General features: G+C 69.2%; 53 protein-coding genes (2 of these 53 only partly in view). 17 read left to right on the top strand and 36 right to left on the bottom strand.

Annotation, left to right across the window (positions count from 1 at the left end; genetic code table 11):
• The 3 genes from trpC to ACTWP6_RS01035 form a co-directional block, all read right to left on the bottom strand.
• Positions 1-201, bottom strand: partial view of an indole-3-glycerol phosphate synthase TrpC gene (gene trpC, locus ACTWP6_RS01045; RefSeq protein ID WP_260752281.1) — the beginning only. Its footprint begins 618 nt before the window's first position; the window shows 201 of its 819 coding nt (coding positions 1-201); its start codon is at positions 199-201; the stop codon falls past the left edge of the window.
• A 72-nt stretch (positions 202-273) separates the two neighbouring features.
• Positions 274-852 (bottom strand): TIGR02234 family membrane protein, encoded by a 579-nt coding sequence (locus ACTWP6_RS01040; protein WP_260752279.1) that lies wholly within the window; start codon positions 850-852, stop codon positions 274-276.
• Entirely contained in the window at positions 849-2,375 is a 1,527-nt protein-coding gene (locus ACTWP6_RS01035; RefSeq protein ID WP_443186605.1) for an anthranilate synthase component I, read from the bottom strand. Before ACTWP6_RS01035 ends, ACTWP6_RS01040 begins: the two co-directional genes overlap by 4 nt.
• Before the next feature lie 32 nt (positions 2,376-2,407).
• Between ACTWP6_RS01035 and ACTWP6_RS01030 the strand changes: the two genes are divergently transcribed.
• Positions 2,408-2,875, top strand: a complete 468-nt coding sequence (locus ACTWP6_RS01030; RefSeq protein WP_443186604.1) for a peroxiredoxin — start codon at positions 2,408-2,410, stop codon at positions 2,873-2,875.
• Positions 2,872-3,666, top strand: a complete 795-nt coding sequence (locus ACTWP6_RS01025) for an ABC transporter ATP-binding protein (RefSeq protein WP_443186603.1) — start codon at positions 2,872-2,874, stop codon at positions 3,664-3,666. Before ACTWP6_RS01030 ends, ACTWP6_RS01025 begins: the two co-directional genes overlap by 4 nt.
• Here ACTWP6_RS01025 and hisI read toward each other — a convergent pair.
• The 8 genes from hisI to hisD are packed head-to-tail and all read right to left on the bottom strand — an operon-like array spanning position 3,663 to position 10,125.
• Positions 3,663-4,013 (bottom strand): phosphoribosyl-AMP cyclohydrolase, encoded by a 351-nt coding sequence (gene hisI / locus ACTWP6_RS01020; protein ID WP_443186602.1) that lies wholly within the window; start codon positions 4,011-4,013, stop codon positions 3,663-3,665. The genes ACTWP6_RS01025 and hisI overlap by 4 nt on opposite strands.
• 28 nt (positions 4,014-4,041) lie before the next feature.
• Positions 4,042-4,836 (bottom strand): imidazole glycerol phosphate synthase subunit HisF, encoded by a 795-nt coding sequence (gene hisF / locus ACTWP6_RS01015; RefSeq protein ID WP_260752271.1) that lies wholly within the window; start codon positions 4,834-4,836, stop codon positions 4,042-4,044.
• Positions 4,833-5,651, bottom strand: coding sequence for an inositol monophosphatase family protein (locus ACTWP6_RS01010; RefSeq protein WP_443186601.1), 819 nt, complete (start codon positions 5,649-5,651; stop codon positions 4,833-4,835). The genes hisF and ACTWP6_RS01010 overlap by 4 nt, the downstream gene beginning before the upstream one ends.
• Positions 5,648-6,376, bottom strand: a complete 729-nt coding sequence (gene priA / locus ACTWP6_RS01005; RefSeq protein ID WP_443186655.1) for a bifunctional 1-(5-phosphoribosyl)-5-((5-phosphoribosylamino)methylideneamino)imidazole-4-carboxamide isomerase/phosphoribosylanthranilate isomerase PriA — start codon at positions 6,374-6,376, stop codon at positions 5,648-5,650. Before priA ends, ACTWP6_RS01010 begins: the two co-directional genes overlap by 4 nt.
• 38 nt (positions 6,377-6,414) lie before the next feature.
• Entirely contained in the window at positions 6,415-7,035 is a 621-nt protein-coding gene (gene hisH, locus ACTWP6_RS01000) for an imidazole glycerol phosphate synthase subunit HisH (protein ID WP_443186600.1), read from the bottom strand.
• On the bottom strand, positions 7,032-7,658 hold the full coding sequence (hisB, locus tag ACTWP6_RS00995; RefSeq protein WP_443186599.1) for an imidazoleglycerol-phosphate dehydratase HisB: 627 nt from the start codon (positions 7,656-7,658) through the stop codon (positions 7,032-7,034). Before hisB ends, hisH begins: the two co-directional genes overlap by 4 nt.
• Entirely contained in the window at positions 7,655-8,770 is a 1,116-nt protein-coding gene (locus ACTWP6_RS00990) for a histidinol-phosphate transaminase (RefSeq protein WP_443186598.1), read from the bottom strand. The genes hisB and ACTWP6_RS00990 overlap by 4 nt, the downstream gene beginning before the upstream one ends.
• Entirely contained in the window at positions 8,767-10,125 is a 1,359-nt protein-coding gene (gene hisD, locus ACTWP6_RS00985) for a histidinol dehydrogenase (RefSeq protein WP_443186597.1), read from the bottom strand. The genes ACTWP6_RS00990 and hisD overlap by 4 nt, the downstream gene beginning before the upstream one ends.
• Positions 10,126-10,161: 36 nt before the next feature.
• Here hisD and ACTWP6_RS00980 point away from each other — a divergent pair, with 36 nt between their 5' ends.
• Positions 10,162-10,584: a nitroreductase family deazaflavin-dependent oxidoreductase gene (locus tag ACTWP6_RS00980; protein ID WP_443186596.1), complete on the top strand. Its 423-nt coding sequence runs from the start codon at positions 10,162-10,164 to the stop codon at positions 10,582-10,584.
• 23 nt (positions 10,585-10,607) lie between these two features.
• Complete coding sequence (locus ACTWP6_RS00975) at positions 10,608-11,246, top strand: LysE family transporter (protein WP_443186595.1); 639 nt, start codon at positions 10,608-10,610, stop codon at positions 11,244-11,246.
• A 3-nt stretch (positions 11,247-11,249) separates the two neighbouring features.
• Here the strand turns inward: ACTWP6_RS00975 and ACTWP6_RS00970 are convergent, their stop codons facing one another.
• The 4 genes from ACTWP6_RS00970 to nadA are packed head-to-tail and all read right to left on the bottom strand — an operon-like array spanning position 11,250 to position 15,177.
• Positions 11,250-11,708: a hypothetical protein gene (locus ACTWP6_RS00970; RefSeq protein WP_443186594.1), complete on the bottom strand. Its 459-nt coding sequence runs from the start codon at positions 11,706-11,708 to the stop codon at positions 11,250-11,252.
• Positions 11,709-11,711: 3 nt separating this feature from the next.
• Positions 11,712-12,569 (bottom strand): carboxylating nicotinate-nucleotide diphosphorylase, encoded by an 858-nt coding sequence (nadC, locus tag ACTWP6_RS00965; RefSeq protein WP_260752263.1) that lies wholly within the window; start codon positions 12,567-12,569, stop codon positions 11,712-11,714.
• Positions 12,566-14,137 carry an L-aspartate oxidase gene (locus ACTWP6_RS00960; RefSeq protein ID WP_260752262.1) on the bottom strand — a complete coding sequence of 524 codons (1,572 nt, stop codon included), beginning with the start codon at positions 14,135-14,137 and terminating at the stop codon, positions 12,566-12,568. The genes nadC and ACTWP6_RS00960 overlap by 4 nt, the downstream gene beginning before the upstream one ends.
• Entirely contained in the window at positions 14,134-15,177 is a 1,044-nt protein-coding gene (gene nadA, locus ACTWP6_RS00955; protein WP_260752261.1) for a quinolinate synthase NadA, read from the bottom strand. The genes ACTWP6_RS00960 and nadA overlap by 4 nt, the downstream gene beginning before the upstream one ends.
• Before the next feature lie 47 nt (positions 15,178-15,224).
• On the opposite strand from nadA, the gene ACTWP6_RS00950 reads away from it, so the two are divergent.
• Both ACTWP6_RS00950 and ACTWP6_RS00945 read left to right on the top strand, forming a co-directional pair.
• On the top strand, positions 15,225-15,929 hold the full coding sequence (locus ACTWP6_RS00950; RefSeq protein ID WP_443186593.1) for an NUDIX hydrolase: 705 nt from the start codon (positions 15,225-15,227) through the stop codon (positions 15,927-15,929).
• Positions 15,930-15,971: 42 nt separating this feature from the next.
• Entirely contained in the window at positions 15,972-17,324 is a 1,353-nt protein-coding gene (locus tag ACTWP6_RS00945) for a lipase family protein (RefSeq protein WP_443186592.1), read from the top strand.
• On the opposite strand, the gene ACTWP6_RS00940 is transcribed toward ACTWP6_RS00945, so the two are convergent.
• The 3 genes from ACTWP6_RS00940 to bioB are packed head-to-tail and all read right to left on the bottom strand — an operon-like array spanning position 17,260 to position 19,174.
• Positions 17,260-17,871 (bottom strand): DUF2567 domain-containing protein, encoded by a 612-nt coding sequence (locus tag ACTWP6_RS00940; RefSeq protein WP_443186654.1) that lies wholly within the window; start codon positions 17,869-17,871, stop codon positions 17,260-17,262. The genes ACTWP6_RS00945 and ACTWP6_RS00940 overlap by 65 nt on opposite strands.
• A 41-nt stretch (positions 17,872-17,912) precedes the next feature.
• Positions 17,913-18,149, bottom strand: a complete 237-nt coding sequence (bsaP, locus tag ACTWP6_RS00935; protein WP_443186653.1) for a biotin synthase auxiliary protein BsaP — start codon at positions 18,147-18,149, stop codon at positions 17,913-17,915.
• Positions 18,150-18,178: 29 nt separating this feature from the next.
• The gene (gene bioB, locus ACTWP6_RS00930) at positions 18,179-19,174 is read right to left on the bottom strand and encodes a biotin synthase BioB (protein WP_260752257.1); all 996 of its coding nucleotides are present in this window, start codon (positions 19,172-19,174) and stop codon (positions 18,179-18,181) included.
• A 75-nt stretch (positions 19,175-19,249) separates the two neighbouring features.
• Between bioB and ACTWP6_RS00925 the strand changes: the two genes are divergently transcribed.
• Positions 19,250-19,855, top strand: a complete 606-nt coding sequence (locus ACTWP6_RS00925) for a TetR/AcrR family transcriptional regulator C-terminal domain-containing protein (RefSeq protein ID WP_443186591.1) — start codon at positions 19,250-19,252, stop codon at positions 19,853-19,855.
• 34 nt (positions 19,856-19,889) lie between these two features.
• On the opposite strand, the gene ACTWP6_RS00920 is transcribed toward ACTWP6_RS00925, so the two are convergent.
• The 4 genes from ACTWP6_RS00920 to ACTWP6_RS00905 form a co-directional block, all read right to left on the bottom strand.
• Entirely contained in the window at positions 19,890-20,411 is a 522-nt protein-coding gene (locus ACTWP6_RS00920; protein WP_443186590.1) for a 2'-5' RNA ligase family protein, read from the bottom strand.
• Positions 20,411-21,091 (bottom strand): dethiobiotin synthase, encoded by a 681-nt coding sequence (bioD, locus tag ACTWP6_RS00915; RefSeq protein ID WP_443186589.1) that lies wholly within the window; start codon positions 21,089-21,091, stop codon positions 20,411-20,413. Before bioD ends, ACTWP6_RS00920 begins: the two co-directional genes overlap by 1 nt.
• Positions 21,088-22,230 carry an 8-amino-7-oxononanoate synthase gene (locus tag ACTWP6_RS00910; RefSeq protein ID WP_443186588.1) on the bottom strand — a complete coding sequence of 381 codons (1,143 nt, stop codon included), beginning with the start codon at positions 22,228-22,230 and terminating at the stop codon, positions 21,088-21,090. Before ACTWP6_RS00910 ends, bioD begins: the two co-directional genes overlap by 4 nt.
• Before the next feature lie 77 nt (positions 22,231-22,307).
• The gene (locus ACTWP6_RS00905; RefSeq protein ID WP_443186587.1) at positions 22,308-23,609 is read right to left on the bottom strand and encodes an adenosylmethionine--8-amino-7-oxononanoate transaminase; all 1,302 of its coding nucleotides are present in this window, start codon (positions 23,607-23,609) and stop codon (positions 22,308-22,310) included.
• 23 nt (positions 23,610-23,632) lie between these two features.
• Between ACTWP6_RS00905 and ACTWP6_RS00900 the strand changes: the two genes are divergently transcribed.
• Genes ACTWP6_RS00900 through treZ form a run of 4 tightly spaced genes read left to right on the top strand, consistent with a single transcriptional unit; the run spans position 23,633 to position 31,997 of the window.
• Entirely contained in the window at positions 23,633-25,828 is a 2,196-nt protein-coding gene (locus ACTWP6_RS00900) for an acyltransferase family protein (protein ID WP_443186586.1), read from the top strand.
• Entirely contained in the window at positions 25,813-27,975 is a 2,163-nt protein-coding gene (gene glgX / locus ACTWP6_RS00895; protein WP_443186585.1) for a glycogen debranching protein GlgX, read from the top strand. Before ACTWP6_RS00900 ends, glgX begins: the two co-directional genes overlap by 16 nt.
• Position 27,976: 1 nt before the next feature.
• A complete protein-coding gene (gene treY, locus ACTWP6_RS00890) occupies positions 27,977-30,268 on the top strand; it encodes a malto-oligosyltrehalose synthase (protein ID WP_443186584.1) in 2,292 nt (763 codons plus the stop codon).
• Positions 30,261-31,997: a malto-oligosyltrehalose trehalohydrolase gene (gene treZ / locus ACTWP6_RS00885; protein WP_443186583.1), complete on the top strand. Its 1,737-nt coding sequence runs from the start codon at positions 30,261-30,263 to the stop codon at positions 31,995-31,997. The genes treY and treZ overlap by 8 nt, the downstream gene beginning before the upstream one ends.
• Here the strand turns inward: treZ and ilvA are convergent.
• On the bottom strand, positions 31,985-33,274 hold the full coding sequence (ilvA, locus tag ACTWP6_RS00880; protein WP_443186582.1) for a threonine ammonia-lyase IlvA: 1,290 nt from the start codon (positions 33,272-33,274) through the stop codon (positions 31,985-31,987). The genes treZ and ilvA overlap by 13 nt on opposite strands.
• 136 nt (positions 33,275-33,410) lie before the next feature.
• Between ilvA and ACTWP6_RS00875 the strand changes: the two genes are divergently transcribed.
• A complete protein-coding gene (locus ACTWP6_RS00875; RefSeq protein ID WP_260752245.1) occupies positions 33,411-33,641 on the top strand; it encodes a hypothetical protein in 231 nt (76 codons plus the stop codon).
• Here the strand turns inward: ACTWP6_RS00875 and ACTWP6_RS00870 are convergent.
• The 6 genes from ACTWP6_RS00870 to lspA all read right to left on the bottom strand — a co-directional run bounded on the left by ACTWP6_RS00870 (position 33,638) and on the right by lspA (position 41,939).
• Entirely contained in the window at positions 33,638-35,152 is a 1,515-nt protein-coding gene (locus ACTWP6_RS00870) for a glycosyltransferase family 39 protein (RefSeq protein ID WP_443186581.1), read from the bottom strand. The genes ACTWP6_RS00875 and ACTWP6_RS00870 overlap by 4 nt on opposite strands.
• Positions 35,149-38,718 (bottom strand): DNA polymerase III subunit alpha, encoded by a 3,570-nt coding sequence (gene dnaE / locus ACTWP6_RS00865; RefSeq protein WP_443186580.1) that lies wholly within the window; start codon positions 38,716-38,718, stop codon positions 35,149-35,151. Before dnaE ends, ACTWP6_RS00870 begins: the two co-directional genes overlap by 4 nt.
• A 71-nt stretch (positions 38,719-38,789) precedes the next feature.
• Positions 38,790-39,464: a TetR/AcrR family transcriptional regulator gene (locus ACTWP6_RS00860; RefSeq protein ID WP_443186579.1), complete on the bottom strand. Its 675-nt coding sequence runs from the start codon at positions 39,462-39,464 to the stop codon at positions 38,790-38,792.
• A gap of 53 nt (positions 39,465-39,517) precedes the next feature.
• On the bottom strand, positions 39,518-40,408 hold the full coding sequence (rarD, locus tag ACTWP6_RS00855) for an EamA family transporter RarD (RefSeq protein ID WP_443186578.1): 891 nt from the start codon (positions 40,406-40,408) through the stop codon (positions 39,518-39,520).
• A complete protein-coding gene (locus tag ACTWP6_RS00850; protein WP_443186577.1) occupies positions 40,405-41,334 on the bottom strand; it encodes an RluA family pseudouridine synthase in 930 nt (309 codons plus the stop codon). The genes rarD and ACTWP6_RS00850 overlap by 4 nt, the downstream gene beginning before the upstream one ends.
• Positions 41,331-41,939, bottom strand: coding sequence for a signal peptidase II (lspA, locus tag ACTWP6_RS00845; RefSeq protein ID WP_260752238.1), 609 nt, complete (start codon positions 41,937-41,939; stop codon positions 41,331-41,333). The genes ACTWP6_RS00850 and lspA overlap by 4 nt, the downstream gene beginning before the upstream one ends.
• 42 nt (positions 41,940-41,981) lie before the next feature.
• Here lspA and ACTWP6_RS00840 point away from each other — a divergent pair, with 42 nt between their 5' ends.
• Positions 41,982-42,881, top strand: a complete 900-nt coding sequence (locus tag ACTWP6_RS00840; RefSeq protein ID WP_443186576.1) for an asparaginase — start codon at positions 41,982-41,984, stop codon at positions 42,879-42,881.
• 3 nt (positions 42,882-42,884) lie between these two features.
• Here ACTWP6_RS00840 and ACTWP6_RS00835 read toward each other — a convergent pair whose 3' ends face one another.
• Positions 42,885-44,249, bottom strand: coding sequence for a DNA polymerase IV (locus ACTWP6_RS00835; protein ID WP_443186575.1), 1,365 nt, complete (start codon positions 44,247-44,249; stop codon positions 42,885-42,887).
• Positions 44,250-44,287: 38 nt separating this feature from the next.
• On the opposite strand from ACTWP6_RS00835, the gene ACTWP6_RS00830 reads away from it, so the two are divergent.
• On the top strand, positions 44,288-44,521 hold the full coding sequence (locus ACTWP6_RS00830; RefSeq protein ID WP_260752235.1) for an RNA-binding S4 domain-containing protein: 234 nt from the start codon (positions 44,288-44,290) through the stop codon (positions 44,519-44,521).
• Positions 44,522-44,550: 29 nt separating this feature from the next.
• On the opposite strand, the gene ileS is transcribed toward ACTWP6_RS00830, so the two are convergent.
• Both ileS and ACTWP6_RS00820 read right to left on the bottom strand, forming a co-directional pair.
• Complete coding sequence (gene ileS, locus ACTWP6_RS00825) at positions 44,551-47,694, bottom strand: isoleucine--tRNA ligase (protein WP_260752234.1); 3,144 nt, start codon at positions 47,692-47,694, stop codon at positions 44,551-44,553.
• A gap of 240 nt (positions 47,695-47,934) precedes the next feature.
• Positions 47,935-48,540 (bottom strand): hypothetical protein, encoded by a 606-nt coding sequence (locus tag ACTWP6_RS00820; protein WP_260752233.1) that lies wholly within the window; start codon positions 48,538-48,540, stop codon positions 47,935-47,937.
• Positions 48,541-48,676: 136 nt separating this feature from the next.
• On the opposite strand from ACTWP6_RS00820, the gene ACTWP6_RS00815 reads away from it, so the two are divergent.
• Positions 48,677-49,051: an XRE family transcriptional regulator gene (locus tag ACTWP6_RS00815; RefSeq protein WP_260752231.1), complete on the top strand. Its 375-nt coding sequence runs from the start codon at positions 48,677-48,679 to the stop codon at positions 49,049-49,051.
• 53 nt (positions 49,052-49,104) lie between these two features.
• Positions 49,105-49,839 carry a hypothetical protein gene (locus ACTWP6_RS00810; protein ID WP_260752230.1) on the top strand — a complete coding sequence of 245 codons (735 nt, stop codon included), beginning with the start codon at positions 49,105-49,107 and terminating at the stop codon, positions 49,837-49,839.
• A gap of 9 nt (positions 49,840-49,848) precedes the next feature.
• Here ACTWP6_RS00810 and ACTWP6_RS00805 read toward each other — a convergent pair whose 3' ends face one another.
• Genes ACTWP6_RS00805 through mutA form a run of 4 tightly spaced genes read right to left on the bottom strand, consistent with a single transcriptional unit; the run spans position 49,849 to position 56,366 of the window.
• Positions 49,849-51,141, bottom strand: a complete 1,293-nt coding sequence (locus ACTWP6_RS00805) for a serine hydrolase domain-containing protein (protein ID WP_260752229.1) — start codon at positions 51,139-51,141, stop codon at positions 49,849-49,851.
• A gap of 52 nt (positions 51,142-51,193) precedes the next feature.
• A complete protein-coding gene (gene meaB, locus ACTWP6_RS00800; protein ID WP_260752228.1) occupies positions 51,194-52,198 on the bottom strand; it encodes a methylmalonyl Co-A mutase-associated GTPase MeaB in 1,005 nt (334 codons plus the stop codon).
• Positions 52,199-54,484 (bottom strand): methylmalonyl-CoA mutase, encoded by a 2,286-nt coding sequence (scpA, locus tag ACTWP6_RS00795; RefSeq protein ID WP_260752227.1) that lies wholly within the window; start codon positions 54,482-54,484, stop codon positions 52,199-52,201.
• 1 nt (position 54,485) lies between these two features.
• Positions 54,486-56,366: a methylmalonyl-CoA mutase small subunit gene (gene mutA / locus ACTWP6_RS00790; protein WP_260752226.1), complete on the bottom strand. Its 1,881-nt coding sequence runs from the start codon at positions 56,364-56,366 to the stop codon at positions 54,486-54,488.
• Positions 56,367-56,465: 99 nt separating this feature from the next.
• Between mutA and ACTWP6_RS00785 the strand changes: the two genes are divergently transcribed.
• Positions 56,466-56,954, top strand: the 5' portion of a protein-coding gene (locus ACTWP6_RS00785; RefSeq protein ID WP_260752225.1) for a TVP38/TMEM64 family protein. 225 nt of this gene lie beyond the right edge of the window; only the first 489 of its 714 coding nucleotides appear in the window; it begins with the start codon at positions 56,466-56,468; its stop codon lies off the right edge, out of view.

Genomic DNA, 56,954 nt, shown 5'->3' with positions numbered 1-56,954 from the left:
CTCGCCGCGCGACGGGCTGGCACGTTTGACCTCTGCGATCACCGCGATACCGGGGGAACGCAGCGCCGCCATCACGTCAAGCGGAGCCGGAGCGCGCTGGGCTCGCTCCTTCACCTCGTCCAAGCTGACGACGGCTTCGCGAGCGGCAACGTCAGCGCGCACCCCCTCGATGATGGAGTCGAGCACGGTCGCCGAACCCATAGGCGTCGTTTCCCTTCCCCTGACGGCCGTTCGATTCGTTATGAAGGGTAGTCGCAACCGAGCCATGCTTCGTCACCGCCCCTGGTTGTCCGGATTGGTCGGGTCGCGGCCCTCGTCGAGCGCGTCCCACATCATCCGCTCCGACATGTCCGCGTCACCATCCTCGGGCTGGGCCGGGCGGCGTGAGTAGCGCACCGCCTCGGCGCGCCGGTGGGTCGCCGAGCGCATCAGCAGCACCGCGCCGGACAGCGACAGCACCGCGGCGACCAGCGTGATCACGGCGCCGGTGTAGTGCCGCTCGGTATCGAGCAGGTCGGCCACCGGCACCTCGGCCAGCCGCGCCGCCCGCGCCGCGTCGTCGGCCATGACCCACAGGCTGATCGCCAGGTATCCCATTCCCGCGCTCGCTGCCGCCACCAGCACGGCCAGCACCCTCAGCGCCCAGCCGCGTACGGCCAGCGCCGCGACGGCAGCGGCGAGCACCAGCAGGGCCAGCGGGATCAGCGCCGTCGACCACGTCGACCCGGCCAGATCGGTGGCCTTCGGCTGCCCCAAGCCGTCGAAGGAGGTGATCTGCACCCATGTCAGCCGGGACGCCCCCCACAGGCCCGCCGCGGCGAGCACCAGGAGCAACTGCGCGATGCGGGTCACGGCTCGCTCAACGTCTCGGCCGCCGCGATCGCCGCCAGCACCGCACGGGCCTTGTTGGAGGCCTCGTTGTACTCGTAGGGCCCGTTGGAGTCGGCGACGACGCCACCACCGGCCTGCACGTAGGCGGTGCCGCCGCGCATCAGCGCGGTGCGGATCGCGATCGCGAAGTCGGCGTTGCCGGCGAAGTCGAGGTAGCCGAGCACCCCGCCGTACAGGCCGCGCCGGGTCTTCTCGACCTCCTCGATGAGCTCCATCGCCCGCACCTTGGGGGCGCCGGACAGCGTCCCGGCCGGGAAGCAGGCTGTCACCGCGTCCAGCGCGGTCTTGCCGTCGGCCAGTAACCCGGTGACCGTCGAGACCAGGTGCATGACGTGGCTGTAGCGCTCGATGTGGCTGTAATCCTCCACCTTGACCGTGCCCGGCCGGCAGACCCGCCCCAGATCGTTGCGGCCGAGATCGACGAGCATCAGGTGCTCGGAGCGCTCCTTGTCGTCGGAGAGCAGCTCCTTCTCCAGCAGGAGGTCTTCCTCCTCGGTGTCGCCGCGCCAGCGTGTGCCGGCGATCGGGTGAGTGGTGGCGCGGCCGTCCTTGACGGTGACCAGCGCTTCCGGACTCGACCCCACAATCGAAAAGTCCAGTCCCCCAAGCTCATCGGGAACGTTGAGCAGATACATGTACGGGCTGGGATTGGTGACCCGCAGCATCCGGTACACGTCGAGGGGGTCGGCGGAGGTGTCCATCTCGAACCGCTGCGACGGCACCACCTGGAACGCCTCGCCGGCCTCGATGTCGCCGACGAGCTTGTCGACGATCGCGGTGTATTCCTCGACGGTGCGCTGGGCCCGGTGCACGGGCGCCGGCCGGCCGAAGGTCGCGACGGTCGACGACAGGGGTTCGGCCAGTGCCGCGGTCATCACGTCCAGCCGGGTCACGGCGTCGTCGTAGGCCCAGTCGACGCGTTCGTCGGTGCCGTTCCAGTTCACCGCATTGGCCACCAGCGTGATCGTGCCCTCATGATGATCCACCGCGGCGATGTCGGTGGCCAGCAGCAGCATCATGTCGGGCAGCCCGAGGTCGTCGACGGTCAACTCCGGCAGCCGCTCCAGACGGCGCACCAAGTCATAAGTGAAGAACCCGACCAGGCCCGACGACAGCGGTGGCAGGCCCGGCAGTGGCGCGGTCTCCAGCAGTGTCAGCGTCGCGCGCAGCGCCTGCAGCGGGTCACCGCCCGATGGCGCGTCCTGCGGGACGGCGCCCAGCCACACGGCCTCGCCGTCGCGGACCGTCAGCGCCGACGGCGCACCGGCGCCGATGAACGACCACCGCGACCACGACCGCCCGTTCTCGGCGGACTCGAGGAGGAACGTGCCGGGCCGGTTGGCGGCGAGTTTGCGGTACGCCGAAAGCGGCGTCTCGCTGTCGGCGAGCACCTTGCGGGTCACCGGGACCACCCGGTGCTCGGCGGCCAGCGCCCGGAAGTCCTCACGCGTGGTCGTCGCGCTCAGGGTGGCGGTCGTCTGCACGCAGAGATTGTCCCAGAAGTACGGTTGAGAACATGAATCCCCTCAAACCGGGCGATCGGGTCGACGACTTCGAGCTGCCCGACCAGACCGGCGCGCCGAGAACGCTGAGCGGGCTGCTCGCCGACGGTCCGGTGGTGCTGTTCTTCTACCCGGCCGCGATGACACCGGGATGCACCAAGGAGGCGTGCCACTTTCGGGATCTGGCAGCCGAGTTCGCCGCCGTCGGCGCCAGCCGGGTGGGCATCAGCGCCGACCCGGTCGCCAAGCAGGCCGCGTTCGCCGAGCAGCAGAAGTTCGACTACCCGCTGCTGTCGGACGACGACGGCGCCGTCGCCACACATTTCGGCGTCAAGCGCGGGCTGCTCGGCAAGTTCATGCCGGTCAAGCGCACCACGTTCGTGATCGACACCGACCGCACCGTGCTCGAAGTCATCGCCAGCGAGTTCAGCATGGACACCCACGCCGACAAGGCCCTCGAGGCGCTGCGCAACCGGTCATGACACCGGTGCTGGAGCTCGTCGATGTGACCTTCCGGCGCAACGGCAAGCAGATCCTCGACGGCATCTCGCTGACCGTGAACACCGGTGAGCACTGGGCGCTGCTGGGACCCAACGGCGCCGGCAAGAGCACGCTGCTGGGTTTCTGTGCGGCCGTGACGTTTCCGACGTCGGGGACGGTGCGCATTCTCGGTGACCAGATGGGCCGGGTGGATCTGGCCCGGCTGCGTCACCACATCGGACATGTGAACCCGCGCCATCAGCTGCAGTACTCGCTGACCGTCCGCGAGGTGGTGATGACCGGCATCACCGCCACGATCGACACCCCGATGCGGTGGAGTCCGACGGTGAAGGAGAACGCCCGCGCGGAGGCGATGATCTCGTCGGTCGGGTTGTCCCACAAAGCCGATGACGTGTGGCCCACCCTGTCCCAGGGGGAACGGGGCCGCACGCTGATCGCCCGGGCGCTGATCGCCGAACCGCGGTTGCTGCTGCTCGACGAACCCTCGACCGGGCTCGACGTCGCCGCGCGCGAACAGCTGCTGGAAACCCTCGACGCGCTCGACCAGACCCACCCCGAGGTCGCGTCGATCCTCGTCACACACCATCTCGAGGAGCTCCCCACCACGACCACGCATGCGCTGTTGATCGCGGAGGGACGCGCGGTGGCCAGTGGGCCCGCCCGCCAGACCATCACCACCGACACCGTGTCGGAGGCGTTCGCCCATCCTGTGTCGGTCGGCTACGACGAGGGCCGCTGGACCGCCAGAGCGAAAGCGACCCGGATCCTCTAGGCCTCAGGTGCCAGCAGCAGGTCTGCGTCGAAGCAGGTGTGATCACCGGTGTGGCACGCCGAGCCGACCTGATCGACTTCGAGCAGCACGGTGTCGCCGTCGCAGTCCAGTCGCACCGAATGCACGTGCTGGGTGTGCCCGGAGGTCAGGCCCTTCACCCACTGCTCACCACGCGAACGCGAGAAGTACGTCGCCTCACGGGTTTCCAACGTCCGGGCCAACGCGTCGTCGTCCATCCAGGCGACCATCAGCACCTGCCCGGTCGCGCGTTCCTGCACCACCGCGGTGAACAGCCCGTCGGCGTTTCGCTTGAGCCGCGACGCGATGGAGGGGTCCAGAGCCCTCATCGCGGCCCTCGGCTCTTCGCGCAAGCGCTCATCGCACGGTGATCCCTTCGGCTTTCATCGCCGCCTTCACCTCACCGATGGTCAGATCCCGGAAGTGGAACACGCTCGCGGCCAGCACCGCGTCGGCGCCGGCGAACACCGCAGGAGCGAAATGCTCCACGGCACCGGCCCCGCCGCTGGCGATGACCGGCACCGTGACGGCCCCGCGTACCGCGCGCAGCATCTTCAGATCGAACCCGGCCTTGGTGCCGTCGGCGTCCATCGAGTTGAGCAGGATCTCTCCCACGCCGAGTTCGGCCCCGAGCGCGGCCCATTCGACGGCGTCGAGGCCGGTGCCGCGCCTGCCGCCGTGTGTGGTGACCTCCCAGCCCGACGGTGTGGGCACACTCCCTTCCTGGCCCTCCGGCACGGTGCGCGCGTCGACCGACAGCACGATGCACTGCGATCCGAACTGCCGCGACAGCTCCGAGAGCAGCTCGGGACGGGCGATCGCCGCGGTGTTCACCGACACCTTGTCGGCGCCGGCGCGCAACAGCACGTCGACATCGGCGACCGAACGCACGCCGCCGCCGACGGTGAGCGGGATGAACACCTGCTCGGCGGTGCGCCGCACCACATCGAGCATCGTCGAACGTCCCGACGACGACGCGGTGACATCGAGGAACGTCAACTCATCGGCGCCTTCGGCGTCGTAGGCGGCGGCGAGTTCGACCGGGTCGCCGGCGTCACGCAGGTTGGCGAAGTTGACGCCCTTGACCACCCGGCCGTCGTCGACGTCCAGGCACGGGATCACCCGGGTCGCGACGTCGCTTGCCGGCTTCACAGGTAGTCCTGCGGGTCGCCGGCGGCGCGGACGAGCGCCAGGATCTCTTCGTGCACACCCGGCGCGGCGGCCAGCGCCGACGGCGAGGACGCCGTCCATTCCTCCCCCGTCAGATCGGTCACGATGCCGCCCGCGGCGCGCACCAGCGCGACGCCGGCCGCGTGGTCCCAGATGTGGTGACCGAAACTGACCGCACCACCGAGGATTCCAGCGGCGACATAGGCGAAGTCGACGCCGGTGGCGCCGTGCATCCGCATCCGGGAACACTCCCGGCTCAAATTCTCCAGCACCTTGATCCGGTAGCGGCCCGGGTAGCGTCCACGCGAGTCGATATTGAAAGTTCCTGTGCCCACCATCGATTCGGCCAGCGCAACCGGTACGAGCCGGTCCAGCGCATCGCCGTTGCAGTGCACGGGCTGACCGGCGATGGCGGTGTAGCGCTGACCCATGAACGGCAGCCACGTCAGGCCGAGCACAGGCTCGCCCTTTGACAGCAGGCTCAACAGGATGGCAGCCATCGGGGATCCAGCCGCGTAGTTGAAGGTGCCGTCGACCGGGTCGAGCACCCACACGGATTCGGCCTCCACCGACTCGCCGCCGAATTCCTCGCCGTGCACCCCGATCCCGGTGAGCCGGGTGAGCTCGGCGACCACACGGCGCTCGATCGCCAGGTCGATCTCGGTGGCGAAGTCGTTGCCCTTCTTGGCCACCGCCGAATCGGCGCGGTGCCCGGCGACGAACTGGGCCGAGGCGGCGTCGAGCACGCCAGCGGCGGTGTCCAGTAGGTCAGCGAGCTGCTGTGGCCCGGGGCTCACGCGCGGACCGTGTCGAGAGCCTGTGGCAGCGTGAATCGCCCGGCGTAGAGCGCCTTTCCGACGATCGCGCCTTCGACGCCCCGGTCTGTCAACGTCGCGATGGCGCGCAGGTCGTCCAGGCTGGACACCCCGCCGGACGCGATCACCGGCGCGTCGGTGCGTTCGCAGACCTGGGCCAGCAGCTCCAGGTTGGGCCCGTTGAGGGTGCCGTCCTTGGTTACGTCGGTGACGACGAAACGAGAACATCCCTCGCGGTCAAGACGTTCCAGCACCGTCCACAAGTCACCGCCGTCGGTCTCCCAACCGCGGCCGCGCAGCCGGTACTGACCGTTGTCGATCTTGACGTCGAGGCCGACCGCGACCTTCTCGCCGTGCTCGGCGACCACCTTCGCGCACCACTGCGGGTTCTCCAGCGCGGCGGTGCCCAGGTTCACCCGGGCACAGCCGGTGGCCAACGCGGCGGCGAGGGAGTCATCGTCGCGGATCCCGCCGGACAATTCCACGGCGACATCGAGCTGACCGACCACCTCGGCGAGCAGTTCGCGGTTGGAGCCGCGGCCGAACGCCGCATCGAGGTCGACCAGGTGGATCCACTCAGCGCCGTCGCGCTGCCACGTCAGCGCCGCATCAAGCGCCGAGCCGTACTCGGTCTCGCTGCCGGCCTGCCCCTGCACCAACCGGACAGCGCGGCCCTCGACCACGTCGACGGCGGGCAGCAGGATCAGTCGAGCGGAGGAATTCGCCCCGGCGCTTTTCACGACGGTCAACTTAGCCCCCCGACCCAGTTCGACAGTAATTCAGCGCCGGCGTCCCCGCTCTTCTCCGGGTGGAACTGCGTAGCAGAGAGCGGGCCGTCCTCGACCGCGGCCAGGAACGGCACATGGTGGGTGGCCCAGGTCACCAGCGCGCTGGGATCGCCCTCCCACTGCTGGGCGGCATAGGAGTGCACGAAGTAGAAGCGCGTGTCGGCGTCCATGCCCTTGAACAGCACGCTGCCCGCGGGGGCGTCGACGACGTTCCAGCCCATGTGCGGGATCACCGGCGCGTCCAGCCGGATCACCGAGCCGGGCCACTGCCCGCACCCGCGCGACTCCACTCCGAACTCCACACCGCGGGCGAACAGGATCTGCATGCCCACGCACACCCCGAGCACCGGACGACCGGCCGACACCCGGTCGGCGATGATCTTCTCGCCGCCGATCCCGCGCAGCCCCGTCATGCATGCCCCGAACGCGCCGACGCCGGGCACCACCAGGCCGTCGGCGTTGGCGGCCGCGTCGGGATCAGCGGTGACCTCGACCTGCGCGCCGATCCGTTCCAACGCGCGCTGCGCGGAGCGCAGATTGCCCGAACCGTAGTCCAGGACGACGAGTTTCTTTGTCACAGGCTGCCTTTGGTTGACGGCACGCCGGTGACACGCGGGTCGTACTCGACAGCCTGACGAAGTGCGCGGGCAACGGCCTTGTACTCGGCCTCGGTGATGTGGTGCGGGTCGCGGCCGTAGAGGGTGCGCACGTGCAGCGCGATGCGGGCGTTGTAGGCCAGCGATTCGAAGACGTGCCGGTTCACCACCGTGTGGTACGGCGCGGCCGAACCGGCGATGGTGAACTGCACCATGTAGTCGGGCTCGCCGGTGTGCACGAAGTACGGGCGGCCCGACACGTCGACCGCCGCGTGGGCCAGGCATTCATCCATCGGAATGAACGCATCACCGAAGCGGCGGATACCCCGCTTGTCGCCCAGCGCCTGCGCGAGCGCCTGACCGAGCACGATCGCGGTGTCCTCGATGGTGTGGTGGCCCTCGATCTCGATGTCGCCGACCGTCTTGATCGTCAGGTCGAAGCTGGCGTGGCTGCCCAGTGAGGTGAGCATATGGTCGAAGAACGGGACGCCGGTGTCGACGCTGACCTGCCCAGTGCCGTCGAGGTCGAGCTCGACGACGATGTCGGACTCTTTGGTCTTGCGCTCGACTCTTGCGCGTCGGGCGGGACGAATCGGTTCGCTCACGGTGCTCCTATTCGGGCGCTGACGGCCAGCAGCGCATCGTTTTCTTCGGCCAGGCCGATGGTGGTGCGCAGGTATCCGGGGATGCCGACGTCGCGGATCAGTACGCCGTCATCCAGATACCGCTGCCAGGTGGCATGGGTGTCGGCGAACTCACCGAAGAGCACGAAGTTCGCGTCGCTGGGAATCACCCGGAAACCCATGCCCGTCAACGCCTCGGACACCCGTTCGCGTTCCGCGATCAGCGCCGCGACACTGCCCAGGGTGTCGTCGGCGTGGCGCAGCGCTGCGCGCGCGGCGGCCTGGGTGATCGACGACAGATGATACGGCAGGCGCACCAGCAGCATCGCGTCGATCACGGCCGGGGCGGCCACCAGGTAGCCGAGCCGGCCGCCGGCGAACGCGAACGCCTTGCTCATGGTGCGGCTGACGACAAGCTTGGTCGGATAGGACTCGATCAGCCGGATCGCGCTGGGCTGCGAGGAGAATTCGCCGTAGGCCTCGTCGACGATCATGATGCCGCCGGTCATCTCGTCGAGTAACAGCACCAGGTCCTCGAGCGAAACACTCTGTCCCGACGGGTTGTTGGGGCTGGTGACGAACACGACGTCGGGGTGGTGCTCCTTGATCGCGGTCGCGGCGGTCGCGGCGTCGAGGCCGAAGTCATCGCCGCGGTGGGCCACCAGCCACCGGGTTTGGGTGCCGTCGGAGATGATCGGGTGCATCGAGTACGACGGCACGAAACCGATCGCGCTGCGGCCCGGCCCACCGAAGGCCTGCAGCAGCTGCTGCAGGATCTCGTTGGAACCGTTTGCGGCCCAAACGTTCTCGACGCCGACCGGGTTGCCGGTCTTGGCGGTCAGGTAGGCGGCGAGGTCGGTGCGCAGGGCGAGGGCGTCGCGGTCGGGATAGCGGTGCAGTTCGGCTGCCACCGCCCGCACCGACTCGGCCACGTCGTCGACCAGGGCCTGCGTCGGCGGGTGCGGGTTCTCGTTGGTGTTCAGCCGCACCGGAACACAGAGCTGCGGAGCGCCGTAGGGCGACTTCCCGCGCAGGTCGTCGCGCAGCGGCAGATCGTCGAGGGAGATCGCTGCGCCGGGGACCGGATTCGTCACCGTTCGAACCTCCGCCGCACGGCTTCGCCGTGGCTCGGCAGGTTCTCGGCCTGCGCCAGCGTGATCACGTGACCGGACACGTCTTTGAGCGCCGCCTCGGTGTAGTCCACCACGTGGATGCCACGCAGGAACGTCTGCACCGACAGTCCGCTGGAATGCCGCGCGCAGCCGGCGGTGGGCAGCACATGGTTCGACCCGGCGCAGTAGTCACCCAGACTCACCGGTGCGTACGGCCCGACGAAGATCGCGCCGGCAGAACGGATTCTGCTTGCGACGCCGGCGGCCTCGACGGTCTGGATCTCGAGGTGCTCGGCGGCGTAGGCGTTCACGGCGCGCACCCCGGCGTCGAGGTCGTCGACCAACACGATCGCCGACTGCTGCCCGCTCAGCGCCGCGGTGACCCGTCGGCGGTGCACGGTGGTCTCCAGCTGCACCGCCACCTCACGGTCGGTGGCATCGGCCAGCTCAGTGCTGTCGGTGACCAGCACGCTGGCGGCCATCTCGTCGTGTTCGGCCTGGCTGATCAGGTCCGCCGCAACGTGCACCGGATCGGCGGTGTGATCGGCCAGGATCGCGATCTCGGTGGGACCGGCTTCGGCGTCGATACCGACCTGTGAACGGCAGATGCGCTTGGCGGCGGTGACGTAGATGTTGCCGGGCCCGGTGATCATGTCCACCGGCGCCAGTTCGGTCTGCCCGTCGGTGTCCGTGCCGCCGTAGGCCAGCAGCGCGACGGCCTGGGCGCCGCCGACGGCCCACACCTCCTCGACGCCGAGCAGCGCGGCCGCGGCCAGGATCGTCGGGTGCGGCAGCCCGGTGAACGGCTCGGTGTTCCCCGCCTGGGGTGGGCTCGCGATCACCAGGGAGTCCACCCCCGCGGTCTGCGCCGGGACGACGTTCATCACGACGCTGGACGGATAGACGGCGTTGCCGCCGGGCACGTAGAGCCCGACCCGTTCGACCGGTACCCAGCGCTCGGTCACGGTGGCGCCCGGGGCGAGTGTGGTCGTGGTGTCGGTGCGGCGCTGATCGGCGTGCACGGCGCGGGCCCGCTCGATCGCGACCTCCAGCGCGGCACGGACATCGGAATCGAGCACGGTGAGCGCCGTGGCGAGTTTGCCCTGCGGCACCCGCACCCGATCGGGACGGACGCCGTCGAAGGAGGCGCCGTATTCGAGTGCGGCGTCGGTTCCGCGCGCGGCGACCGCGTCGACGATGGGCCTGACCTTGGGGACGACGGTGTCGACGTCGACACCGCCGCGCGGCAGTGCCGAGCGCAGGCGGGCCGCCGACAATGTCGTGCCGCGCAGATCGATGCGCCGCAGGAGCCCTGGCGATACATTCACGCTGACCATTGTCCCAGAGCTGCACAAATCGGTATCGGAGGCGTCATGTCCGAGCGGACCCCCAAAAACACCCACCCGAACAACGCGCCCGGCGTGCCGATGATCTTCCCGCCGTGGTTCGAGAAACTGCAGATCAAGTACATCAACCCGTTGTTGCGGCCGCTGTCGAAGAGGATGCCGGGACTCGGTGTGATCAAGCACCGAGGCCGCACCTCGGGTACGGACTACGAGACGATCGTCACGCCGTACCGCAAGGGCTCGGTGCTCGCGATCGGGCTGGCGCACGGCAAGACGAACTGGGTCAAAAACGTGCTGGCAGCCGGGGAGGCCGACATCCAGATCGGCCGCAGCTCACTGCACCTGGTCCGGCCGCGGGTGTTGCCGGCCGGCACCGAGGATCCGACGCTGCCCCGGGTGGCGCAGATGCTGGCGAAACGGTCGGGGGTTTTCGTCGCCGATATCGCTTGACCGGACCTGCCACACTCGATCCCATGACGTGGCAGATGTGGCTGGCGTTCGTCGGCGCGGCGGTCGCGATCGCGGTGTCGCCGGGTGCCGGGGCTGTTCAGTCGATGGCCACCGGCATGGCGCACGGCGTCAAGCGAGGCTATTGGAGCATCGCCGGCCTCGAGGTGGGCCTGATGCTGCAACTGACCCTGGTCGCGATCGGCCTCGGCGCGGCGGTGGCCAACTCGGTCCTCGCCTTCACCGTCATCAAGTGGATCGGGGTCGCATACCTGATCTATCTGGCGGTGCGGCAGTGGCGCAGTGCGGCCGTCGACCTGAGCGCGCAGGTGGACCGAGCGGTCCCGGGCGGACGCAGGTCGCTGCTGGTGCGGGGCTTTTTGGTCAACGCGACCAACCCGAAGGGTCTGCTGTTCTTTCTCGCCGTCATGCCGCAGTTCGTGGTGCCGACCGCGCCGCTGCTGCCGCAGTACATCGCGATCGGCGTGACGATGGTCGCCGTCGACATGGTGGTGATGGGCCTCTACAGCGGACTGGCCGTGCGCCTGCTGGCCTGGCTGCGCACCCCGCGTCAGCAGACCCTGCTCAACCGGGTGTTCTCCGGGCTGTTCGCCGGCGCCGCCGTAGTGCTGTCGCTGCTGCGGCGCGGGCCGGCGCCGGCCTGACCGCTATCGGCAGCGGCCGCTGATCGCGGTGCTGGCCGCCTCGGCGTCCTGCAGCCGCGCCGCCTGCGCCGGATCGTCGTTCGGCACACCTGCGGTGGCCGCGGCGCCGATGTCCATCAACTGGTCGGCGAACCGGCGCACCTCCACAGCCAGGTCGCCGGGGGTCGCCGGGTCCAGCCGCGCCAGCAGGTACTGCCCGCCGTCGAACAGCGACACCCGGGCGTTGGCCGCGGCCGCCAGCGCGCCGGCGATGTCGTCCGGCGCTTCGACGTTGGTGTTGGTCGCGACGCCGGTACGCACGGTGTGGAACGCCGCGCAGATCCCCGCCGTGGCCTCGGCGCGCTGCTGGTCGGTGTAGTCGGGACCGGATTCGACGGTGCGCAGCAGTGCCCACACCGCGACCCCCAGAGCCAGCACCGCAGTGGTGAGCGCGAACATCGCGACGGCCGGCGACACCTTCATGGTCTACAGATCCAACCCGAGATCGAGCACCCGCACCGAGTGGGTCAGCGCGCCGACCGCCAGGTAATCCACGCCGGTGCCGGCGTAGTCGGCGGCGTTCTCCAAGGCCAGACCGCCCGAGGACTCCAGCTTGGTGCGCGGTGAGCGTGCGTCACGGCGCTGCACCGCGATCTGTGTCTGCCACACCGGGAAATTGTCGAGCAGCACCAGTTCCACATCCTCGGCGAGCACCTCGTCGAGCTGCTCCAGCGAGTCCACCTCCACCTCACACGGCAGATCCGGTGCCGCCGAACGTACTTGGCGCAGCGCAGCGACGACCGAACCGGCGGCGGCGACGTGATTGTCCTTGATCAACGCGGCGTCGCCCAGGCCCAGCCGGTGATTGGTGCCGCCGCCCACCCGTACCGCATACTTCTGCAGCGCCCGCAGGCCGGGCAGCGTCTTGCGGGTGTCGCGGATCTGCGCTCTGGTGCCGGACACCGCCTCGACCCAGGCCGCCGTGGCGGTCGCGACGCCGGACAGATGGCACACCAGGTTCAGCATCGTGCGCTCCGCTGTGAGCAGGCCCTGCGTGGGCCCCTCCACGGCGAGCGCGACCTCGCCGGAGTCCAGCCGGGTGCCGTCGGTGACCCGGTGTTTTACCTGGTACCCGCCGGCGCCGAGCACTTCGTCGAGCACCAGCAGCGCCAGGTCGAGGCCGGCAACCACACCAGGTTCGCGGGGCACCATCGACGCGGTGGTGCGCGCCTCGCCGGGCACGGTGGCCAGTGTCGTCACGTCGGGTCCGTAGCGCAGGTCCTCGTCGAGCGCGCGCACGATCACGGCGCGAGCCTCGGTGAGCTCGGTGTCGGTGAGCGTCATCGGCATCCCACCGCCACCGCGGCCCGGGCCGCCCCGCCTACCGAGGCGACCGCCTCCGGATCCGGGTCGGGGAAGTCCGAACGGTGGTGGCAGCCAAGGGTTTCGGCGCGCGCCAGGGCCGAGGCCGCCACCGCGCCGGCGACCGCGGTCAACGCCGCGTCCTCGAAGTCCGCCCGCGACCGAAGCGCGCGCGGCGTCGCCGTATCGAGCCGGCGGATCAGCTCCCTCAGCCCGTCACCGTGGCGCACCACCGACGCGTGCCGGGTCATCACCCGCTGCAGCTCGGCGCGCGCCAGGACGGGCCGGATGGCCGGGGCGGGATCCATCACCCGGCTGGGCCCGACCGCCTCGGCGTGGGTGGCCGCCGCCTGACCGGCGCGCCCGCCGACGACCAACCCCTCCAGCAGGCTGTTGGAGGCGAGCCGATTGGCGCCGTGCATGCCGGTGCGAGCGACCTCGCCGGCGGCGAAGAGCCCTGGGAGTTGCGTGCGCCCCTGCACGTCGGTGACCACGCCGCCGCAGCTGTAATGGGCACCGGGCACCACCGGGATCGGCTGCCGGACCGGATCGACTCCCGCCTGCAGGCACGCCCGGTAGACGGTCGGGAACCGCGTCGTGACATCGGCCACCTCCCGCGCGTCGAGATAGACACACGGATTTCCAGTCTCGGACAACCGCGCCTCGATTGCCGCCGTCACCACGTCACGCGGCGCCAGGTCCCCCATCGGGTGCACCCCTGCTGTCACTGAACGCCCCCGGGCGTCAATCAGTTTCGCCCCTTCGCCGCGCAGGGCCTCGGTGATCAGCGGACGCCGACCACCGCCCGGGCCGGTGTAGAGCATGGTCGGATGGAACTGGATGAACTCGAGGTCGGCGACCGGCACGCCGGCCCACAGGGCGAGCGCGACGCCGTCACCGGTCGAGCCGTCGGGGTTCGTGGTGGCCGAGTACAGGTGCCCCAGACCGCCCGTCGCAAGAATCACCGACGGCGCGTACACGACGCCGAACCCGTCGGGGCTGAGCACCGACACCCCGGCCACCGCGTTGTCGTCGACCACCAGGTCCAACGCGACGTGGTTGCGACGGATGTCCAGTGTCGAGGCCGCGTAGTCGAGCGCACGCTGCACCTCGGCACCCGTGGCGTCGCCTCCCGAGTGGATGATGCGCCGCCGGGTGTGGCCGCCCTCGCGGGTCAGCGCCCACCGCCCGGGGGTCGTCTCGTCGAAACGGGCGCCGGCATCCACCAGGTCGGAGACCGCGCGAGAGCCGTCGGCGACGATCGAGCGGACCGTTTCGGGATCACACAGCCCGGCGCCGGCGGCCAGCGTGTCGGCCACGTGGGCGTCGACCGAGTCGCCGTCTGCCCGCAGGGCGTCGGGGAGGACGACCGCGATCCCGCCCTGGGCGTAGAAGGTGGCTGTCTCACCGGCCTTGCTCAGGAGCACAACCTTGCGGCCGCGGCGGTGCGCCGCCAGTGCGGCGGCGAGCCCGGCAACCCCGGTGCCGACGATGACGACGTCGGCGCGCTGGCGCCACACGCCTGCCCCGCCGCACCCCGGCGCGGTCATTCCCCGCCGCCGGGCTGCCCGATCTCGATCATCCGTTGCACACTGGCGCGCGCCAGCCGGGCGGTGTCGAGATCGACATGGACCTCGTCGGCCCCCTCGACCAGGCAGCGCAGCATCGCAGCGGGGGTGATCATCTTCATGTACCGGCACGACGCACGGTCGTTGACGGCCTTGAAGTCGACGTCGGGTGCGGCGCGCCGCAACTGGTGCAGCATGCCGACCTCGGTGGCCACCAGCACCTGGCGGGCCCCGGTCTCGCGGGCGGCGTCGAGCATGCCACCGGTGGACAGGATCTTGACCCGATCCTCGGGGAAGGCGCCCTCGCCGGCGAGGTAGAGAGCCGAAGTGGCGCAACCACATTCAGGATGGACGAACAGCTCGGCATCGGGATGGCTGCGCGCCTGGTCGGCAAGTTCGTCACCGTTGATACCGGCGTGCACATGGCATTCGCCGGCCCACACGTGCAGGTTCTTGCGGCCGGTCATCCGCCGGACGTGCGCGCCGAGGAACTGGTCGGGGCAGAACAGCACCTCGCGCTCCTCGGGAATCGAGGCCACGACCTCGACGGCGTTCGAAGACGTGCAGCAGATGTCGGTCTCGGCCTTCACCGCGGCGGTGGTGTTGACGTAGGACACCACCACCGCACCGGGGTGCTCGGCCTTCCACGCCCGCAGTTCCTCGGCGGTGATCGAGTCGGCCAGCGAGCACCCGGCCCGCTGATCCGGGATCAACACCGTCTTCTCCGGCGAGAGGATCTTGGCCGTCTCGGCCATGAAATGGACGCCGGCGAACACGATGGTGTCCTCGGGGGCCTCCGCGGCGATCCGCGACAGCGCGAGCGAATCGCCCACGTGGTCGGCGACGTCCTGGATTGCGGGCAGCTGGTAGTTGTGCGCGAGCAGCGTCGCGCCCCGCAGATCGAGGAGACGGCGCACTTCGGCGGCCCACGCCTCGTCCCCGTCGACGCCCGAGAAACCGTCCGGGCCGTCCACGATGCGGTCCGTCAGTTCCGCGTCAAGCCTTCCAGCGAGCACCGTCATCGCTGACTCCTTCACGTCATCGAGGTTTTCGACTTACAATCGAAAACATGGCTCATACTAGCACCGAGCACGAGGTACTCGCCGCGGTGTTCCAGGTCCGGCAAGGTCAATCACCGGCCACCAGCGGCAAACCCGCACTTCACGTGCTGCTGTGGGAACGTGGCCTGGGTCCGGAGAAGGGCCGCTGGGCGTTACCCGGTGGCCGCCTCGGCCCGGACGAGGACCTGACGAGTTCGGTTCGGCGTCAGCTCGCCGAGAAGGTGGATCTGCGTGAGCTGGCCCACCTGGAGCAGCTGGCCGTCTTCTCCGAACCGCAGCGCGTCCCCGGGCCGCGCACCATCGCCTCGACGTTCCTCGGCCTCGTACCCTCCCCCGCCACACCCGAGCTACCGCCGGACACCCGCTGGCACCCGGTCAGCGATCTGCCCGCAACGGCGTTCGACCACGGTCCGATGGTGGCGCACGCACACAACCGGCTGGTCGCCAAGCTGTCCTACACGAACATCGGATTCGCCTTGGCGCCAGCGGAGTTCGCGTTGTCGACGCTCCGTGACATCTACAGCGCGGCACTCGGGCACCCGGTCGACGCGACAAACTTGCAACGCGTGCTGGAGCGCCGCCGGGTGATCACCCGCACCGGCACCACGGCCCGCTCCGGGCGCAGCGGCGGTCGCCCGGCCTCCCTCTACCGGTTCACCGACTCGCGATACCGCGTCACCGACGAGTTCGCCGCGTTGCGTCCGCCCGGGTGAGTCGACTGGCTTCTTAAGGCCTTCTTAAGTAAGAATGCCTAAATGGACGTGGGCAATGTGGCACGGTCGACCGACGCTGAATGGATCGGCCAACCGGTTCATGAACCACTCCAGCCCAGGTCCCGGCCGACGATCCCGGCCGAGGATCCTTTCTACGAACCCCTGCAGGGCTTCGAACACGCCCGGCCCGGCACAGTGCTGCGTTCCCGCGACGTCGAGCTCGCGTTTCTCGGGGTGATACCTCAGAAATTCCACGCCACCCAGCTGCTCTACCGCACCACCGACCTCAACGGCGAGCCGCAGGCCACGGTGACGACCGTGGTGGCCCCGGCCGAGCGGACCTCCGAACGCCCCATGCCTATCGTGTCCTACCAGTGCGCCATCGACGCCGTGGCGGGACGATGTTTCCCGTCCTACGCGCTGCGGCGCGGCGCCAAGGCCATCGGCTCCGTCGCGCAGTTCGAGTTCCTGCTCGTCGCCGCCGCACTCGCCGAGGGGTGGGCGGTGTCGGTTCCCGACCACGAGGGCACCGCCGGCATGTGGGGCGCCCCGTTCGAGCCCGGCTACCACGTGCTCGACGGGGTCCGCGCGGCCGTCAACCACGCGCCGTTGGGGCTGTCCCAGGACGCCCCTGTGGGCCTGTGGGGCTACTCCGGTGGCGGACTGGCGTCGGCGTGGGCCGCCGAGGTCCAGGACAGCTACGCCCCCGACCTCAACGTGGTCGGCGCCGTCCTGGGCTCACCGGTCGGAGACCTCGGACACGCATTCCGCCGCCTCAACGGCAGCATCTACTCGGGGCTGCCGGCCATGGTGGTGGCCGCGCTCACCCACATCTATCCCGACCTGAACCGCATTATCCAGCAGCACGCCACCGAGGACGGCAAGGCGATGCTCGCCCGCATCGAGAAGATGACCACCGCCCACGCCATGCTCAGCCTCGCCGGCAAGGACATGGCCCACATGATCGACCGTCCGCTCGAGGAGATCCTCCTCTCGCCCGAAGTCCAGCACGTGTTCGACAGCATCAAACTCGGCACCGCGGCGCCGAAGGTCCCGGTGCTGATCGTTCAGGCCGTCCACGACCGGATCATCTCGGTCGACGACATCGACGAGCTGACCGAGACCTACACCAGGGGCGGCGCGAGCGTCACCTACCATCGCGACGCACTCAGCGAACACCTGCTGCTGCACCCGATGTCGGCGCCGATGACTCTGCGCTGGTTGCGTGATCGCTTCGCCGGGCGGCCGTTGCGCACGCACATCTCGCGCACCAAGTGGCCGACGCTGCTGAACCCGTCGACCTACCGCGGCATGCTGACCCTCGGCAAGATCACGGCGCAGGTGATGTTGGGACGACGGGTGGAACGTCAGCCCCTGTCCCGGTTCGACCAGTAGTTCCGACCGGATATTCGACCGGCGGCCACGCTCCGAGATCGTCGCGCGGGGTGGCCACCGCGGCCAGCAGGTACACGATCGCGGCGACCGCCGCGGGATAGAGCAGCGTCACCGCGATCTGCAGCGGTGAGTGGCCGAAGAACACCGCCGGAGCTTCGGTGATGTAGTGCACCCGCTGCTGCTCGGAGACCGGCGCGGCGGCGAGGTCGATGCCGCCGTAGCGCAGATGCGCGAGCAGCGCGCCGACGCCGGTGGTGGTCGCCGCCGCGGCGACAGCACCGACCGCCAGGGCCGCGACCATGGCCGGTCCGCGATGCGCCCGCCACTGCCACACCAGCACCGCCGCCACGACGGCGAGCACCGAGAGCATGCCGACCACGAGGGCGGCCGAGGTGAACCAGTGGTCGGACTCGGCACCGAGCGGGGCCTTGATCCGGTCGCCGCTGCGGGTCAACGCGATCACCCCGTGGATCGGCGGTGCCAGCCAGGCCCACAGCGCGCCGACGACGATCCCGGACGCGGCGAGCCCCGCCACGACGGTCAGCATCGCCCGGGTACGGGAGACCGCCGGCGCGGCGGCCTGACCGGTCACCGGTACCGGTCCAGGTCGGTGGAGTCCACCAGCCCGTGCCGCGAGCATTTGGCCCACCAGCCGTCGGGGCGAACCTGAACGATCATCCGGCGGCCGCACGCGGCGCAGAACCGCGGCGGCTCCAGGCCCAGCTGGGCCGCGGTGGGGACCGCGCTGCCCGCCTGGGCGCCGGTGTAGACGTTGAACACGCCCGCGCCGACCGGCGTGGGGAGCTCTGTGCTGTCGGTGACCATCACCTGATCGGTTCTACCGTGCCGTCGGACTACAGCGTCGCGTTGAGCGCCTTGATCGGCATCTGCAGGTCGTCGAGCAGCTGGAGATCGGCCTCGGCGGGCCGGCCGAGCGTGGTCAGGTAATTGCCGACGATGACGGCGTTGATGCCGCCCAGGATGCCCTGCTTGGCGCCGAGGTCGCCCAGGGTGATCTCGCGACCACCGGCGAACCGCAGCATGGTGCGCGGCAGCGCCAGCCGGAACGCCGCGACGGCCTTGAGCGCCTCGGTGGCAGGCAGCACCTCGAGGTCACCGAACGGGGTGCCCGGCCGCGGGTTGAGGAAGTTCAGCGGGACCTCGTGGGGGTCGAGCTCGGCCAGGTTGGCGGCGAACTCGGCGCGCTGTTCGAGGGTCTCCCCCATGCCGAGGATGCCGCCGCAGCACACCTCCATGCCGGCTTCACGCACCATTTGCAGTGTGTCCCAACGCTCTTCCCAGGAGTGGGTGGTCACCACGTTGGTGAAGAACGACCGCGCGGTCTCGAGGTTGTGGTTGTAGCGGTGCACGCCCATTGCCGAGAGCCGCTCGACCTGGTCCTGAGTGAGCATGCCCAGCGAGCACGCGATCTGGATGTCGACCTCGTTGCGGATCGCCTCGATGCCGGCGGCGACCTGAGCGAGCAGCCGCTCATCGGGACCGCGGACGGCGGCGACGATGCAGAACTCGGTGGCCCCGGTCTTGGCGGTCTGCTTGGCGGCTTCGACCAGGCTCGGGATGTCGAGCCAGGCGCTGCGCACCGGCGAGGCGAAAAGGCCCGACTGCGAACAGAAGTGGCAGTCCTCGGGGCAGCCGCCGGTCTTGAGGCTGATGATGCCCTCGACCTCGACGTCGGGGCCGCACCACGCCATCCGCACCTCGTGGGCCAGGGCCAGCAGGTCGTCGAGTCGGTCATCCGGCAGCTGGAGCACCTGCAGCGTCTGGTCCTGATCGAGGCCTTCGCCGCGCTCCAGGACCTGCTCACGTGCCACTGCCAGAATGTCGGTCACCGAAAGTCCTCCGTCTGAATGTTGAACACGTCGGCCGGGCCGACAGTTGAACACCGTTCAGGTTAGGGTATCGCCGTGCAGCTCCACAAACGGGACGTGGTCGACGCGGCGACGTCACTGCTGGACGAGTACGGGATCGCCGACCTGTCGATGCGGCGGCTGGCCCGTGAGCTCAACGTCTCCCCCGGCGCGCTCTACTGGCACTTCGCCGACAAGCAGCAGCTTCTCGGCGCGGTGGCCGACCGGATCCTGCATCCTGTCGGTGAGGTCGGCGGTGACTGGCGCACGCGCGTCAGTACCGCGTGCGCACAGCTGCGCGACGCCCTGCTCTCTCACACCGACGGGGCGGAGCTGGTGTCGGCCAGCTTCGCGGCCGGCCGGTCCGATGCCATGACGCAACTGCTGGGCCGTCTCGCCGACGCGACGGCTGAGGCGGGCGTCGGCCCCGACCACGCCGAACTGGCCGCCCGCACGGTCCTCTACTACGTGCTGGGCTTCACCGTCGATGAACAGTCGCGCCTGCAGTGGGATGCCGTCGGGGCCGATGTGGTCGAGACCGTGTGGACCGAGGATCCCAGCGCCCGATTCAAGTTCGGCCTGCACCTGCTCCTCGACGGCATCGAGACGAATACCGCCGCGGGAACGAGGCTGACCCGGTATGGCGCGGACACGCCTTCCTGACTCAGGCCGCGGGGCTGAGCCGCCCGGCCCGCTCTCAGATGCGATGCTCGACGCGGTCGTCACCGTTCCAGCGCCGCAGACCGACCGCGGTCGCCTCGATGTCTCGGGAGAGCGCGCGCAGCGCGAAGACTGCGGGTAGCCGCTCGACGGGTACCCGACGCGCCAACGTGACATGGGGTGTCCATCGGCCCGGATCGGAGTGCGGCAGCACACCTTCGGAGGCGTGCGGCAGGCATACCCGGTGAACCTCGGCGTGCAGGCCGAGTAGTTCCCGGCTCGGCACCAGCAGGCGCACCAGCGTGACGGTGCGTCCGCCGCCGAAGACCATCGGCGCACCGATCACACAGCTCAGCGGGAACGCGCGGAGCAGCGGGCGCAGCGCATCGTCGGCACCGGCGTCGATCTTGGTGGCGACGGTCAGTGTCACATGTGGCCGGTTTGTCGGCGAGCGGTGTCCGGACAAGCTGCGAACCCCGTTGCGGGCCAGCTCATCCCAGACTTCGCGCACCGCAACCTCGGTCCCGGCGTCGAACAGCAGCTCGACGGAGTGCACCATCAGGCCACCAGGCTCTCCACCCAAATCCGGCCGAACGCGTCGACGCTCAGACGCTCGAAATCCGCGGGTCCGAGCGACCCGGCACCGGCGGGCAAGGCCGCGCGGACAGGGCCCAGACGGGCCAGCGCGTCGCGGTTGTCGATCTCGGCGACACCGGGTCGGGCCGGCCACGCGCCGATCACCAGGCCGGCGCTCGGAATCTGCCGGTGCGACAAGGCTTCCAGCGTCAGGACGGTGTGGTTCAGCGTGCCCAGACCCGGTGCCACCACGGTCAGCACCGGTGCGCCGAGGTCGGCGGCGACGTCGCGCAGCGTAGTCCCGTCGGCACCGATCTCCACCAGCAGTCCGCCCGCGCCCTCGACCAGGGTGAGCCGGCCCGGACGGTCCGCGGCGGCGACGAGGTCCAGGATCTGAGAGCGGGTGGGCAGTTCGGCGCCGACCCGCTGCGCGGCAGCCAGCGGCGCGAGAGGTTCGGGGAACTTCGCCAGTGAATGCAGTTCGCCGATTCCGGCGAGTCGAGCCACCTCGGCGAGGTCGTCGTCGCCGTCCTGGGTGCCGGTCTGCACCGGTTTACACACCGCGACCTCGATACCGGCCAGGCGCGCGTGACACGCCAGCGCAGCGGTGGCGACCGTCTTACCGATGCCGGTCCCGGTTCCGGTGACGACCAGGACGCTCATCGGGCGCCCAGCACATGGGTGAGGACGTCGCGGGCCAGGGCCATCTCGTCGTCGGTCAGCGATGCGCGTGCGGTCAACCGCAGCCGGGAGGTACCCGCGGGCACCGTCGGGGGGCGGAAGCAACCGACACGTACCCCGTGGTCGAGACAGGCGGCGGCCGCGCCGAAGGCGACCTCCGGCTCGCCGAGGATCACCGACACCACGGCCGAGGTGGGCACCTCCGGCACACCACAGAGTGTGGCGAGCGTCGCGGCGTGGTCGAGGACTCGTTGGGCCCGCCAGGGTTCCTCGATCAGCACCTGAAGCGCGGCGTGGGCGGCGCCGACCGCGGCGGGTGCCAGGCCGGTGTCGAAGATGAAGGGCCGGGCCGCGTCGATGAGGTGCGCGCGCACCGCGGCGGGACCCAGCACCACCCCGCCCTGACTACCCAGCGCCTTCGACAGCGTGGTGGTCATCACGATGTCGGGCGCACCTGCCAATCCGACCTCGTCGATGAGCCCGCGACCGCCCGCGCCGCGGACACCGAGCCCGTGCGCCTCGTCCACGATCAGCAGCGCGCCGTGCCGCCGGCAGGCGGCGTGCAGTGCGCGCAGCGGCGCGAGGTCGCCGTCGGCGGAGAACACCGAATCGGTGACCACGACGGCGCGCTCCTCGGAGCGGTCGGCCAGCGCCTGCTCGACGGCGGCGGGGTCGTTGTGCGGTGTGACCTTGACGCGGGCCCGTGACAGCCGGCAGGCGTCCACCAGTGAGGCGTGGGTCAACGCGTCGGAGACGAGCAGCGAGCCGGGACCCGACAGGGCGACAACGGCACCCAGGTTGGCGGTGTACCCGGCGGAGAACACCAGCGCGGACTCGGCGCCGACGAACCTCGCGAGCGCGTCCTCGAATTCCTCGTGCAGCTCGGTGTTGCCGGTCACCAGCCGGGAGCCGGTCGAACCGGCGCCCCAGGTGCGCAACGCCGCGACACCGCCGTCGATGACGCGGGGGTGCTGGGAGAAACCGAGGTAGTCGTTGGAGGCCAGGTCCAGTTCGGCGCCCACCGGTGGACGGGTGCGAAGGGAGCGCCGCAGTCCGGCGGCACGCCGCTGCACCTCGACCTCGTCGAGCCAGGCCAACGGCGAAAGGTCTACCCGTGTCACGGTGCTCCTCGGGGGCAATTGAACACGCCGGCGGGCCGGCAATTGAACACGCCGGCGGGCCGGCAATTGAACACCGTTCAGGTTAGTGCACGCGCGACCTCGACCATCGCCGAGGTGATCTGCGCGATCTCCGCGGGGGTGCAGATGTAGGGCGGCATCACGTAGATCAGGTTGCGGAACGGCCGGAGCCAGACTCCGTGCTCGATCGCCACCGGGGTGGCTACCGCCAGGTCCACCGGCCGGTCGAGCTCGATCACGCCGATCGCGCCGAGTACGCGGACGTCGGCGACGTGGGCAAGCGCCGCCGCCGGCGCGAGGCCTTCGCGCAGTCCTTCCTCTATACCGCGCACCTGCGCCTGCCAGTCCGTGGACAGCAACAACTCCACCGACGCCACGCTCACCGCGCAGGCCAGCGCGTTCGCCATGAACGTCGGGCCGTGCATCAGCGCCCCCGGCGGGTTGGTGCTGATGGTCTCGGCGACGTCGCGGGTGCACAGGGTGGCGGCCAGCGTCAGGTATCCGCCGGTCAGAGCCTTGCCCACGCACATGATGTCCGGGCACACCCCCGCGTGATCCGCGGCGAACATCGCGCCGGTCCTGCCGAAGCCGGTGGCGATCTCGTCGAAGATCAGCAGCACGCCGTGCTCATCGCACAGGCGGCGCAGCTCCGCCAGGTAGCGGGGGTCGTGGAACCGCATCCCGCCGGCGCCCTGCACGACGGGTTCGACGATGACCGCCGCGAGTTCGTGCGCGTGGGCGGCGAGCTGCGCGGCGAACGCGTCGACGTAGTCGGGGTCGTAGCCGGCGGGCACCGGCGGAGCGAACACCTGGTCGGCGAGCAGCGAGTTCTGCCCCGTCCACAGCTCGTGCATGCCGCCCTGCGGGTCACACACACTCATCGGAGTGAAGGTGTCACCGTGATAGCCGCCGCGCCAGGTCATCAACCGGCTCTTGCCGACGTGACCGGTACTGCGCCAGTACTGCAGCGCCATCTTGACCGCCACCTCGACCGACACCGACCCGGAGTCGCTGAAGAAGACGGTCTCCAGGGCCGCCGGGGTGATGTCGACCAGCAGTTGGGCCAGCCGCGCAGCGGGTTCGTGGGTCAATCCCCCGAACATCACGTGGTTCATCGTCGCGAGTTGCCGGGTGATCGCCGCATCCAGCACGGGGTGGCCGTGCCCGTGCACCGCCGTCCACCACGAGGCCATCGCGTCGAGAACCCGGACCTCACGGCCCTGATGGACCAGCGTCAACCACGCTCCGCGGGCGCCTACCGCGACCACCGGTGCGAGCGCGTCGGCGCCGATGGGGCTGTACGGATGCCAGATGTGAGCGGCGTCAATGGCGCTGATCTCGATAGGCGTCAACGCAGGCACCTTCGGTAGATTAGCCGTCGACCATGATGACCCTCGCCCCCGCCCGGCCGGCGCCCCCCACCGCCCCGGGCCCGAATCAGGCTGCGCGCACGGCGCGCGGCTCCGGCATGGGCACCCGCAACTCAGGCTTCTACCGGCACGACCTGGACGGTCTGCGCGGGGTCGCCATCGCCCTGGTGGCGGTGTTCCACGTGTGGTTCGGGCGGGTCTCCGGCGGCGTCGACGTGTTCCTCGTTTTGTCCGGCTTCTTCTTCGGTGGCCGGCTGCTACGCGGAGCGCTGACGCCGGGGGTGTCGCTGCGTCCGGTGCCCGAGGTCACCCGGCTGGTCCGGCGGTTGCTGCCCGCCCTGGTCGTGGTGCTGGCGGTGTCGGCGGTGCTGACCATCCTGATCCAGCCCTCCACCCGGTGGGAGACCTTCGCCGACCAGAGCCTGGCCAGCCTCGGCTACTACCAGAACTGGGAGCTGGCCCGCACGGCCTCGGACTACCTGCGCGCCGGCGAGACGGTCAGCCCGCTGCAGCACATCTGGTCGATGTCTGTGCAGGGCCAGTTCTACATCGCGTTCCTTGCGCTGATCATGGTGTCGGCGTGGGTGTTTCGGCGGCTGTTCGGCCGGCATGCACGGGCCGCGTTCGTCGTGCTGCTCATCGCGCTGATCGTCGCGTCGTTCGTGTACGCGATCCACGCGCACACCGCCGACCAGGCCACGGCCTATTACGACAGCGTCGCGCGCGCCTGGGAACTGCTACTCGGGGCGCTGATCGGTGCGGTGGTGCCCTACGTGCGCTGCCCGATGTGGCTGCGCACGCTGCTGGCGGTCGTCGCCCTCGGCGCGATCCTGTCCTGCGGCGCGCTGATCGACGGGGTACGCGAGTTCCCCGGGCCGTGGGCTCTGGTGCCGGTCGGGGCGACCGTGCTGTTCATCCTCACCGCCGCCAACCGATACGCCGATCCGCACACCGAGGGCCGTATCCCGGCGCCGAACCGACTGCTGGCCTCGAAACCGTTCGTGGCACTGGGCGCGATGGCCTACTCGCTGTACCTGTGGCACTGGCCGCTGCTGATCTTCTACCTGGCCCAGACGGGCGGTTCGCGGGTCACCTTCCTTGAGGGTGCAGGCATCCTGGCGGTCTCGGGTGTGCTCGCGTGGCTGACCACCCGCTTCGTCGAGGAGCCCCTGCGTGCCCGCGGTACGGCGGCGGCCACCGCGCCGATCACCAAGGTCCCGTTCACGGCGCGGCTGCGCCGCCCGACGATCGTGCTGGGCTCCACCGTCGCACTGCTCGGCGTGGCGCTCACGGCGACGTCGTTCACCTGGCGTGAGCACGTCACGGTGTTACGCGCCCACGGCGAGGAACTGGCCGCGCTGCCGCTGCGGGACTACCCGGGAGCACTGGCGCTGGTCAACAACGCCCGCGTGCCGACCCTGCCGATGCGTCCGACGGCACTGGAGGCCAAAAACGACATCCCGCAATCCACCCTGGACGGGTGCATCAGCGACTTCGACAACGTCGGCGTCATCAACTGCACCTACGGTGACCCGTCGGCCTCCCGGACCATCGCGTTGGCCGGCGGCTCGCACGCCGAGCACTGGATCACCGCGCTGGACCTGCTGGGGCGTACCCACCACTTCAAGGTCGTCACCTACTTGAAGATGGGCTGCCCGCTGACGACAGAGGAAATGCCCCTGGTGATGGGCAACAACGATCCCTATCCCAAGTGCCGCCAGTGGAACGACCGGGTGCTGCCGAAGATCATCGCCAACAAGCCGGATTTCGTGTTCACCACGTCCACCCGGCCGTGGAACATCAAACCGGGCGACGTGATGCCATCGAGCTATCTCGGTATCTGGAAAGCGTTCTCGCAACACAAGATTCCGGTTCTGGCCATGCGTGACACCCCGTGGATGGTGCGGGACGGTGAACCGTTCTTCCCGTCGGACTGCCTCGCCGACGGCGGCGACGCCGTGTCGTGCGGCATCGAGCGCTCCGAAGTACTGTCGGATCGCAACCCGACGCTGGACTATGTCAAACGCTTTCCGCTGCTCAAGCCGCTCGACATGAGCGATGCGGTGTGTCGCGCCGACTACTGCCGGGCTGTGGAGGGCAACGTCTTGCTGTATCACGACGCGCACCACATCTCGTCGACGTACATGCGCACGATGACCGCCGAACTCGGCCGCCAGATCGCCGCCGCCACCGGATGGTGGTCCGACTGATGGCCTCGGCCGAGGGTTCGTCTGTCTACGCGGTCTGGCCCGGAAGCCCGTACCCGCTCGGCGCCACCTACGACGGTGCCGGAACCAACTTCTCGCTGTTCTCGGGAGTCGCCGAACGGGTCGAACTGTGCCTGATCGGCAAGGACGGCAGCGAAGAGCGGGTGAACCTCGACGAGGTCGACGGGTACGTCTGGCACTGCTACCTGCCCACCATCACCCCGGGCCAGCGGTACGGGTTCCGGGTATACGGCCCGTGGGATCCCGGCGCCGGACACCGGTGCGATCCGAGCAAGCTGCTGCTTGACCCGTACGGCAAGTCGTTCCACGGCGACTTCCGGTTCTCGCAGGCGCTGTACTCGTTCGATCTGGAGGCCGACGACCCAGCCAGCGGCGGAGTCCCCCCGCGCATCGACTCACTCGGTCACACCATGACCAGCGTGGTGATCAACCCGTTCTTCCAGTGGGGTTCGGACCGGCCGCCGCGCACCCCCTACCACGAGACCGTGATCTACGAAGCGCACGTCAAGGGGATGACGCAAACACATCCCGGGGTTCCCGACGAACTGCGCGGCACCTACGCCGGCCTCGCCCACCCGGCGATCATCGACCACCTGAAGTCACTGAACGTCACCGCGATCGAACTGATGCCGGTGCACCAGTTCATGCATGACCACCGACTGCTCGATCTCGGACTGCGAAACTACTGGGGTTACAACACCTTCGGGTTCTTCGCCCCGCACAACCAGTACGCCGCCACCCGCAGCGCCGGCGGTGCGGTGGCCGAGTTCAAGACCATGGTGCGCGCGTTCCACGAAGCCGGGATCGAGGTGATCCTCGACGTGGTCTACAACCACACCGCCGAAGGCAATCATCTCGGGCCGACGGTCAACTTCCGCGGAATCGACAATGCCGCGTACTACCGTCTGCTCGACGGCGACCTGCGCTACTACAAGGACTTCACCGGCACCGGTAACAGCCTCAACGCCCGGCACCCGCACACCCTGCAGTTGATCATGGATTCCCTGCGGTACTGGGTGCTGGACATGCACGTCGACGGGTTCCGCTTCGACCTGGCCTCCACGCTCGCCCGCGAATTCTACGACGTCGACCGCCTCTCGGCGTTCTTCGACATCATCCAGCAGGACCCGGTGATCAGTCAGGTCAAGTTGATCGCCGAGCCGTGGGACGTCGGCGAAGGCGGCTATCAGGTCGGTAATTTCCCAGGTTTGTGGACCGAATGGAACGGGAAGTATCGCGACACTGTGCGTGATTACTGGCGGGGAGAGCCCGCAACCCTAGGAGAGTTCGCGTCCCGGCTGACCGGGTCGTCGGACCTGTACGAGGCCACCGGCCGACGGCCAAGTGCCAGCATCAATTTCGTCACCTGCCACGACGGGTTCACCCTCAACGACCTCGTGTCCTACAACGAGAAGCACAACGAGGCCAACGGTGAGGACAACCGCGACGGGGAGAGCCACAACCGCTCGTGGAACTGCGGAGTCGAAGGCCCGACCGACGACCCGGAGATCCTCGCGCTGCGCGGTAAGCAGATGCGCAACATCCTGGCCACGCTGATGTTGTCGCAGGGCACCCCGATGCTCGCGCACGGCGACGAGATGGGCCGCACCCAGCAGGGCAACAACAATGTGTACTGCCAGGACTCCGAGCTGTCCTGGATGGACTGGTCGCTGTGTGAGAAAAACGCCGACCTGCTGGAATTCACCCGCAAGGTGATCAAGTTCCGCACCGACCACCCGGTGTTCCGCCGCCGCCGGTTCTTCGAGGGCAAACCGCTGCGCACCGGGGAACAGATCCGCGACATTGCGTGGCTGAACCCGTCGGGCTCCGAGATGACCCAGCAAGACTGGGGCTCGGGCTTCGAGTGCGTGTCGGTGTTCCTCAACGGCGACGCGATCCCGGCGCCCGACGAGCGTGGCGAGCGGGTCGCCGACGATTCGTTCCTGCTGTGCTTCAACGCCCACGACCAGGCGCTGGAGTTCGTGGTACCCGGCGGCGACTACGCCAACGAGTGGGCCGGCGCGATCGACACCGCCGACCCGCAGGGCGTGAGCACGCTGGAAGTGGTTGCCGGGCAGACGGTCTCAGTGGAACCGCGCTCGCTTCTCGTCCTGCGTAAGACGGCCTGACATGGCCGTGCTCTCGACCTACCGGCTGCAGATGCGCGGACCGGCCAGCGGCGAGGCGTTCACCTTCGCCGAAGCCGAGAACCTCGTCGACTACCTTGCCGACCTCGGGGTCTCCCACCTGTACCTGTCACCGATCCTGACGGCCGGAGAAGGCTCCACCCACGGATACGACGTGACCGACCCGACGACGATCTCCGCCGAACTCGGTGGCGCCGAAGGGTTCGAACGCCTGGTGCAGCGGGCGCGTGCGGCAGGGCTCGGGGTCGTGGTTGACATCGTGCCCAACCACGTCGGCGTGGAGGTACCCGAGCAGAACGCGTGGTGGTGGGATCTGCTGACCCACGGCCGCGAATCGCAGTACAGCTCCTACTTCGACATCGACTGGACCTTGGACCCCGACGGCCGAATCGTGTTGCCGGTGCTCGGATCCGACGACGACGTCGCGGATCTGACCGTCGACGGCGGCGTGCTGCGCCTCGGTGACCGGACCTGGCCGATCGCACCGGGCACCGGCAACGGCACGGGTGCGCAGGTACACGACCGGCAGCACTACAAGCTGACCGGCTGGCGCAACAACGTGTGCGGCTACCGTCGGTTCTTCTCGATCACCTCGCTGGCCGGACTGCGCCAGGAGGACCGTGCGGTCTTCGACGCCACGCACGCCGAGGTCAAGCGGTGGTTCGATGAAGGCCTGGTCGACGGAATCCGTATCGATCATCCGGATGGATTGTCCGATCCCGCAGGTTATCTCGACTGGCTACGGGAGCTGGCCGGACCGCAGGCATGGATCGTGATCGAGAAGATCCTCGCGGTCGACGAGGCGCTGGACACTGCGCTGCCCGTCGCGGGGACCACCGGCTACGACGCATTGCGCGAGAGCGGCGGGGTGTTCATCGACCCGTCCGGGGCGCAGGCGCTGACCGAACTGGTCGAGTCTGCGGGGGTGGACCACGCCGCGGCTCACGCACACGCGCGTGCACTGAAGGTGCAGGCCGTCACGGTCACGCTCGCCAGTGAGCTCGCCCGGCTGCGCCGGACCGTCGCCGCCGCCGTGGGCCGCGACCACGACCGCCTGCCCGAGTCGATCGCCGCGCTGCTCAGCCACGTCGGCGTCTACCGGTCCGACTACCGGGCGCTGTCGGGCGTGCTGCCGCTGGCCATCGCCGAAACCGCCTCCGCCCAACCAGATCTGGCCGAGCCGCTGGCGCTGCTCGCCACCGCACTGCCCCATCGCGAGGTCGAGGTGCGGCTGCAGCAGCTCTGCGGCGCCGCCACCGCGAAGTCGATGGAGGACTGCTTGTTCTACCGCGACGCCCGGCTGGTGTCGCTCAACGAGGTCGGGGGCGAGCCGGACCGTTTCGGGGTCAGTGTCGCCGAGTTCCACCAGCGCGCTTCGGTGCGCGCCGCGCTGTGGCCGCAGGCCATGACGACGCTGACCACCCACGACACCAAACGCGGCGAAGACGTCCGCGCCCGCATCGGGGTGCTGTCCCAGGTGCCGTCGCTGTGGTCCGAACTCGTGCAGGGCTGGCAGCGCAGTGCTCCCCCGCCGGACCCGGTGACCGGCCTTTTCCTGTGGCAGAACGTCTTCGGAGTCTGGCCCGCCGACGGCAACGTCACGGACTCGTTGCGGCAACGCCTGCACGGTTACACGGAGAAGGCGATCCGCGAGGCAGCGCTGCACACGTCGTGGAACGATCCCGACGAATCGTTCGAACGTGCCGTACACGACTGGTTGGACACCGTCATCGACGGTCCGATCGGGCTCGAGATGAGTGCACTGGTGGCCCGCCTCGACATCCACGGCCGCAACGACGCCCTGGGCCAGAAGCTGATCGCGCTGACCGCCCCCGGCATCCCGGACGTCTATCAGGGCACCGAGCTGTGGGAGGACAGCCTCGTCGATCCGGACAACCGGCGTCCGGTGGACTATGACGCCCGGCGTCAGGCGCTGGCCGCCGGAGACCATCCGAAGATCCGGGTGGTGCGCGCGGCCCTGCGCCTGCGCCGCGAACGCCCCGAAACGTTCCTGTCCGGCCGGTACCGCCCGTTGCTCGCCGACGGAGGCGCCGCAGAGCACGTCGTCTCCTTCCAGCGCGGCGACGACGTCGTGGTTGCGGCCGGCCGCTGGACGGCACGCCTGGAGGAGACCGGTTGGGGCGACACCGCCCTGACACTTCCCGACGGGACCTGGACCGACCGCCTGACCGGCGCAACGCACCGGGGCTCAGTGCCCGCCGCGACGTTGTTCACCGCCCTTCCCGTGGCTCTGCTGGTGCGTGACGATGCCTGACCACGAATTCCGCGTGTGGGCGCCGCGTCCCGAACGGGTGCAGCTCGACGTCGACGGCACGCTGCACCCGATGCGCCGCGGCGAGGACGGTTGGTGGCGCGCCGTCGTCGACGCCGCCCAGGATGCGCGGTACGGCTTCGTGCTCGACGACGACCCCAAGGTGCTGCCCGATCCTCGCTCCCCCCGGCAACCCGACGGGGTGCACGAACGCTCACAGCTGTGGCGGTCCGCTCCCGACGCGCCCAGCGATGCCGGATGGCAGGGCCGCGCGATCGAAGGCGCGGTGATCTACGAGTTGCACGTCGGCACCTTCACCCCCGAAGGCACCTTCGACTCGGCGATCAGCAGACTGGACCACCTGGTCGATCTCGGTGTCGACTTCGTCGAGCTCATGCCGGTCAACGCTTTCGGCGGCACCCACGGCTGGGGCTACGACGGCGTGCTGTGGTACGCGGTGCACGAGCCCTACGGCGGTCCTGACGGCCTGATCCGCTTCATCGACGCCTGCCATGCCCGCGGGCTGGGGGTGCTGATCGACGCGGTGTTCAACCATCTCGGCCCCTCCGGCAACTACCTACCCAAATTCGGGCCATACCTGTCGAGCGGCTCCAACCCGTGGGGCGAGTCGATCAACATCGCCGACGCCGGGGCCGACGAGGTGAGGCGCTACATTCTGGACTGCGCGCTGCGCTGGATGCGCGAATTCCACGCCGACGGACTGCGGCTGGACGCCGTGCACGCGCTCGTCGACACCACCGCGATCCACATCCTCGAGGAGCTGTCAGCCGAAACCGACGCTCTGGCAGCTGAACTCGGCCGGCCGCTGTCGCTGGTGGCCGAGAGCGACATGAACGACCCGCGGTTGATCACCCCGCGTGACCGGGGCGGCCTGGGCATGACCGCGCAGTGGGACGACGACATCCACCACGCGATCCACACCGCGGTGTCCGGCGAGCGTCAGGGCTACTACGGTGACTTCGGCAGCCTGGAGACACTGGCCCAGACGCTGCGGCACGGGTATTTCCACGCCGGCACCTTCTCGTCGTTCCGCCGTCGCCGGCACGGCCGGCCGCTCGACACCTCCGAGATCCCGGCCACCCGCCTGCTGGCCTACACACTCACCCACGACCAGGTGGGCAACCGGGCGATCGGCGACCGGCCGTCGCAGAACCTGACCACCGGACAGCTGGCCGTCAAGGCTGCCCTCGCGCTGGGATCCCCCTACACCGCAATGCTTTTCATGGGCGAGGAATGGGGGTCTTCGTCACCGTTCCAGTTCTTCAGCTCGCATCCCGAGCCCGAGCTGGCGCGGGCGACCGCCGAGGGCCGCAAGCGGGAGTTCGCCGAACACGGTTGGGACGCCGACGAAATCCCGGATCCTCAGGATCCGGCGACCTTCGAGCGGTCGAAGCTGAAGTGGGACGAGCGCGGCACCGGCGAGCACGCGCGCCTGCTGGAGTTCTACCGCGGACTGATCGCGCTGCGGCACCGTGAACCCGACATGGCCGACCCGTGGCTGGACCATCTGGATATCGACTATGACGAGGCCGCCCGCTGGTTCGTGATGCATCGCGGAGCGCTCGCGGTGGTGTGCAACCTCGGAGCGGACCCCGTCGAGGTCCCGGCGGCGGGCGAGGTCGTGCTGGCCTGGGAGGAACCCGCGATCGAGGACGGCCGCACCCGTATCGGGGGGCACTCGGTCGCAGTGCTCCGGCGTCAGGTCAGGTAACGGTAGGTCGGCGACCCCGGCTCCAGGAGTTCGACGTGGCATTCCGAGGCGTTCATCCGCGCCAGCAGACCCTCCAGGTCTGACGCCGAGGCCATCTCGATGCCGACCAGCGCCTCACCGGTCTCGCGGTTGTTGCGCTTGACGTACTCGAACAGGGTGATGTCGTCGTTCGGTCCGAGCACCTCGTCGAGGAACCTGCGCAGCGCGCCCGGCTCCTGCGGGAAGTCGACCAGGAAGTAGTGCTTGAGACCGAGATGAACCAGCGAGCGTTCCAGCACCTCACCGTAGCGGGACACGTCGTTGTTGCCGCCGGAGATCAGGCACACCACCGTGGACCCCGGCTGAATGTCGGCATCCATCAGCGCCGCCACCGACAGCGCGCCGGCGGGTTCGGCGATGATCCCCTCGTTCTGGTACAGATCGAGCATGGCGGTGCACACCGCACCCTCGTCGACCGTGGTGATCGAGACCATGTCGCCGGCGGCTGACAGCGCCTGGAAGGGTCGGGCGCCGATCCGGGCGACGGCCGCGCCGTCGACGAACTGGTCGACCTCCGGCAGCGTGACCGGTTCGCCCTTGGCCAGCGCAGCGACCAGCGACGCCGCTCCGGCGGGTTCGACACCGAGCACCGACGTCGTCGCGGTGCACTCGGCCAGATAGGTGGTGATGCCGCCGATGCAGCCACCGCCGCCGACCGGCACGACCACCAGATCCGGTTCGGCGCCGAGCTGATCGAGGATCTCCACCGCGATCGTGCCCTGACCGGCCATCGTGCGTAGATCGTCGTACGGCGGCACCAGCGTGGCGCCGGTACGCGCGACGTCGTCGAGGGCCGCCTGGGCGGCGAGATCGTAGGTCTTGCCGCCGACGATCAACTCGATGAACTCGCCGCCGTGGTAGAGGATCCGGTTGCGTTTCTGCTTCGGGGTCTTGGCGGGGACGTACACGCGGCCGCGCACCCCCATCGACCGGCAGGCCAGCGCGAAGCCCTGCGCGTGGTTGCCGGCCGAGGAACACACCACACCGGCGGCCTTCTCTTCGGCGCTCAGCTGCATGAGCAGGTTGTAGGCACCGCGCAGCTTGTAGGAGCGGACCGCCTGCAGGTCCTCGCGCTTGAGGTACACCTGCGCCCCGGTCAGCGCCGACAGTCGGTCACTGAGCTGCAGCGGCGTCTGGGACACGACGCCCGAAATTCGCTTGGCGGCCTCGTCGATGTCCGCGGCGCGCAACGGCGCGGCGGGATCGATACGGGGACTGCTGCTCAGCTCTGCGGACACCGGATAATGGTGCCACCGCACCCCGTCCCGGGGAAAATGCGCCGCGTCGATCCGCTAGCCGAGCTAACGAAATAAGCCGCTCCTCAACCAGTGTTTCGGGTGGCCGAAACTTCTGATACGAACTATCGTCAATCGCATGACGACCGCCGAACACTTCCGAGCCGTCGTGGCCCGTCCGGCCGCGTCGTTCTCGATCGCCGGCGTCGCGTGGCCCGCGTACAAGGTGCTCGCCCTGCTGCTCGGACTGCTCACGTTCGTCGTCGTCGGCGGGGTCACGTTGTCTGCCGGTCCCGCAGTGCTCAGCGGCGCCGGCGTCGCCACCGTGCTGTGGCTGACACTCGGCCTGGCCTGCTCGCTGCGCCACTAGCCGCGCTCGGCACGGATCACCTCCGTCTGGTTGAAACGCCAGCGCTCCACCCGCCGGAACCCGTCAGGTAGGCCGCGGTCGCGGTCGGTGACCACCCACAGCACCGCACACCCTTTCAACTGCGCCGCCGCGGGCGCCGACCTGGCGGCGAACAACCGGTCACGCTCGCTCGCGCTGCGCGTGCGGTCCACATCCCGCAGCCCGTCGTCGTGCCGCAACCGAGCCCCTTCCATCGCTCCAGCCAGCGACGGCGGAGCGGCGTCGTCGACGGTGAGGCAATCGCCGGCCTTCCCGCCCGCGGCGAGGATCTCGGCCGCCTGGCTGTAGTCGGAACCGAACTTGGCATACGGCCCGCGCTGGGCCAAGTAGTTCGGGAGCGCGGACACCGCTATCGCCACCAGCACCGCGCCGATCCGGCGCGCGTCCCGCCCGGCGACCACCACGGCCAGACCGACCAGCAGCGCCACCCCGGGCGCCGTGAACGACAGATACTGCGGTTGATACAACGGCTGCGCCACCACCGAAACGGCGACCAGCAGCGCAGTCGGTCCGACGATCCAGACCGCGGCCGCAAGGATCAGCAGCCGCGGACTCGTCCCCAACACCTCGCGAGCGCGGCTGCGCGTGCGCACGGCCCACGCCGAAACCCCGGCGATGACCACGATCAGCGGAGCCACGCGCGCCCACGCCCGCATCGCGACAGCCAGCTGCTCACCGGTGAACTGCTGCTGATCCGGGCCGACCGCGCGCAGACTGTCGGAGTACACCGACGGGAAGTACTGCTCGCCGAAGATCTGCCCGAGCGTCACGAAGCTCACCGGCCAGATCCAGGCGACCTGCCCCTGCTGGCCGACGATGAGCCACACCAGCGGCGCCGACACGGCCAGCGCGGCGACCGTCGCCACCGCCCAGCCCGCCACCTCCCGCCGCGACCGCGCCGACGCCCCGACCAGCACCGCGTGCACCACCAGGATCAGGACCGCCATCACGTTGACGGCTACCGTCACGATCAGGGCCACCGCGTAGGCGGTCCACCACCGTCCGCGACCGCGACGCGCAGCCGACAGCACCAGCACGGTCAACCACACCGCACACGCGATGCTCAGCGCGTTCGACCGCGCGTCGGCCCCCGCCCGGGTGGTCCGTGGCAGGACGGCGAACACGACGCCCGCCGCGACACCGACCGATGGCGCACACAGCTGCCGACCCAACACCACCACGCCGCCGGCGGCCACGCCCACCGCCAGCGCACTCGGCAGCCGCGCCCAGAACTCGGTGACCGGGAACACCGCCAACCACCCGTGCAACAGCAAGTTGTACAGTCCGTGCACCGCGTCGACGTTGCGCCACAGCGCCCACAACTCGTCGAGCGGGCGCGTGACAGCCGAGAGCGTCGCGGCCTCGTCGACCCACAACGACGGCCGGCCGCTGCCGGCGGCGCTGAGGACCGCGGCGAACACAGCGACGAGTACGGCATCGGCCCGGCCCAGCCCCGGCGCCGCAACGGTCATCCCCCGAGGCAGCCCGGCCCCAACAGTTCCTTGAGATCGCCCATCAGTGCCGAGGACGGTGTGACCCGCAGCGACTGGTCCAGTTCCAGCGTGGTGATGCGCTCTCCGCTGATCAGCCGCAGGTGAACCTGCGCGGTGCCGGGATGCCGCGCCAGCACCTGTTTGAGCGCCGACACCTTGTCGACGGTGCACTGGCGCGTCGGCAGACTCACCGCGACCGGACGGTTGACCTGCGCGCTGGAGAAGTCCGGCACCACAAGCTCATTGGCGATCAGCGAGATGCGGTCGTCGCGGATCGCGACCTTGGCCCCGACGAGCACCACCACGTCGTCGGCGATCTCGGCGCCGAACATCGAGTAGGTCTGCGGGAAGAACAGCACCTCGATCCCGCCGGTGAGATCTTCCAGCTGCGCCGACGCCCAGGGCAGGCCGTTCTTGTTGACCCGGCGGTTCACCGAGGCGAGGATGCCGCCGACCCGGACCTGGGTGTCGTTGGCGACGTCGCCGTCGAGGATGGCCGGGATCTGGGTGTCGACCTGCGCGGCCAGCAGATGCGCGATCCCGTTGAGCGGGTGGCCGGACACGTACAGGCCGAGCATCTCCCGCTCGAGGGCGAGCTTGTGCTTGTCCTCCCACTCCTCGTCGGGCACCTTGATGGTGAACACCGCGTCGGAGCCGGTCCCGCCGTCGCCGCCGCCGAACAGGTCGAACTGACCCATGGCCTCGGCTTTCTTGGTGCCGAGCACCGAGTCCACCGCGTCGGTGTGCACCAGGAACAGACCTTTGCGCGGATGGCCCAGCGAATCGAACGCGCCGGCCTTGATCAGCGATTCCGTCACCTTCTTGTTGCAGGCGGCGATGTCGATCTTGTTCAGGTAGTCCGAGAAGTCGGTGTACTTGCCCTTCTCGTCGCGCGTGTGGACAAGGGACGCAACGACGTTCGCGCCGACGTTGCGCACCGCGCCGAGGCCGAAACGGATGTCGTCGCCGACGGAGGCGAAGTTCTGCACCGATTCGTTGACGTCCGGCGGCAGCACGGTGATGCCCAGCCGGCGGCAGTCCGCGAGGTAGACCGCGGCCTTGTCCTTGTCGTCGCCGACCGAGGTGAGCAGGCCCGCCATGTACTCGGCCGGGTAGTTGGCCTTCAAATAGGCCGTCCAGTACGACACCAGGCCGTACCCCGCGGCGTGCGACTTGTTGAACGCGTAGCCGGCGAACGGAAGGATGGTGTCCCACAGCGCCTTGACTGCGCCCTCGCTGAAACCGTTGGCGGTCATGCCCTCCCGGAAACCCTTGTACTCGGCTTCGAGCACCTCGAGTTTCTTCTTACCCATGGCTTTTCGCAGCGCGTCGGCCTTACCCATGGTGTAGGAGGCGACCTTCTGGGCGATGAACATGATCTGCTCTTGGTAGACGATCAGGCCGTAGGTCTCGGCCAGGATCTCCTTGAGCGGTTCCTCGAGTTCGGGATGGATCGGCTTGATGGGCTGGCGGCCGTTCTTGCGGTCGGCGTAATCGTTGTGGGCGTTCATGCCCATCGGGCCGGGCCGGTACAGCGCCAGCACCGCGACGATGTCGTTGAACTCGGTGGGCTGCATGCGGCGCAGCAAGTCGCGCATCGGCCCGCCGTCGAGCTGGAAGACCCCGAGCGTGTCGCCGCGGCCGAGCAACTCATAGGCCAACGGATCGTCGAGGGCCAGCGACTCCAGGTCGACATCGGTACCGCGGTTGGCCTTGATGTTCTCGATGCAGTCCCCGATGATCGTCAGGTTCCGCAGCCCCAGGAAGTCCATCTTCAGCAGCCCGATGGCCTCACACGACGGGTAGTCCCAGCCGGTGATGACCGCGCCGTCCTGCGGCCGGCGCCACAGCGGGATCGCGTCGATGAGCGGTTCCGAGCTCATGATGACCGCGCAGGCGTGCACGCCGGCGTTGCGGACCAGCCCCTCCAGCCCGCGCGCGGTCTCGTAGATGGTCCGCACGTCCGGGTCGGTGTCGATCAGGCTGCGAACCTCGGCAGCCTCCTTGTACCGCTCGTGGTTCGGGTCGGTGATACCCGAGAGCGGGATGTCCTTGGCCATGATCGGCGGCGGCAGCGCCTTGGTGATCCGGTCGGCGATCGCGAAGCCCGGCTGGCCGTAGTTGACGCGCGCCGAATCCTTCAGTGCAGCTTTGGTTTTGATGGTGCCGAAGGTGATGACCTGAGCGACGCGGTCACTGCCCCACTTGTTCGCCGCGTAGCGCAGCATCTCACCGCGCCGCCGGTCGTCGAAGTCGATGTCGATGTCGGGGGCAGACGGGCGTTCCGGGTTCAGGAAGCGCTCGAACAGCAGCCCGTGCGGGATCGGGTCGATGTTGGTGATGCCCAGCGCGTAGGCCACCAGGGACCCGGCCGCCGACCCGCGGCCCGGTCCGACCCGGATGTCGACCGAGCGCGCATAGTTGATCAGGTCGGCGACGATCAGGAAGTACGACGGGAAGCCCTTGTCGCAGATGACCTTGATCTCGTACTCGGCGCGGTCGATGTACTCCTGGCCCACCGCCCCCGGGAAGCGCCGTTCCAGGCCGGCCATCACCTCGTGGTGCAGCCAGGACGCCTGATCGTGCCCCTCGGGCACCGGGAAGATCGGCATCCGGTCGCGCGGCGTCCACACGTCGGCGTAGGACTGCACCCTCTCGGCGATCAGCAGTGTCGAGTCGCACGCGCCGGGCACCTGGTCGTCCCACAGCGCCCGCATCTCCGCCGCGGACTTGAGGAAGTAGCCGTCGCCGTCGAACTTGAACCGCGTCGGGTCCGACAGCGTCTTGCCGGTCTGCACGCACAGCAGGGCTTCGTGGTTGCGCGACGCTTCGCGGGTGACGTAGTGGCAGTCGTTGGTGGCCAGCGGCGGGATGCCGAGCTTCTGCCCGATCTCCAGCAGGCCGTCGCGAACCCGCCGTTCAATCTCCAGACCGTGATCCATCAGCTCGAGGAAGAAGTTCTCCGGGCCGAAGATCTCCCGCCACTTGGCGGCCGCGTCCAGCGCCTCCTGCCGGTGCCCCAGCCGCAGCCGGGTCTGGACCTCGCCGGACGGGCAGCCGGTGGTGGCGATGATGCCCTCGGCGTGCTCGGCGATGATCTCGGCGTCCATGCGCGACCACTTGCCCAGCTGCCCCTCGAACGAGGCCAACGACGACAGTTTGAACAGGTTGCGCAGCCCGGTGGCGTTCTCGGCGACCATCGTCATGTGCGTGTACGAGCCGCTGCCCGACACGTCGTCGCTCTTCTGGCTGGGGTCACCCCACAGCACCCGCTTGGTGTCGAACCTCGACGCCGGGGCGATGTAGGCCTCCACACCGATGATCGGCTTGATGCCGGCGTCGGTGGCGGCGTTGTAGAACTCGCTGGCGCCGAACATGTTTCCGTGGTCGGTCATGCCGATCGCCGGCATTTCCAGCCGCTGGGCCTCGGCGAGCATCGGCTTGACCTTCGCGGCGCCGTCGAGCATCGAGTACTCGGTGTGGTTGTGCAGATGCACGAATGACGCGCGATGAGCGCTTGCGCGAAGAGCAGACGGGTCGGCCATAGGCAAGCCAGTCTAGGACCGCCCGCCGACAGCGCCCGGCGTGTCGGGCTGCGTGTCTCGCGTTCTTCCGATCACGCGTCGACGGCTGCCGCCCTCTGCGGATTCAGCAATCCGCAGCCGAGCACGAGAAACAATTGCCTGGCAATCTGATCGGCGTCCTGTGCGCCGTGGGCGTCTGCGACGAACCCCGCATGGAAGGCCAGCCCCCAGAACAGCGCGCCGAGCATGTCGGCGACCGCATGCGCGTCGGTGTCGGGGGGCAGCTCGCCGCGGCGCACCGCGTCGACGACCACAGCGTCGTAGAACGCGTGCGAGGCCGTGACGACAGCGGTCGCGGCGTCGTGGCGGTGCGTGCCGCGGTGATGGTCGATCCTGGCGGTGATCACCATCTTGACCAGTGCCGGCTGGGCGGCGCCCAGTCGCTGCATTCCCGCGGTGAACGCCGCCAGCTGCGGGAGGAGCGAGACCTCCCGCATCGCGTCGGCGGCGCAGCGCTCCAGCTGCTCGCGTGCGTCGGCCAGCAGCACCTCGTAGAGCTCTTCGCGGGTGGAGAAGTAGTAGTGCAGCGTCGGCCTGCTGACCCCGGCCCGGGCCGCGATCTGCTGGAACGTCGCAGCGTGGTAGCCCCGGTCGGCGATCAGGTCGCGGGCTGCGCGCACGATCGAGCGGCGGGTCTGCTCGGAATCGGCACCCACTGGGCGGCCGCGCTTGCGAACCGCAGGCGCCGCCGGGGTGTCGTCCTCCACGGGCAAACGCTATGACATAGCTGAGAGACGGTCAACGGCAAAATGCGCAAAGTTCACACCGGGGCGGGCTGGGACGACCGCCGCTCGGCGCGGGTACGGCGAGCCGCGTCGGCGGTGAACACCACCAGCGCCAACCAGATCAGGGCGAAACCCACCCACCGCATCGGCGGCATCGGCTCGCCCCCGACCAGCACTCCCCACGACAGCTGCATCGCCGGCGTCACATAGAACAGCAGCCCCAGCGTCACCATCGCCAGACGCTGTGCGGCCGCCGCGAACAGCAGCAACGGCAGCGCGGTCAGCACTCCGGACAGGATCAACAGTGCGACGTGGCCGGCGCCGTGGCCGGTGAGCGTGCCGTTCCCGCCGCTCTGCAACACCACCAGGTACGCAACGGCGAACGGTGTCGCGATCGCGGCCTCCAGGCCGACGCTCACCCGCGGATCGGTGCGCACCGACTTCTTGACCGCGCCGTACAGCGCGAACGACAGCGCCAGACCGAGGCCCACCAGCGGCGGTTGCCCCACCTGCACCGTCAGGATCACCACCGCGACGACCGCGACCGCCAGCGCGGCGACCTGCCAGCGGTTGAGCTTCTCGCGAAAGATCACCATCCCGAGCGCGATGGCCACCAGCGGGTTGATGAAATAGCCGAGGGCCGCGTCCACGACATGCCCGTTGTTCACCGCGTACACGTAGATCAGCCAGTTCGCCGAGATCAGCCCGGCCGCCGCGATCAGCAGAAGCCAGGTGCGGCGGTCGATCTGTTTCAGGTCGCCGAGCCGTCGCACCACCGCGACGACGACGACCATCAGCGCGAAGCTCCAGATGATGCGGTGCGCGAGGATCTCCACCGCTCCCGCCGGTTTGAGCAGCGGAAAGAACGCCGGGAACAGACCCCACATCATGTAGGCCCCCGCGCCGAAGAGCAGACCCGACCTCACCGGTGTTGCCCGCGTAGCACGTCGAGCGCGTGCTGCAGGTCGGCCGGATAGGGACTGGTGATCTCGACCCGTCTGCCGTCGGCCGGATGCGCGAACGCCAGCGACCGGGCGTGTAGCCACTGACGTTCCAGCCCAAGCCTTTTCGCCAGCGTCGGGTCGGCGCCGTAGGTCACGTCGCCGCAGCAGGGGTGATGCAGCGCGGCGAAGTGCACCCGGATCTGATGGGTGCGCCCGGTCTCCAGCTCGATGTCGAGCAGACTGGCCGCCTGGTGGGCTTCCAGTGTGTCGTAATGGGTGACGCTGTGCCGGCCGTCCTCGACGACCGCGAACTTCCAGTCGTGGCCCCGGTGCCGGCCGATCGGCGCGTCGATGGTGCCGCTGGACGGATCCGGGTGGCCCTGCACCAGCGCGTGGTAACGCTTCTCGACGGTGCGCTGCTTGAATGCGCGCTTGAGCACGGTGTACGCCCGCTCGGACAGCGCCACCACCATGACGCCGGAGGTGCCGACATCCAGACGGTGCACGATGCCCTGCCGCTCGTGAATGCCCGAGGTGCTGATCCGGAAGCCGGCGGCGGCGAGCCCGCCGAGCACGGTGGGGCCGTGCCAGCCGACGGTGGCATGCGCGGCGACCCCCGGCGGTTTGTCGACCGCGACGATGTCGTCGTCGGCGTACAGGATCTCCATGCCCTCGATATCGACCGGGGTGTTCTCCACCGGCGCGGGCGCCTCGGGCAGGGTGACCTCGAGCCAGGCACCCGCGGTCAGCTTGTCGGACTTGGCGGCCCGCGCTCCGTCGAGTTCGACGCCGCCCTCCTCGGCGATCGCGGCGGCCGCCGTCCGGGACAACCCGAGCAGGCGCGCCAGCCCGGCGTCCACCCGCATGCCCGCCAGCCCCTCGGGAACCGGCATCGATCGCGTCGTCATCCGTTCTCGTCGCCGCCCTCCGGCGGGCGCGGCCCCACGGTGCCGTCGCCGCCGTCCGGCCGGCGCCGTCCGATGGTGTCGAAGTCGAACCCGAACAGCGACAACACCACCAGCAGGATCGCGCCGCCGACCACCGACGGGTCGGCCACGTTGAACACCGGCCACCACCCGATGGACAGGAAGTCCACGACGTGGCCGCGCAGCGGTCCGGGCGAGCGGAAGAAGCGGTCGACCAGGTTGCCCATCGCGCCGCCGAGGATCAGACCCAGCCCGAGCGCCCACCACGGCGACACCAGCCGCCGGCCCATCCAGATGATGCCGATGACGACCCCGGTGGCCACCAGGGTCAGCACCCAGGTGTAGCCGGTCGCCATCGAGAAGGCCGCCCCCGAGTTGCGCACCAGCGTCCACGTCACCGTGTCGCCGATGATCGACACCGGCTGACCCGGCGTCAACAGCTTGACCGCGAGCACCTTGGTGACGATGTCCAGGACGAGCACCACCCCGGCGACGGTGAAGAGCAGGCGCAGCCGGCGCGGCGCAGGCGTCGCCGCCGACTCCTCGCCGGTCGTGGGTTCGACCGGGCCCGACGATTCGTCTGTCACGCGTCCATCATCGCAAAGCGGTGATGGGCGAGAATCCCACCCATGGGTCGCCTGGTTGTCATCGCCACCGGAGGCACGATCTCGACGAGCGCCGACGCCGAGGGGGTGAAGCGCCCGACCCGGTCCGGCGCAGACCTGACCGCCGGCTTGGACGTCGAGGTCGTCGACGCGCTGACGGTGGACAGCTCGCAACTCACCCCGCCCGACTGGGACAGGATCGGCGCCGCGGTCGACGAGGCGGCCCGCGCCGGCGCGACCGGCATCGTCATCACCCACGGCACCGACACGATGGAAGAGACCGCGCTCTGGCTCGAGCTCACCTACGACGGCGCCGCACCCGTGGTGCTGACCGGCGCGCAGCGCAGCGCCGACGCGGCGGACGCCGACGGTCCGGCCAACCTGCGTGACGCGCTGACCGTCGCGGCCCGACCCGAGTCCCGCGGACGCGGTGTGGTCGTGAGCTTCGCCGGTGAGGTGTTCGGCGCCCTCGGCCTGAGCAAGGTCGCGACCACGGACCTGCAGAGCTTCACCGGGCATCGCGTCGACGGCGGAAAGACCCGCCCTTATCTCGGCGCCTTGCGCGCCGCGGACGCTCCGCGCGTCGACATCGTCGCCGCGTACCCGGGCGCGGACACCGTCGCACTCGATGCGTGCGTGGCCGCCGGCGCCCGGGGCGTCGTGCTGCAGGGGCTCGGCGCGGGCAACGCCGGCGCGGCCCTGATCGAGGGCGTCCGCCGGCACTGCCGCAGCGGGCTCGCCGTCGCGGTGTCCACCCGTGTCCCGGGCGGCGCGGTCAGCCCCGGTTACGGGCCCGGGCGCGCTCTGGTGGACGCGGGCGCGTTCGTGGCGCCCCGGCTGCGGCCGCCGCAGGCCCGGGTGCTGCTGATGGCGTCGCTGGCCGCGGCGGCCGACCCCGCACCGGTCTTCGCCCGCTGGGGTTGAGCGCTACGGGCTGTCCCGGCGGGCGAGCTGTTCGACGTACTCCGGCCAGTCCAGGCTGTCCACCGGGTTCGCGCGCGTGATGTCGGGGTCGTCGGCGCGAAACGTGCGCGCCGGTCCCGGTCCGCTGCTTCGGGTCTCGAACCGCACCGTCATCACCCCGTGACCGGCGCCCTGCAGCCACCCGTGCCCGAGGTCGCGGTGCGCGACGTCGTCGCCGACACGCCACGCCGGCGCGGCCGGGACAAGATCCGCAGCCAGTTGTGGCGCGCCGTCCCCGGCGACCTCTTCGGTGGCCATCAGCTCCAGGTCGGGGAACAACGACTCCTGCTGCACCTCCGAGAGACCCGAAAAGCCCACGCCGATAAGACGAATGGGCCCGATCTCCACCGGGTCGAGCAACAGCCGGCGCGCTGTTGCGATCAGGGTGCCCGCGTGGGTGGTGGCGTAAGGCAACGTAGCCGACCTTGTCAGGATGCTCATGTCGGATTTCTTGAGCTTGACGGTGACGGTGCGCGCCCCACGTCCGTCCTTGAGCAGCCGCCGGTGCGCGTGCTCGCCGATCGGCCCCGCGGCGTCGGCGAGCTGCGACATCGTGGTGAGGTCCTCGGGGAAGGTCGACTCCGCACTGATCTGTTTGGCCGGGGCGTTCTCGGCGACCGGCCGGTCGTCGACACCGCGCGCCAGCCGGTGCAGCGCGGGTCCCACGGTGGGGCCGAGGATGTTGCCCACCTCGGCGTCGGTGAGGGCGGCGAACTCGCCGACGGTCTCGATACCCAGCCGGTGCAGCTTCTCCTCGGCCACCGGCCCGATGCCCCAGAGCCGACGCACCGGCAGCCTGTCGAGCAGCGCCCGCTCCTCGTCGCGGGGCACCACCGTGATGCCGTTCGGTTTGGCCAGTCCCGACGCGATCTTGGCCAGCTGCTTGCCCGACCCGGCGCCCACAGAGGCGACCAGCCCGGTGGCCTCGGCCACCTCGGCTCGCAGTTCCTCGCAGAACGCGGCGACCTCGGCCGGCGCGGCGCCCACCAGCTCGGCCGGCTCGCCGAACGCCTCGTCGAACGACAGCTGTTCGAGCACAGGCACTTTGGCCCGCACGGTCTCGAACACCCGGCGGCTGGCCAGTCCGTAGACCACTCCGCGGGGAGGCAGCACGACGGCGGCGGCGCCGACCAGCCGGCGGGCCTGGTGCATCGGCATGGCCGAGCGGGCACCGAAAACCCGAGACTCGTAGCTGGCACCCGCGACCACCCCGCGCCCGCCCAGCCCGCCGACGAGCACAGGTCTGCCCCGTAGCGTGGGCCGGGTCAGCTGTTCCACGGAAGCGAAGAACGCATCCATGTCCAGGTGCAGGACCCATCGGGCGGCCACATCCGCCGATGCTAGGCGGTGCCGGATACCGTGGCGGTATGGCACACCCGAGTAGTGAGCCGGCCGACGTCGCGATCCGGGACGCATCGATCCGGCTCGGTCAGTTCCTGAAGCTGTCAGGGCTGATCGATTCGGGCGCCGACGCCAAGTCGGTGATCGCCGACGGCCTGGTCACCGTCAACGGCGACACCGAGCAGCGCCGCGGCAGGCAGCTGCATCCGGGTGACGTGGTGGCGTTCTCCGGTCGCAGCGCCCGCGTCAGCGCGGGGTGACCCTCGCCGGCCCACCGCCGCGCGGGCCGTCACGCTCTGCTGATCGCCACCCGCACGCCGTCGCCGATCTCGGTCGCGTCGGCGGGATCGCCGAACTCGAAACTGGTCGCCAGGATCTCACCCGCGATGAGATCGCGGTGGGTCCGGGCCCACTGCTCGTTCTCGGCCGGCACCGAGATCACCACCGAAATGCGGTCGGAGACGTCAAGTCCGGTGGACTTGCGCAGCTCCTGCAGCTCGCGGATCCGGTCCTTGGCCCAGCCCTCGGCTTCCAGCTCCGGGGTGATGGTGCCGTCGAGCACCACCAGCCCGGCTCCGTCGGCCAGCGCGGCGGTGAACTCGGGATCCGCGGCGACCAGCCTCGAGCTGTACTCCTCGGGCTGCAACACAGCCGGGCCCGCGGTGAGCGTGCCATCGTCGTTGACGACCGCCTCCCCCGCCTTGACCGCCTTGATCGCCGCTTGCACGTCCTTGCCCAGGCGCGGTCCGGCGACCCGGGCGTTGACGGTCAGCTCGAAGCGGCCGTGGCCGGCGATGTCATCGGTGAGTTCGACGGACTTCACGTTGAGCTCATCGGCGATGAGATCCCGGTAGGGTTCCAACCTCTTCGGATCCTGCACGGCCACAGTCAGTTTCAGCAGCGGCAGACGCACGCGCAGTTTCTTCGCCTTACGCAGCGACGACCCCGCGGAGGCGACCTCGCGCACCAGGTCCATGTCGGCGACCAGTTGCGGATCGGCGGGCACCGCGCCGGCTTCCGGCCAGTCGGTCAGGTGCACCGACCGTTCCCCGGTCAGGCCGCGCCAGATCACCTCGGTGATCAGCGGAAGCAGCGGCGCGGCCAACCGGCTCGTCACCTCGAGCACGGTGTGCAGCGTGTCGATGGCGTCGCGGTCCTCTTCCCAGAACCGCGAACGCGACCGTCGCACATACCAGTTCGTCAGCGCCTCGGTGAACTGCCGCAGCTGGTCACACGCCTGCGAGATGTCGCACACGTCAAGGGAGGCGGTCAGATCGTCGCGCAGCACCGCGAGCTTGGCCAGGATGTAGCGGTCCAGCACGTGCGTCGAGTCCGTGCGCCAGGTGCCCTTCTCCGGCGCGTAGAGCGCCAGGAACGAATATGCGTTCCACAGCGGGAGCAGTACCTGGCGGACACCGTCGCGGATGCCCTGTTCGGTGACGATAAGGTTGCCGCCCCGCAGGATCGGCGAGGCCATCAGGAACCAGCGCATGGCGTCGGAACCGTCGCGGTCGAACACCTCGGACACGTCCGGGTAGTTGCGCAGCGACTTGCTCATCTTCTGGCCGTCGTTGCCGAGCACGATGCCGTGCGACACGCTCGTGCGGAACGCCGGGCGGTCGAACAGCGCGGTGGCCAGGACGTGCAGCGTGTAGAACCAGCCGCGGGTCTGGCCGATGTACTCGACGATGAAGTCGCCGGGGAAATGCCCGACAACCCGCTTGTCAGGGTCGGCGGAATCGACTCCGTCGAACCAGTCCTGGTTCTCGAACGGGTAGTGCACCTGCCCGAAAGGCATCGACCCGGAGTCGAACCACACATCGAGCACATCCTCGATGCGCCTCATCGTCGACTTCCCGGTCGGATCGTCGGGGTTGGGCCGGGTCAGCTCGTCGATGAAGGGCCGGTGCAGGTTGTCCGGCCGGACCCCGAAATCACGCTCGAGCTCGTCGAGGCTGCCGTAGACATCGATTCGCGGATAGGCCGGATCGTCGGACTTCCACACCGGAATCGGCGTGCCCCAGTAGCGGTTCCGTGAGATCGACCAGTCGCGCGCGCCGGCCAGCCACTTGCCGAACTGCCCGTCCTTGACGTGTTCGGGATACCAGGTGATCTGCTGATTGAGCTCGACCATGCGCTCCCGGAACTGCGTCACCTTGATGAACCACGACGACACCGCGCGGTAGATCAGCGGGTTCCGGCAGCGCCAGCAGTGCGGGTAGGAGTGTTCGTAGGTGTCGTGGCGCAGCAGCACCGCACCGTTGACCGCCGCCGCCCCGGTGCCGTTCTTCAGGTCGCGGATGATCTGCGGGTTCGCGTCGAACACGTGTTGACCGGCGTAGTCGGGCACACTCGCGTCGAAGCGCCCCTTGGCGTCCACCGGCGTGACGGCCTCGATGCCGCCGGCCTGCGCTGTCGCCATGTCGTCTTCGCCGTATGCCGGCGACATGTGCACCAGACCGGTGCCGTCTTCGGTACTGACGAACTCTGCAGGCAGTACTCGAAAAGCGTTCGGCGAGTCCATGAAATACGGGAAGGGCGGCGCGTAGTGCACGTCGAGAAGCTCGCGGCCGTGGTACGTGGCGACGACGGTCGGCTCCTCGCCGAGTTCGCGTGCGTAGGCGCCGAGCCGTGCCTCGGCGAGTACGAATCGCTTGCCGTCGGACTCGACGACGACATAGGTGACGTCGGGATTGACCGCGACCGCCTGGTTGGACGGCAGCGTCCACGGCGTCGTCGTCCAGATCAGAAGGTAGGCGCCCGCGAGATCGCCCGACGTGATCCGGAACCCCACCGTGAGGGCCGGGTCCTGCCGATTCTGGTAGACGTCGTCGTCCATGCGCAGTTCGTGGCTGGACAGCGGCGTCTCGTCGTTCCAGCAGTACGGGAGCACCCGGTTGCCCTCGTAGGCCAGACCCTTGTCCCACAACTGCTTGAAGGCCCAGATCACCGATTCCATGAAACCGATGTCGAGGGTCTTGTAGTCGTTGTCGAAATCGACCCAGCGGGCCTGCCGGGTGACATAGGCCCGCCACTCGTCGGTGTACTTCAGCACCGACTCACGGCAGGCCTCGTTGAACTTCTCGATGCCCATCTCTTCGATCTGGGCCTTGTCGGTGATGCCGAGCTGGCGCTGTACCTCCAGCTCGGCGGGCAGACCGTGGGTATCCCACCCGAACCGGCGCTCCACCTTGTATCCGCGCATCGTCTGGTAGCGCGGCACGATGTCCTTGACGTAGCCGGTCAGCAGATGCCCGTAGTGCGGCAGCCCGTTGGCGAAGGGCGGGCCGTCGTAGAAGACGTACTCTGGGGCGCCGTCGCGGCGCGCGATGCTGGCCCGGAACGTGTCGTCGCTGTCCCAGTAGCTCAGCACCTCGGCTTCCAGCTCCGGAAACTTCGGGGCGCCGGCGGCGGGCTTCGGATATGCGGTCACGGACGTCGTGCTCCTCGTGCCATGTCGACTTCAGGCACGGGGACGAACGTCGCGCCGGTGCGCGAGCGCCGCGGTACCACCCCGCTTGCGCACCACCAAGGTGCGCCACTCAAGTCAGGGCGATGACGGGCCCACCCGTTCGGTTCTACTGGGCGTGAGCACTGCGGCTCCCGCTGTTCTTCCGAAGGCTCCCCGGTGATGACCGGATCGACGCCGATCGTCCCAGTTTAGCGGGCGCGTCTACAGCGGCGCCGCTGCGTCCGAGGTGATCTCGATGACGGCCAGCGGGAACTGCTCGGCCATCTCTTGGACGGAGTACTCGTCGAGGCGGGACTCGTCGTACCACCAGTCGATGTGCAGCAATCCGGAGACCCGCTGGACCCGGAGTTCCAGCGCGCGGGCGCTCGGCCCGTCGTCCGCACCGTCGGCGACGTTGAGCAGCACCTCGGACTGCGCCACCGGATGACCAGGCGCCGCCGCCAGCGCGCTGTGGGCGCCCTGCAGCATCTCGGTCGGAGCCATCGGCATCTGCGTCGCGCACAACATGGAGACCCGGTGGTTGAGCCGGCGATGACCGCCGGTGACGTCGACGGCGACGGACCCGTCACCGCGGGTGCGGCCCAAGGTGCGCGCGAGGGCGGCCAGCAAGATCTCCTCGACCTGCACGCCCAGCCATTCCGCCGCACCGTCGAGTTCCTCGGTCAGTTCGCTCGACGGCGTGGTGGCGAATTTGCGTGACCGAGCGGGCAGCACGTCGATCGCGGGGCGATCGAACACCTCCAGCGCTACCGGCGCGGAGTGGACGGGCCCTTGTTTGACCTCGTCCGAGATGTATGGAGCGACCATGTGGCTAACCGTACAGCGAATGTCCCAAATTTGGGAGACCGCTCCCAAAACTGTGACGGCCATGTCAATAAAGGGCGTGTTATCTATTTGCCGGGAGGGGCTGCCCAAACGAGGGATCGCACATTATGGTGGACAAATGCCCCGCACTGATGAGAACGGCAGACAGCTGAAAGCCCTGCTCGACTATCTCCTCGACGGAGAGATCGACGCCAAGGACATCATTGACGCGCTCGGCATCTCCAGCAGCACCTATTACCGGCGGATCAAAGAGGCCGACTACCCCTCGGCCGAGGAACTGCGACTGGTCGCCGACCGCTTCGCGCTTAGCTACCCCGACCTGCAGATTCAGTTCGGCCTGATGAGCCGGCAGGAGGTGTGGCAGTACATCGAGGCGACCGGCCCGGTCGGCCCAGCGGTGAGCACCCTGCCGGGGACCACCACCAAGGCGGAAACAACCCGCCGCACGCGACTCTCGGAACTGACACCGCGGATGGACGCTCCTCCCCTTTAGGCCTTTCAGCGCATACAATTTGCTGACAACGGCCCGCTCGAAAGCGATTCCCTATGGCTCTGGCATCACTCATCGCGATCACATTGATGTGCATCGCGTGGAGCTTGTGGATTCGCCGCGTCACCTGGTCGTGCCGCTGGGAGGTCGCCGCGACGCTCAACATTGCGCTGCAGGGCATGGCGGTGTTGTTGATGTCGCCCCTGGCCTCGGAGACCCTCGGCCCGCTGTTGTACTCCCTGACCGGGAAGTGGAACCTGGAGGACTATCTCGGCCACGATTGCTACATCGTCGCCGCGTCGGCAGTCGTCTACAACACTCTGGGCAGGCTGGAACAGGACCACGCCCTGCAGCAACGGTTCCGTCAGCACATCGAGCGTCCGGCGACGGTGTGCATCCCGCTTCTGCTGGCCGCGTTCTGGCTCGGTAACGGAGCCTCGGTCTACCGCCGGGACTTCTTCGACGTGCCCACCGACTTCTGGCTCAACGTGTACTGGCTGCTGCTCTGCGGCATGCTGATCTACCTGCTCGGCTACGGCATCCGAGCGCTCATGGTCCTGCGCACCGACCCGCGGTCCCGGCAGGTCGCCAACGTCTACCTGTTCGCGTCGGCGATGGGGATCGGCGCCTGCGTGGTGCGCATCACCACCGCGTTCGTCCCCCAGCTGCAGACCGTCCAGGGCACCACGCTGGTCTGGGTGTTCGCCTGCGCCTGCGGCGCTGGTTTCGCGTTGACGTCCGCCTACTCGTGGCGAATCAAGACCCGCTGGTTCACCACGGCGAACCGCTGAGCCCGGCGGTCATACCGCGGTGGAGGTGACCTCCGTGAACGGCGCGCCGTACTCGCGCACCGGGCGGTAGCCGTTCTTGCGGGCCAGCGCGGCCCCGCGACGGATCAGGGCCGCGGTGGTGACGAAGCCGGCCTGATCGCTGACGACCAGCGGAGTGAGCAGCCGGTTGTGTACGTAGCCGAAGGACAGCCCGGTCTGCGGATCGGCCCATCCCAGCGAGCCGCCGAGCCCGACATGACCGAACCCGGGCAGGATCCCGGGGAAGGGCAGACCGTGATAACCCAGGTGGAACGACAGCGGCATGATCATGCTGTGGTCAGGCCGCAGGCTCGTCCTGCCGATGAGCTTGGCCGCGGTCTCGCTGGACAGGTACTGGGTGCCGTCGATCCGTCCGCCGTTGGCGATCGCGCCGTACATGCGGGCCAGCGCCCGCGCGGTCGCGACACCGTTGGCGGCGGGAATCTCGCTGTCCAGCAGCGGGGTGTCTCCCTGCACCAGCGCTTTGACCCCGGGCAGGTACATCGCGCCGAACGCGGCCGAGAACGGCAACGCCGCGACGCGCGGAGCCACCAGGTTGAACACCGGATTCTGCAACCGCGTCTGCGGACCGATGATCTGGGCGGGTTGCGTGGGGGCCTGCACCGGCGGCCGGCCCAGATGGAGTCCGTCGGTGTTCAGCGGGGCGGCCACTTCGGTGCGGATCAGCTCCCGCATCCCTTTGCCGGTAACCGCACGGGCAAGTCCGGAAAGGAGCCAGCCGAACGTGAACGCGTGGTAGGCAGGCTTGCCGTGGAGCCAGCTTCGCGGCGCCGCGGCGAGCCTGTCCTCCATCCCGAGATGATCGAGCAGGTCGGCTTTGGCGACACCGTTGAGCTGAGACAGCCCCGCCCGGTGACGCAGGGCGTCGCGCACCGTGATCGTCGCCTTACCGTTTGCGCCGAACTCCCGCCAATACTCGGCGACGGGCGCGTCGTAGTCGATCAGGCCCCGGTCGTGCAGCCGATGGATGACAGTGGCCGCGACCCCTTTGGTCGCCGAGAACACCATCGGTGCGGTGTCGGCGGTCCAGCGCCGGGTGCCTTTGCGGTCGGCCCACCCGGTCCACACGTCCACCACCGGCTCGCCGTCGAGGTACACCGACAGCGCTCCGCCGCCGAGGCGGCGCCACGGAAAAAGCTGCGCGAACGCGCGCACAGCGCAGGAGAAATTGGGGTCGGCAGCGCCCTGTAGGCCGCGGGGCAGAGCCGCACCATGGCCGTGAGAGAGCGCCGCACCGCGCTCCGGGTTGTCTACGCCCGTCACGAGGGTAAATTTACCCCGGCACGCGGCAAACTAACGGGAGTTTACCTATTCGTTAGCCGGAGCTTTTCGGTGCCGGTTCGACCGCGTCGAGGATCTGCTGCGCGGCCAGCGCCGGGGTGAGCTCGCCGTCGCGAACCCGACGCTCGACCTCACCGCGGATCGCGCGCACCCCGGGACTCGACAGCACTCGGTCGAGCACGGTGTCACGGACCATCGACCATGTCCACTCCACCTGCTGGGTGCGCCGCCTGGCCTCGAACTGTCCGGCCCCGGTGAGCACGTCACGGTGTCTGAGAATCGTCTGCCAGAGCTCCGCGAGCCCGGCGCCGGTCAACGCGCTCATCGTCAGAACCGGTGGACGCCAGAGCGTTTCACGGGGATAGATCAGCCTGATGGCCCCGGCGAGTTCGCGCGCGGCGGCCTTGGCCTCGACGGCGTGCTCACCGTCGGCCTTGTTGACCACCACGATGTCGGCGAGCTCGAGCACCCCTTTCTTGATGCCCTGCAACTGGTCGCCGGTGCGCGCCAGCGTGAGGAAGACGAACGTGTCGACCATGTTGGCGACGGTCACCTCGGACTGCCCGACTCCAACCGTCTCGACCAGGATCACGTCGTAGCCGGCGGCTTCGAGCAGCACGATCGTCTCGCGCGTGGCCTTGGCAACCCCACCGAGGGTTCCCGACGTCGGTGAGGGCCGGATGTAGGCGTCCGGGTGCACCGCCAGCTTCGCCATCCGGGTCTTGTCACCGAGGATCGATCCCCCGGTCCGCGTCGAGGACGGGTCGACCGCAAGCACCGCCACCCGGTGCCCCTGCTCGATGAGGTGCATGCCGAGCGCTTCGATCGTCGTCGACTTGCCGACCCCGGGCACGCCTGTGATCCCCACGTGCAGCGCGCTGCCGGCTTCGGGCATGAGCTCCAGCAGCAGCTCCTGTGCCTTCTGCCGGTGGTCGGGGCGGGTCGACTCGACCAGCGTGATCGCCCTCGCCAGGGCCGAGCGGTCGCCGCTGCGCAGAGCGGTTGCGAGGTCGGCGAGCTCGTGGACCGGCTGATTCATCTAGCTCAAGCTGTACCCGAGTCGTTCGGCCAGCTTGTTCAGCAGCCCGATTGCGGCATCGGCGATGACGGTGCCGGGCGGGAAGATCGCGGTCGCGCCGGCGGCGTACAGCTCGTCGAAGTCACCCGGGGGGATGACCCCGCCGACGACGATCATGATGTCGGGCCGGCCCACCTCGGCCAGCGCGTCGCGCAGCGCAGGTACCAACGTGAGGTGACCGGCCGCCAGCGAGGACACCCCGACGACGTGGACATCATTGTCAGCCGCCTGTCGGGCGACCTCTTCAGGGGTGGAGAACAGCGAGCCGACGTCGACGTCGAAGCCGATGTCGGCGAACGCGGTCGCGATGACCTTCTGGCCGCGGTCGTGGCCGTCCTGACCCATCTTGGCGACCAGGATGCGGGGCCGGCGGCCGTCGGCCTCGGCGAACTTCTCGACGAGCTCGGTCGCGCTGCTCACGTTGCTCGCCATACCCACCTCGTCTCGATAAACCCCTGCGATGGTGCGGATCTCGGCTTGGTGCCGGCCGTACACCTTCTCCAGCGCATCCGAGATCTCGCCGACGGTGGCCTTGGCGCGCGCGGCGTTGATCGCCAGCGCCAGCAGGTTGTTGCCCAGGCCATCCACTCCGGCGGTACCGGTCGCCGCGGCGGCCCGGGTCAGCTCGGCCAGCGCGGATTGTGTCCCGCGCTCATCCCTTTCCGCGCGGAGTTTTTCCAGTTTCGCGATCTGCTCGGCCCGCACCCGGCTGTTCTCGACCTTGAGAACCTCGATCTCGTGGTCCTCGTCGACCTGGTAGCGGTTCACGCCGATCACGGTCTGCTGTCCGGAGTCGATGCGCGCCTGGGTGCGCGCGGCCGCCTCCTCGATGCGCAGCTTCGGGATGCCCTCGTTGATGGCCTGCGCCATACCGCCGTGCTCGGCGATCTCGCGGATGTGGCCGCGCGCCTTCTCCGCCAGCTGATAGGTCAGCCACTCGACGTAGTACGAACCGGCCCACGGGTCGATCGGGCGTGTGGTGCCCGACTCCTGCTGCAGCAGCAGCTGGGTGTTGCGGGCGATGCGGGCCGAGAAGTCGGTGGGCAGCGCGAGCGCCTCGTCGAGGGCGTTGGTGTGCAGGGATTGCGTGTGCCCCTGGGTGGCGGCCATCGCCTCCACGCAGGTGCGCGCCACGTTGTTGAACGCGTCCTGGGCGGTCAGCGACCAGCCGGAGGTCTGCGAATGGGTGCGCAGCGACAACGATTTGGAGCTCTTGGGGTCGAACTGCGACACCATCTCGCTCCACAGCAGCCGGCCGGCGCGCAGCTTGGCCACCTCCATGAAGAAGTTCATGCCGATGCCCCAGAAGAACGACAGCCGCGGCGCGAACTTGTCGATGTCCAGCCCGGCGTCCAGGCCGGCCTTGATGTACTCCACACCGTCGGCCAGCGTGTAACCGAGCTCCAGATCGGCCGTCGCGCCCGCCTCCTGGATGTGGTAGCCGGAGATCGAAATGCTGTTGAACTTCGGCATTTTCGCGCTGGTGTAACCGAAGATGTCGGAGATGATCCGCATCGACGGCTTCGGCGGATAGATGTAGGTGTTGCGGACCATGAACTCTTTGAGGATGTCGTTCTGGATGGTCCCGGCGAGCTTCTCCGGCGGCACACCCTGCTCCTCGGCGGCCACCACGTACAGCGCGAGGATGGGCAGCACGGCTCCGTTCATGGTCATCGACACCGACACCGAGGACAGGTCGATACCGTCGAAGAGCTGGCGCATGTCGAGGATCGAGTCGATCGCCACGCCCGCCATGCCGACGTCGCCGGCGACGCGCGGGTGATCGGAGTCGTAACCGCGGTGGGTGGCGAGGTCGAACGCCACCGACAAACCCTTCTGTCCCGCGGCCAGGTTGCGCCGGTAGAACGCGTTGGACTCCGCGGCCGTCGAGAACCCGGCGTACTGGCGGATGGTCCAGGGCTGGTTGACGTACATCGTCGGATACGGGCCGCGCACGAACGGCGGTTCGCCGGGCAGGCTGTGCAGCGGGTAACCCGCCTCGACGATCGAGTCACGGTCGGCGCCGATGTAGACGGGCTTGACGTCGATGCCCTCCGGGGTGGACCAGTCCAACTGGTCGGCGGTGTACCCGTGTGCGGCCGCGGCCGCGGACACCTGGCCGTCGACGTCCGACGGGGTCGGCGAGCTCACCGTGGTGTCCCCCTGCAGCGGGACGTCGGCGAAGCTCTGGATGCTGTTCGCCCCGGCAGCGCCGGCCTGCTCGCCGGCGACATCGTGCACGGTCATGTCATGCCCCCAATCGGGTCAGCAGGTCCGACAGAGCGCTCACCGCGTCGATCTTCGCGGTGAGGTAGCCGTCGGGCTTCGAATCGGCTTCGGCGACCGCCTTTTCCGGTCCCGCCAGCAGGACGTGTGCCACCCCGGCGGCGCGCGCAGCGTCGACGACGGCCGACACCTCACCGGCGTAGCGGGCGTCGGTGCCGCAGATCACCGCGATCTGGGTGACACCGGCCTCCGTGACCGCGGCTCCGACGGCAGCGGCGTCCAGGGGGCCGGGGTTGACGGCCTCGATCCCGCCGGAGGCCAGCAGGTTCGCGGTGAAGGTGGTGCGGATGTTGTGCTCGGCCAACGGCCCCAGGGGCAGCAGCATCGCCTTCGGCCGGGCACCGGTCTTCTCCAGATGGGCGTCCGAACGGTGCCGCAGCGCCTCGAAGGCCGCCGCATAGCGCTGCACGTTCGGGAGTGGATCCCCTTGGGGCAGCGGCACTTCGTCCAGATTGGGGAATTCGTTGACACCGGTGACGGCGGTGCGCCGGTGCGCGATGTCGTCGGCGCGCCGCTCGGCGACCTCGGCGATGCGGGCGCTGATGTGCTCGCGCGCCGCCTCGAATCCGCCGCGGGCCTCGATCTCCTGGAAGTTCTGCCAAGCCTGCTCGGCGAGGCTGCGCGTGAGGTCCTCGATGAACCAGGAGCCGCCCGCCGGGTCGAGCACCTGCCCCAGGTGGGATTCCTCGAGGAGCAGCAGCTGGGTGTTGCGGGCGATACGGCGCGCGAAACTGCGTGCCGTACCGGGGAATCCACCATCGATCGCGACGTCGAAGGGGTGCACCACGAGCGTGTCGGCGCCCCCGACTCCCGCGGCGAACGCGGCCACGGTGGTGCGCAGCATGTTCACCCACGGGTCCCGCGCGGTCATCATCGGCAGCGACGTGGTGGCGTGCAGGGTGGCCGCCCCGGCTTCGGGTTCGCCGACCACCTCTGCGACGCGGGCCCAGACTTGGCGCGCAGCACGTAGTTTCGCGATGGTCATGAACTGGTCGTCGTCGGCGGCGACACGGAAGCTGATCTGTCCGAGCGCCTGCGCCGTCGACAGCCCGGCGTCGGTCAACAGCCGCAGGTAGGCGACGCCCGCGGCGACGGAGGCACCGAGTTCCCAGGAGGCGTTGGCGCCGGCGTTGTGCAAAGCCGGACCGTCGACGGTGACCGCCCGCACGTGCGTGTCGTACTCCAGCGCCTTCCGGGCGATCGCCACGACGTCGGCGGCCTCGGGCGCCGGGCGGCCGGCCAGCGGCGCCGTCAGCGGGTCCGCGCCGAGATCGATCGACAGCCGCGAACGCTGGTCCCCGTCGAGGCCGGTGAGCAGCGCCAGCAGCGCATCGGCGGCGGCGCGGAAGGCCGACCCGTCGCCGGCGACCTCCACCAGAACCGGCACCAGGTCCAGGTAGACCCCGTCGAGCAACCGCTCCAGGTCCCCAGGCGCCACCGCGCCGGCGGTGTCACCGACCCGCAGCACCAGCGCGCTGACACCTTCGGTCAGCGCCAGCAGGATGGCGCCGTTGGCCTCGGCGACGCTTCCGGCTTCGGCCGGGAACGCCTCGGCGACCTTCCACCCGGACTTGGTGTCCCGCAGGGCGTCGCCGCCGCGCACGAACGGCCACCGGCCCGGCAGGGCGGGCTCGGCACGTTCGTCGGCAGCGGTGTAGAGCGGCTTGATCGGGAATCCGTCGTAGGTGGCCGAATCGAGCAGACGCTCGGGCTCGGCCGGCAGGTCGGCGGGATCCCGCTTCAAAGACTTCGCCAGAACGCCCGCCACAGCGGAGCGCCACCGGTCCAGATCGGCGTCGATTACTCCACCGGCAGCGCCGGCGCTGGGTTTCTGCACAGCCATCAGGCTAAATGATGGCCATCACACCAGCGTGCGCCGGTGGCGCACGGCACCGGAGCGGTCGCCGATCGCATCAGCTACGCCCCCGTACTCTTGGTAAGCGTGAAATCCGTAGTCAGCACGCTTCGTACCGTCGGTGCCACGGTCGTCGCCACGCTGAAGACGGCACCGCGGGGACAGCTCGCCGCGGTCCTGGGCGGGATTGTGATTCTCGTCGCAGTTGCGCTGTTCGTGCCGCTACCGACCGCGCTGCAGCTGCGGGACTGGGCCACCTCGGTCGGAGCGTGGTTCCCGCTGGCGTTCTTCGCCGCGCACGTCGTGGTCACGGTGTTCCCGTTTCCGCGTACCGCGTTCACACTCGCCGCCGGACTGTTGTTCGGCCCGGTGCTGGGCATCCCGATCGCAGTGGCCGCGAGCACGCTCAGCGCGGTCATCGCGCTGCTGCTGGTCCGCACCGTGGGCTGGCAGGTCAGCCGATGGGTGTCACATCCCCGCGTCGACGCCGTCGACCGGCGGCTGCGGGAGCGGGGCTGGCCCGTCGTACTCGCCACCAGGATGATTCCGGCCGTGCCGTTCTCGGTGCTCAACTAC

Source organism: Mycobacterium sp. 4D054, assembly GCF_052245755.1.
Lineage (GTDB): Bacteria > Actinomycetota > Actinomycetes > Mycobacteriales > Mycobacteriaceae > Mycobacterium.
This window is presented reverse-complemented; position numbering and strand designations above follow the sequence as displayed.

What these genes read in the sequence shown, in the direction of transcription:
- ACTWP6_RS00980 (WP_443186596.1), top strand. Translation starts at nt 10,162, where the DNA reads ATGTCCGAGCGGACCCCCAAAAACACCCACCCGAACAACGCGCCCGGC.
- ACTWP6_RS00960 (WP_260752262.1), bottom strand. Translation starts at nt 14,137, where the DNA reads ATGACCGCGCCGGGGTGCGGCGGGGCAGGCGTGTGGCGCCAGCGCGCC.
- ACTWP6_RS00875 (WP_260752245.1), top strand. Translation starts at nt 33,411, where the DNA reads ATGACGACCGCCGAACACTTCCGAGCCGTCGTGGCCCGTCCGGCCGCG.
- glgX (WP_443186585.1), top strand. Translation starts at nt 25,813, where the DNA reads ATGGTGGTCCGACTGATGGCCTCGGCCGAGGGTTCGTCTGTCTACGCG.
- ACTWP6_RS00900 (WP_443186586.1), top strand. Translation starts at nt 23,633, where the DNA reads ATGATGACCCTCGCCCCCGCCCGGCCGGCGCCCCCCACCGCCCCGGGC.
- ACTWP6_RS01025 (WP_443186603.1), top strand. Translation starts at nt 2,872, where the DNA reads ATGACACCGGTGCTGGAGCTCGTCGATGTGACCTTCCGGCGCAACGGC.
- meaB (WP_260752228.1), bottom strand. Translation starts at nt 52,198, where the DNA reads ATGAATCAGCCGGTCCACGAGCTCGCCGACCTCGCAACCGCTCTGCGC.
- bsaP (WP_443186653.1), bottom strand. Translation starts at nt 18,149, where the DNA reads ATGGTCACCGACAGCACAGAGCTCCCCACGCCGGTCGGCGCGGGCGTG.
- ACTWP6_RS00840 (WP_443186576.1), top strand. Translation starts at nt 41,982, where the DNA reads ATGGGTCGCCTGGTTGTCATCGCCACCGGAGGCACGATCTCGACGAGC.
- ACTWP6_RS00950 (WP_443186593.1), top strand. Translation starts at nt 15,225, where the DNA reads ATGGCTCATACTAGCACCGAGCACGAGGTACTCGCCGCGGTGTTCCAG.
- ACTWP6_RS00970 (WP_443186594.1), bottom strand. Translation starts at nt 11,708, where the DNA reads ATGAAGGTGTCGCCGGCCGTCGCGATGTTCGCGCTCACCACTGCGGTG.
- bioD (WP_443186589.1), bottom strand. Translation starts at nt 21,091, where the DNA reads ATGAGCGTCCTGGTCGTCACCGGAACCGGGACCGGCATCGGTAAGACG.
- nadA (WP_260752261.1), bottom strand. Translation starts at nt 15,177, where the DNA reads ATGACGGTGCTCGCTGGAAGGCTTGACGCGGAACTGACGGACCGCATC.
- ACTWP6_RS00945 (WP_443186592.1), top strand. Translation starts at nt 15,972, where the DNA reads ATGGACGTGGGCAATGTGGCACGGTCGACCGACGCTGAATGGATCGGC.
- ACTWP6_RS00920 (WP_443186590.1), bottom strand. Translation starts at nt 20,411, where the DNA reads ATGGTGCACTCCGTCGAGCTGCTGTTCGACGCCGGGACCGAGGTTGCG.
- dnaE (WP_443186580.1), bottom strand. Translation starts at nt 38,718, where the DNA reads ATGGCCGACCCGTCTGCTCTTCGCGCAAGCGCTCATCGCGCGTCATTC.
- treY (WP_443186584.1), top strand. Translation starts at nt 27,977, where the DNA reads ATGGCCGTGCTCTCGACCTACCGGCTGCAGATGCGCGGACCGGCCAGC.
- ACTWP6_RS00850 (WP_443186577.1), bottom strand. Translation starts at nt 41,334, where the DNA reads ATGACGACGCGATCGATGCCGGTTCCCGAGGGGCTGGCGGGCATGCGG.
- scpA (WP_260752227.1), bottom strand. Translation starts at nt 54,484, where the DNA reads ATGACCGTGCACGATGTCGCCGGCGAGCAGGCCGGCGCTGCCGGGGCG.
- ACTWP6_RS00975 (WP_443186595.1), top strand. Translation starts at nt 10,608, where the DNA reads ATGACGTGGCAGATGTGGCTGGCGTTCGTCGGCGCGGCGGTCGCGATC.
- ACTWP6_RS00940 (WP_443186654.1), bottom strand. Translation starts at nt 17,871, where the DNA reads ATGCTGACCGTCGTGGCGGGGCTCGCCGCGTCCGGGATCGTCGTCGGC.
- mutA (WP_260752226.1), bottom strand. Translation starts at nt 56,366, where the DNA reads ATGGCTGTGCAGAAACCCAGCGCCGGCGCTGCCGGTGGAGTAATCGAC.
- hisI (WP_443186602.1), bottom strand. Translation starts at nt 4,013, where the DNA reads ATGAGGGCTCTGGACCCCTCCATCGCGTCGCGGCTCAAGCGAAACGCC.
- nadC (WP_260752263.1), bottom strand. Translation starts at nt 12,569, where the DNA reads ATGACGCTCACCGACACCGAGCTCACCGAGGCTCGCGCCGTGATCGTG.
- treZ (WP_443186583.1), top strand. Translation starts at nt 30,261, where the DNA reads ATGCCTGACCACGAATTCCGCGTGTGGGCGCCGCGTCCCGAACGGGTG.
- ACTWP6_RS00820 (WP_260752233.1), bottom strand. Translation starts at nt 48,540, where the DNA reads ATGGTCGCTCCATACATCTCGGACGAGGTCAAACAAGGGCCCGTCCAC.
- hisD (WP_443186597.1), bottom strand. Translation starts at nt 10,125, where the DNA reads ATGGTCAGCGTGAATGTATCGCCAGGGCTCCTGCGGCGCATCGATCTG.
- ACTWP6_RS00830 (WP_260752235.1), top strand. Translation starts at nt 44,288, where the DNA reads ATGGCACACCCGAGTAGTGAGCCGGCCGACGTCGCGATCCGGGACGCA.
- ACTWP6_RS00810 (WP_260752230.1), top strand. Translation starts at nt 49,105, where the DNA reads ATGGCTCTGGCATCACTCATCGCGATCACATTGATGTGCATCGCGTGG.
- ACTWP6_RS00870 (WP_443186581.1), bottom strand. Translation starts at nt 35,152, where the DNA reads ATGACCGTTGCGGCGCCGGGGCTGGGCCGGGCCGATGCCGTACTCGTC.
- ACTWP6_RS00815 (WP_260752231.1), top strand. Translation starts at nt 48,677, where the DNA reads ATGCCCCGCACTGATGAGAACGGCAGACAGCTGAAAGCCCTGCTCGAC.
- ACTWP6_RS01030 (WP_443186604.1), top strand. Translation starts at nt 2,408, where the DNA reads ATGAATCCCCTCAAACCGGGCGATCGGGTCGACGACTTCGAGCTGCCC.